Origin of the sequence: Paucibacter aquatile, from assembly GCF_002885975.1 — a bacterium.
Lineage (GTDB): Bacteria > Pseudomonadota > Gammaproteobacteria > Burkholderiales > Burkholderiaceae_C > Paucibacter_A > Paucibacter_A aquatilis.
The window spans coordinates 1934207-1991155 of record NZ_POSP01000003.1 but is presented as its reverse complement, the minus strand read 5'-3'; the positions used below and the strand labels follow the sequence as shown (position 1 = coordinate 1991155).

The 56949-nt window shown below is 67.1% G+C and carries 47 protein-coding genes, 1 other RNA gene and 1 pseudogene (2 of these 49 only partly in view); 11 read left to right on the top strand and 38 right to left on the bottom strand.

The annotated features are described in order from the left end of the window. On the bottom strand, positions 1–1173 hold the 5' portion of the coding sequence (locus C1O66_RS11820) for an MORN repeat-containing protein (protein WP_165794574.1). Its footprint begins 723 nt before the window's first position; 1173 of the gene's 1896 nt are visible here — the first part of the coding sequence; the start codon lies at positions 1171–1173; the stop codon falls past the left edge of the window. A gap of 65 nt (positions 1174–1238) precedes the next feature. Then, the gene (locus C1O66_RS23905; protein ID WP_165794573.1) at positions 1239–2573 is read right to left on the bottom strand and encodes a hypothetical protein; all 1335 of its coding nucleotides are present in this window, start codon (positions 2571–2573) and stop codon (positions 1239–1241) included. 214 nt (positions 2574–2787) lie between these two features. Between C1O66_RS23905 and C1O66_RS11805 the strand changes: the two genes are divergently transcribed. After that, entirely contained in the window at positions 2788–3651 is an 864-nt protein-coding gene (locus C1O66_RS11805; RefSeq protein ID WP_102768054.1) for an alpha/beta hydrolase, read from the top strand. Positions 3652–3701: 50 nt separating this feature from the next. Here the strand turns inward: C1O66_RS11805 and C1O66_RS11800 are convergent, their stop codons facing one another. From C1O66_RS11800 to C1O66_RS11785, 4 genes are all read right to left on the bottom strand, one after another. Beyond that, positions 3702–4700: an AraC family transcriptional regulator gene (locus C1O66_RS11800; protein ID WP_207795941.1), complete on the bottom strand. Its 999-nt coding sequence runs from the start codon at positions 4698–4700 to the stop codon at positions 3702–3704. Positions 4701–4714: 14 nt separating this feature from the next. Continuing rightward, entirely contained in the window at positions 4715–5362 is a 648-nt protein-coding gene (locus C1O66_RS11795) for a UPF0149 family protein (RefSeq protein WP_102768053.1), read from the bottom strand. A 59-nt stretch (positions 5363–5421) separates the two neighbouring features. After that, positions 5422–5649, bottom strand: coding sequence for a hypothetical protein (locus C1O66_RS11790; protein ID WP_102768052.1), 228 nt, complete (start codon positions 5647–5649; stop codon positions 5422–5424). A gap of 85 nt (positions 5650–5734) precedes the next feature. Then, positions 5735–6661, bottom strand: a complete 927-nt coding sequence (locus tag C1O66_RS11785) for a DUF808 domain-containing protein (protein WP_102768051.1) — start codon at positions 6659–6661, stop codon at positions 5735–5737. Between the two features lie 108 nt (positions 6662–6769). On the opposite strand from C1O66_RS11785, the gene C1O66_RS11780 reads away from it, so the two are divergent. Beyond that, positions 6770–7276, top strand: a complete 507-nt coding sequence (locus C1O66_RS11780; protein WP_102768050.1) for a thioredoxin family protein — start codon at positions 6770–6772, stop codon at positions 7274–7276. A 136-nt stretch (positions 7277–7412) separates the two neighbouring features. Beyond that, positions 7413–8354, top strand: a complete 942-nt coding sequence (locus C1O66_RS11775) for an REP-associated tyrosine transposase (RefSeq protein WP_102768049.1) — start codon at positions 7413–7415, stop codon at positions 8352–8354. Positions 8355–8517: 163 nt separating this feature from the next. On the opposite strand, the gene C1O66_RS11770 is transcribed toward C1O66_RS11775, so the two are convergent. From C1O66_RS11770 to C1O66_RS11715, 13 genes and pseudogenes are all read right to left on the bottom strand, one after another. Then, a complete protein-coding gene (locus tag C1O66_RS11770) occupies positions 8518–9057 on the bottom strand; it encodes an SRPBCC family protein (protein WP_102768048.1) in 540 nt (179 codons plus the stop codon). A 125-nt stretch (positions 9058–9182) separates the two neighbouring features. After that, a complete protein-coding gene (locus C1O66_RS11765; protein ID WP_102768047.1) occupies positions 9183–9653 on the bottom strand; it encodes a hypothetical protein in 471 nt (156 codons plus the stop codon). 139 nt (positions 9654–9792) lie between these two features. Beyond that, complete coding sequence (gene glmU / locus C1O66_RS11760) at positions 9793–11184, bottom strand: bifunctional UDP-N-acetylglucosamine diphosphorylase/glucosamine-1-phosphate N-acetyltransferase GlmU (RefSeq protein ID WP_102768046.1); 1392 nt, start codon at positions 11182–11184, stop codon at positions 9793–9795. A gap of 119 nt (positions 11185–11303) precedes the next feature. Then, the gene (locus tag C1O66_RS11755) at positions 11304–11927 is read right to left on the bottom strand and encodes a DUF4136 domain-containing protein (RefSeq protein ID WP_102768045.1); all 624 of its coding nucleotides are present in this window, start codon (positions 11925–11927) and stop codon (positions 11304–11306) included. Between the two features lie 85 nt (positions 11928–12012). Continuing rightward, positions 12013–12996, bottom strand: a complete 984-nt coding sequence (ttcA, locus tag C1O66_RS11750; protein WP_394341037.1) for a tRNA 2-thiocytidine(32) synthetase TtcA — start codon at positions 12994–12996, stop codon at positions 12013–12015. Between the two features lie 163 nt (positions 12997–13159). After that, on the bottom strand, positions 13160–13528 hold the full coding sequence (locus tag C1O66_RS24395; protein ID WP_223696736.1) for a dihydroneopterin aldolase: 369 nt from the start codon (positions 13526–13528) through the stop codon (positions 13160–13162). Positions 13529–13765: 237 nt separating this feature from the next. Beyond that, positions 13766–14515: pseudogene (locus C1O66_RS24390) on the bottom strand (NAD(P)/FAD-dependent oxidoreductase); the annotation flags it as partial. Positions 14516–14559: 44 nt separating this feature from the next. After that, positions 14560–15171: a protein-methionine-sulfoxide reductase heme-binding subunit MsrQ gene (locus tag C1O66_RS11740; RefSeq protein WP_102768042.1), complete on the bottom strand. Its 612-nt coding sequence runs from the start codon at positions 15169–15171 to the stop codon at positions 14560–14562. Positions 15172–15182: 11 nt separating this feature from the next. Beyond that, on the bottom strand, positions 15183–16181 hold the full coding sequence (gene msrP, locus C1O66_RS11735; protein WP_102768041.1) for a protein-methionine-sulfoxide reductase catalytic subunit MsrP: 999 nt from the start codon (positions 16179–16181) through the stop codon (positions 15183–15185). A gap of 133 nt (positions 16182–16314) precedes the next feature. Further along, a complete protein-coding gene (locus C1O66_RS11730) occupies positions 16315–17049 on the bottom strand; it encodes a substrate-binding periplasmic protein (protein WP_165794572.1) in 735 nt (244 codons plus the stop codon). 130 nt (positions 17050–17179) lie between these two features. Then, positions 17180–18565 (bottom strand): c-type cytochrome biogenesis protein CcsB, encoded by a 1386-nt coding sequence (gene ccsB / locus C1O66_RS11725; RefSeq protein ID WP_102768039.1) that lies wholly within the window; start codon positions 18563–18565, stop codon positions 17180–17182. After that, positions 18562–20667 carry a cytochrome c biogenesis protein ResB gene (locus C1O66_RS11720; RefSeq protein WP_165794704.1) on the bottom strand — a complete coding sequence of 702 codons (2106 nt, stop codon included), beginning with the start codon at positions 20665–20667 and terminating at the stop codon, positions 18562–18564. Before C1O66_RS11720 ends, ccsB begins: the two co-directional genes overlap by 4 nt. Positions 20668–20950: 283 nt before the next feature. After that, entirely contained in the window at positions 20951–21580 is a 630-nt protein-coding gene (locus C1O66_RS11715; protein WP_102768038.1) for a c-type cytochrome, read from the bottom strand. A gap of 71 nt (positions 21581–21651) precedes the next feature. On the opposite strand from C1O66_RS11715, the gene yihA reads away from it, so the two are divergent. Next, complete coding sequence (yihA, locus tag C1O66_RS11710) at positions 21652–22443, top strand: ribosome biogenesis GTP-binding protein YihA/YsxC (RefSeq protein WP_102768037.1); 792 nt, start codon at positions 21652–21654, stop codon at positions 22441–22443. A 12-nt stretch (positions 22444–22455) separates the two neighbouring features. Here the strand turns inward: yihA and C1O66_RS11705 are convergent. The 8 genes from C1O66_RS11705 to asd form a co-directional block, all read right to left on the bottom strand. Then, a non-coding RNA gene (locus tag C1O66_RS11705) (sX9 sRNA) lies at positions 22456–22526 on the bottom strand. Between the two features lie 62 nt (positions 22527–22588). Beyond that, positions 22589–24838 carry a patatin-like phospholipase family protein gene (locus C1O66_RS11700; protein WP_102768036.1) on the bottom strand — a complete coding sequence of 750 codons (2250 nt, stop codon included), beginning with the start codon at positions 24836–24838 and terminating at the stop codon, positions 22589–22591. Beyond that, positions 24828–26846 (bottom strand): DUF1631 family protein, encoded by a 2019-nt coding sequence (locus C1O66_RS11695; RefSeq protein WP_165794571.1) that lies wholly within the window; start codon positions 26844–26846, stop codon positions 24828–24830. The genes C1O66_RS11700 and C1O66_RS11695 overlap by 11 nt, the downstream gene beginning before the upstream one ends. Positions 26847–27107: 261 nt before the next feature. Continuing rightward, complete coding sequence (groL, locus tag C1O66_RS11690) at positions 27108–28757, bottom strand: chaperonin GroEL (protein WP_102768034.1); 1650 nt, start codon at positions 28755–28757, stop codon at positions 27108–27110. A 58-nt stretch (positions 28758–28815) separates the two neighbouring features. Continuing rightward, positions 28816–29106: a co-chaperone GroES gene (gene groES, locus C1O66_RS11685; protein ID WP_102768033.1), complete on the bottom strand. Its 291-nt coding sequence runs from the start codon at positions 29104–29106 to the stop codon at positions 28816–28818. Positions 29107–29317: 211 nt separating this feature from the next. Beyond that, entirely contained in the window at positions 29318–32743 is a 3426-nt protein-coding gene (locus C1O66_RS11680; protein WP_165794570.1) for an EAL domain-containing protein, read from the bottom strand. Positions 32744–33299: 556 nt separating this feature from the next. Then, a complete protein-coding gene (locus tag C1O66_RS11670; RefSeq protein WP_243392776.1) occupies positions 33300–36206 on the bottom strand; it encodes a TonB-dependent receptor domain-containing protein in 2907 nt (968 codons plus the stop codon). A gap of 430 nt (positions 36207–36636) precedes the next feature. Beyond that, positions 36637–37545: an archaetidylserine decarboxylase gene (gene asd / locus C1O66_RS11665; protein ID WP_102768030.1), complete on the bottom strand. Its 909-nt coding sequence runs from the start codon at positions 37543–37545 to the stop codon at positions 36637–36639. Between the two features lie 88 nt (positions 37546–37633). Here asd and C1O66_RS11660 point away from each other — a divergent pair, with 88 nt between their 5' ends. Continuing rightward, the gene (locus tag C1O66_RS11660; RefSeq protein ID WP_102768029.1) at positions 37634–39283 is read left to right on the top strand and encodes an aminotransferase class III-fold pyridoxal phosphate-dependent enzyme; all 1650 of its coding nucleotides are present in this window, start codon (positions 37634–37636) and stop codon (positions 39281–39283) included. A 63-nt stretch (positions 39284–39346) separates the two neighbouring features. On the opposite strand, the gene C1O66_RS11655 is transcribed toward C1O66_RS11660, so the two are convergent. Next, positions 39347–39979 (bottom strand): hypothetical protein, encoded by a 633-nt coding sequence (locus C1O66_RS11655; RefSeq protein WP_243392775.1) that lies wholly within the window; start codon positions 39977–39979, stop codon positions 39347–39349. Positions 39980–40212: 233 nt separating this feature from the next. On the opposite strand from C1O66_RS11655, the gene C1O66_RS11650 reads away from it, so the two are divergent. After that, positions 40213–41472: a glycosyltransferase family 4 protein gene (locus tag C1O66_RS11650; RefSeq protein ID WP_102768028.1), complete on the top strand. Its 1260-nt coding sequence runs from the start codon at positions 40213–40215 to the stop codon at positions 41470–41472. Between the two features lie 39 nt (positions 41473–41511). Here C1O66_RS11650 and lplT read toward each other — a convergent pair whose 3' ends face one another. From lplT to C1O66_RS11630, 4 genes are all read right to left on the bottom strand, one after another. Beyond that, positions 41512–42795 (bottom strand): lysophospholipid transporter LplT, encoded by a 1284-nt coding sequence (gene lplT, locus C1O66_RS11645; RefSeq protein ID WP_102768027.1) that lies wholly within the window; start codon positions 42793–42795, stop codon positions 41512–41514. 583 nt (positions 42796–43378) lie between these two features. Next, positions 43379–44206 carry a hypothetical protein gene (locus tag C1O66_RS11640; protein ID WP_102768026.1) on the bottom strand — a complete coding sequence of 276 codons (828 nt, stop codon included), beginning with the start codon at positions 44204–44206 and terminating at the stop codon, positions 43379–43381. Next, positions 44203–45216 (bottom strand): Kelch repeat-containing protein, encoded by a 1014-nt coding sequence (locus C1O66_RS11635; protein WP_165794569.1) that lies wholly within the window; start codon positions 45214–45216, stop codon positions 44203–44205. The genes C1O66_RS11640 and C1O66_RS11635 overlap by 4 nt, the downstream gene beginning before the upstream one ends. Positions 45217–45401: 185 nt before the next feature. Further along, the gene (locus C1O66_RS11630; protein ID WP_133155180.1) at positions 45402–47669 is read right to left on the bottom strand and encodes a winged helix-turn-helix domain-containing protein; all 2268 of its coding nucleotides are present in this window, start codon (positions 47667–47669) and stop codon (positions 45402–45404) included. Positions 47670–47889: 220 nt separating this feature from the next. Between C1O66_RS11630 and C1O66_RS11620 the strand changes: the two genes are divergently transcribed. Further along, positions 47890–48768 carry a ThiF family adenylyltransferase gene (locus C1O66_RS11620; protein ID WP_102768022.1) on the top strand — a complete coding sequence of 293 codons (879 nt, stop codon included), beginning with the start codon at positions 47890–47892 and terminating at the stop codon, positions 48766–48768. 110 nt (positions 48769–48878) lie between these two features. Here C1O66_RS11620 and C1O66_RS11615 read toward each other — a convergent pair whose 3' ends face one another. Further along, a complete protein-coding gene (locus C1O66_RS11615; RefSeq protein WP_102768021.1) occupies positions 48879–49619 on the bottom strand; it encodes a DUF2306 domain-containing protein in 741 nt (246 codons plus the stop codon). 63 nt (positions 49620–49682) lie between these two features. Continuing rightward, the gene (locus C1O66_RS11610) at positions 49683–50705 is read right to left on the bottom strand and encodes a CE1 family esterase (RefSeq protein WP_165794568.1); all 1023 of its coding nucleotides are present in this window, start codon (positions 50703–50705) and stop codon (positions 49683–49685) included. Positions 50706–51030: 325 nt separating this feature from the next. Here C1O66_RS11610 and C1O66_RS11605 point away from each other — a divergent pair, with 325 nt between their 5' ends. The 4 genes from C1O66_RS11605 to C1O66_RS11590 all read left to right on the top strand — a co-directional run bounded on the left by C1O66_RS11605 (position 51031) and on the right by C1O66_RS11590 (position 54425). Continuing rightward, positions 51031–52065 carry a tetratricopeptide repeat protein gene (locus tag C1O66_RS11605; protein WP_102768019.1) on the top strand — a complete coding sequence of 345 codons (1035 nt, stop codon included), beginning with the start codon at positions 51031–51033 and terminating at the stop codon, positions 52063–52065. A 13-nt stretch (positions 52066–52078) separates the two neighbouring features. Then, positions 52079–52489 carry a hypothetical protein gene (locus C1O66_RS11600; RefSeq protein ID WP_102768018.1) on the top strand — a complete coding sequence of 137 codons (411 nt, stop codon included), beginning with the start codon at positions 52079–52081 and terminating at the stop codon, positions 52487–52489. Between the two features lie 71 nt (positions 52490–52560). Beyond that, positions 52561–53655 (top strand): sensor histidine kinase, encoded by a 1095-nt coding sequence (locus C1O66_RS11595; protein WP_102768017.1) that lies wholly within the window; start codon positions 52561–52563, stop codon positions 53653–53655. Beyond that, positions 53652–54425 (top strand): LytR/AlgR family response regulator transcription factor, encoded by a 774-nt coding sequence (locus C1O66_RS11590; RefSeq protein WP_102768016.1) that lies wholly within the window; start codon positions 53652–53654, stop codon positions 54423–54425. Before C1O66_RS11595 ends, C1O66_RS11590 begins: the two co-directional genes overlap by 4 nt. A gap of 30 nt (positions 54426–54455) precedes the next feature. Here the strand turns inward: C1O66_RS11590 and C1O66_RS11585 are convergent, their stop codons facing one another. The 4 genes from C1O66_RS11585 to C1O66_RS11570 form a co-directional block, all read right to left on the bottom strand. Next, positions 54456–55460 (bottom strand): GlxA family transcriptional regulator, encoded by a 1005-nt coding sequence (locus C1O66_RS11585; RefSeq protein ID WP_102768015.1) that lies wholly within the window; start codon positions 55458–55460, stop codon positions 54456–54458. A gap of 28 nt (positions 55461–55488) precedes the next feature. Then, the gene (locus C1O66_RS11580; RefSeq protein ID WP_102768014.1) at positions 55489–56070 is read right to left on the bottom strand and encodes a cysteine hydrolase family protein; all 582 of its coding nucleotides are present in this window, start codon (positions 56068–56070) and stop codon (positions 55489–55491) included. Between the two features lie 129 nt (positions 56071–56199). Then, complete coding sequence (locus C1O66_RS11575) at positions 56200–56796, bottom strand: DUF1415 domain-containing protein (protein ID WP_102768013.1); 597 nt, start codon at positions 56794–56796, stop codon at positions 56200–56202. Positions 56797–56811: 15 nt separating this feature from the next. Continuing rightward, positions 56812–56949 carry the 3' end of a M14 family metallopeptidase gene (locus C1O66_RS11570; protein ID WP_102768012.1) on the bottom strand. 984 nt of this gene lie beyond the right edge of the window, so only the last 138 of its 1122 coding nucleotides appear in the window; its start codon lies beyond the right edge, outside the window — the gene reads right to left on this strand; the stop codon is at positions 56812–56814.

Genomic DNA, 56949 nt, shown 5'->3' with positions numbered 1-56949 from the left:
CTGCGGCGCTGGCTTGGCTGCCTCGGGGGCATTGCGGCCGGGCGCAGCCTCGGTACTCGGGCTGCTGACGGCGTTCTTCACCGCACCGAGGGCGCCGCTGATGACGGCGCCCAGGCCGCCTGTGCTGGCCTCGCTGCTGGCGGCCGCCGTCGTTGCGGCCGTCGTGGCGGCTGCTGTTCCTGCGGCGCCTGCAGCACCCGCCACCTTGTTCGCACCCTGGGCGGGTGTGGCCGGGGCGGCCGCAACGGCGCTGGGCCGCGGCGCGGGCGGCTTGGGCAGCACGGACTGGAAATTGTCCGGCAGGGCCACGGCCGTCCAGGGCGTGCCGCGTTCGCGTGCCAGGGTCTGGATGAAGGCATTGGCGTTGTCCAGGGCCGCGTCCTTGCACAGGGTGGTGGCGCGGCGCCAGGCGGTTTCCGCGATCAGGGACTGAGCCTGGCGCTCGGTCACCGGCAAGCCGGGCGCTGCGGTGCGGAACTTCTGCGTGAACTCGCGCGCTTTCTCGAAGATGGGCGCGCAGTACTCGGCGTTGTGGGCGTCGATCTCGGTCTGCTCGCGGCGGCGCTGGGCGATCTGCTGCTGGCTGCCGGTGCAATGCTCGGCGGCCAGGTCCCACATGGTCTCGGCCTTGCTGTAGAGCGAGGCGGCATCGGCAAAGCGGCGTTCGCCAAAGGCCTTGGCCGCCAGTTCCTGCAGCGAGGCCGCATCGTGGTGCGAGAGCTCGCATTGCGAGCCGGCCGCCAGGCGCTCGGCCACCGCAGCGCGCTGGCGCTCGTTGTCGCTGAGGGCGCGCTGGGCGCGCTCCTGGGCCCGGCCGTTGCAGCCCAGGGCGGCCTGGGTCCAGAGCGAGATGGCCTCTTCATAGGCCTTGGCCAGGTCTTCCAGCGCCTTGTTTTGGGCTTGCGCCGTGGCGGCGCGCAAATCGCTGCTCATGGCCTTGGCAGTCAGGGCCGAGCAACTGGGCGGCGGTGGCGCCGGAGGAAGGGCATCGCTTGCCGCCGAGGCAGCGCTGGCGGCTGGAGCCGCGCCGGCCGGCGCGCCCACGACCGGCGCCGAAGCGGCGGCCACGGCCGGTGCTGGCGTTGGGGCTGGCGCTGGCGCTGGCGCAAGCGCTTGAGCCAGGCAGGTGGCGCTGCACCAGGGCAGCATGGCCAGGCCGATGAGACGACGCACATCACCGGCGCGCAAGCGCGCGAGAGCGCGAGGGGGGAAACCGAGGGGCTGCGGCAAAGGATGCGTCATTTTTTGGCGGGGCCGGAGGCCATGGGCATGTCCAGCATGGCGTCGATCAGACCGCGTGCGAAGCGGCCTTGGTTCATGTCTTCAGGGCCCGAAAAGGAAAAAGCGGCGGGCGCCGAGGCGAGCGGCATGGCGCCGATCTCAAACAGCAGTTCCTCGGGCTTGAAGCCGTTGAGGATGGCTTGCACCTCGTAGCCCAGGCCTTTGGCGTCGGCCAGTTTGCTGAGCGCGTCAAGACGTTCGGCGTCGAAGGCAAAGGCATTGCTGGTGAAGCTGTTCTCGATCAGCTTTTGATGCAGGCGAAAGCCGCCCAGGGGGTTGCCGCCGAGCTTGGCCACGCGTTCGAACGCCCAGGCGTCGGCGCGATCAAAGACCGTGGCGCCCACGCGTGCCACGCCGGACAGCGAGCCTCGGTTGGCGGCCGCCGCCTGCAGGGCATTGACCACCTGCTGCCGGGTCAGTTTTTCGGCGGCATCGGTCAGCCCTTCGCGCAACTTCTGCGCCGCCAGACTCTTGCCTTGCTCGATCAGCTGTTGTTTGAGCACTTCGGTCACCACGTTCTGCGCCGCGTTCTTGGCGGCAGTCACGGCAGCTTCGGCCGCCATCGCCGCCCCCTTCAAACCCGAGGCCAGGGTGACCAGGTTGTAAAGCGTGCCGACGATCTTGCTGCCGTAGTGAAAGGTCTTCATGCGCGCGCCGCCCTCTTCGGACAGGCCCTGCGTCCACAGCACGGCCCAGAGCGCCTCGTCTTCGGTCAGCTGCACCTTGGGCACTTCCAACGAATGCATGCTGAGCAGCCAGTGGTAATCCTGCACCTCGGGCGTGCTGGGCGGGGCAAAGCGCGTGTAGCCGCGGCAGACCTCGAACGGTGTGATCACATGCTGTTTGCCGGTGGACAGCACCACGGAAAAGGGCTGGCCGCGGTCGCGAATCTCGGCCAGGCCGTTGAGCATCTGTTCGGTGTCCTCGGTTCTGAGGCTGGCCAGCACCACCACCTTGTCACCCAGTTGCAAGGGCGAACCGGGCGCCACGGCCACCACGGTCAGGCGCTCGTCCACATTGAGGGCGCGCACCCAGGCCACGCGGTCGTTCTCGGCCCAGCCGTTGCTGGTGGCCAGGGCGAAGGGCAGCTCCCATTGCTTGTCGCAGTCGGGGTCCTTGAGGGCGGCGCTGCGGGCGATGGCCGGGCGCACCGCTTGCTCGCCGGCACCAAAGGCGCGGATATTGCCGAGCAAGGTCTCATTGACCGGGCGACCATCATCCACGGTGTACTTGGGCGCCGACGCGCAGGCCGTCAGCAGCAGACAGATGAGCAGAGACAGCAGATTTCTCATCGCATCAAATCCGGGTCAAGGAGTAACAAAAGTTTGCAGTGTAGGGGGCCGAGCTGGCGTCAGAATCAGGGCCGCCCTGCCCTTGAGCCATTGTTCATCGGCCTTGGGGCGCGGACGGCATGCTCGCCGAGTTTGATGACGCTTCCCAGGTAGTTTTACCGCCCCGGGCAAGCCCTGGGGTGGCCTGCGTGGGGCCCTGCCTACACTGGGCCGCATGCGAACTCTGAGAACCGATGATGGCATCCCCCTGCACTGGCGGCAGTGGAGCAAGCTGGGCCTGGAGCCAGCCCGTGGCACCGTGCTGTTGGTCCATGGTCTGGGAGAGCATGTGGGGCGCTACGAAACTCTGGCGGCCAAGCTCAACCACTGGGGTTGGCATGTGGCCGGTTATGACCAGCGCGGTCATGGAGCTTCCGGCGGCCCGCGTGGCGATGTGCCCGATGCCGAAAGGCTGCTGCAAGACCTGGGCTTGGTGATCGACGAGCTGCGCGCCGATCGGCAACTGGGCCGCGGTCCCTTGATCCTGTTGGGACACAGCATGGGTGGCCTGGTGGCGGCGAGATTCGTCGCTGGAGGCCTTGCGGCCAGCAGCGGCGGTCAGCTGCCCATGTGGTTCCGCCCGGTGGATGCCCTGGTGCTTTCTTCGCCCGCCTTGGATCCGGGCATGTCGGCTTTCCAGCGCCTGCAACTGCTGCTGGGCGAGACCCTGGTGCCGCATCTGGCCGTGGGCAATGGGCTCAAGACCCGCTGGATTTCCCGCGATGCCGTCGTCGTGCAGGCCTATGTCGACGACCCGCTGGTGCACGACCGCCTGACGCCCACCTTGGCTCGCATGATTGTCGATGCCGGTGAATTGGTGCGTCAGCACGCCGCCGATTGGGTGGTGCCCACTTTGCTGCTCTGGGCTGGCAGCGACCGTTGCGTTGCGCCCTCCGGCAGCGCCGAGTTTGCGGCCGCGGCCCCGCCCGCCATCCTGCGCGCCCAATGCTTTGGCCCGCTTTTTCACGAGATCTTCAACGAACCTGAGCGTGAACAGGTATTCGCGGCTCTGGAGTCGTGGCTGAGCGGCCGCTTCTGAGTTGCAGACGCCCGGCGCGCGGCTGACGGCCGGGCCTCAATCCGCCGGTTTCAGGCCGCCTTCACAGGCAGGCACAGTTCGCAGCTGAAAACGCCGGTGCTGGGGTCGTACTCGGCGCCGGGCGGGTAGCGTTCAAACACGGGGCGCCCGTCAATTTGCAGGCCGCTGCCGGGCAGCCATGCGCGCAGAAGTTCGGTCCAGGCGTGGCTGAACTCAGCCAGGGTGCCGCGGAACTGGGCCACGGCATAACGTCCGCCGGGCAGGTTCTGGATGCTGGCCGGGCTGCGCGGCACAAAGTCGGCGTCGACTTCGACGCAGGCGTCGTAGCGGCATTTGTCGGCCTTTGTGACGTGCGGGTCGTCATGGCCGATGCCGTAGCAGGTTCGGCCGATCAGACCCTGCGCCTGCTGCCAGGGCAGCACGGTGTTCATCCAGAACTGGTGCACGCCGAGGCCGTAAGGGCCGATGTGACGCAAATAGGCAACCCGGCTTGCGGGCAGTTGTTGGAGACGGACTTGCATGGTGCTCTCTGAAGTGAAACAAGAAGAGCCTGAATCATCTTCAGCATGCGCTGTGTCGGCCTGATCGAGATTGCGCTCCCACTGATCCAGATTGCTCTGCAGCGCCGCGGGCGGTCGATGACGGCGCGTCTGTTTCTCTCTGGAGGATGCCAGGTCGCGCGCCCAGCGCTGCGGGCTGTCCTGGCGCCAGGCGGTGGGCGTTTGGCCGAAGCGCAGCTTGAAGGCGCGTGCAAACGCTTCGCTGGAGCCAAAGCCCACGGCCAGGGCGACTTCCAGCACCGAGCGCGGCTCGGGCTGGGCCAGCATCAGGGCGGCCACGTCGAGGCGGCGGCGGCGCAGGTAGTCGCCCAGGGTTTCGCCCATCCAGGCCGCGAACACGCGGTGGAAATGAAAGGGCGAGAAGTGCATGCGCTCGGCCAGGCTGCTCAGGTCCAGCGTTTGGTCGAGGTGTCGGTCGATGTGATCGAGCAGCGCGTTCATGCGCTGGGCGTGGCGCAGCCGGTGAGCGGCGCTGGAGTCGCTGGGCATGCCGAAGCGGTGGTTCAGCCCTGGCGGGCCTTGCGCAGTTCCCAGAGCTTGAGCACGTTGTCGAGCACGGCGCGGCTCAGTTCGTCCTTGTGCTTCAGGTCGGCCAGCTGGGCGCGCTGGGCCTCGCTGAGCGTGGACTCGTCGCCCCCGAGCAGGGCGATGGGCTCCAGCAGCGGGCCACTGACCGCATCCTCGAACAGCGGTGCCCAGGATTCCGGCGCCAGGTCTACCGCGGTCAGGAAGCCGATGGCCCATTCCTCGGCATCGACCAGATCACCGTCCTCGTCTTCTGCGACGCTGAAGATGGGCTCCCACAGTTCGGGCTTGGCATTGAGCTGCCATTCGATCGACTGCAGATGGCGCAGCACCAGCAGGGTCACGCGCTTGCGCTGCTTGCCGCTGACGAAAGGGTAGTTCTCGGATTTGCTGCCGGCTTCGAGGTCATCCCCGTCGCCGCCCCAAACGGTAGGCAGCCACGCGGCGCCGGGCAGATCGGCCAGGCGCTGCGGGCTCAGCAGCAGGCCGGCCAGATAGCCGTCGAGTGCTTCGATGTTCATCGCCGCCTCGACCGGCAACTTGATCAGCATGTCGTCCAGCGTGGACAGCTCCTCGTCGTTGAGGGGCAGGTGGTCGGACTGAGGCTTGTATTGGGGATATTCCATGGCGCGATTGTCGCTGCTTCGGCTGCGCTGCGGCAGCCGGCTTCAGTGCGGGCCTGGAATCAGAAGCGGCTGCGCGCCTTCTTGCTGTCGAACTCCAGCAACTGGGCTTTGAGCAGGGCCATGAGCACGCGAGCATTGGCCTCGGTCAGGGTCAGGATGGTGCTGGGCTCGATGCCTTCGACCGGGGCCTTGGGGCTCACCAGGGCGTCGACCTTGAGCAGCATCTGGCCGTGGATGTTGTTGGAGGCGGCCTTGAATTTCTGAATTTCGATGGTGTACGTCTTCATGGGGTCGAATCCTAACCGGCGGGGCGGAAGCTGGATGATGCCAGCCTCGTACCCGCTGCGCGACCCGTGCGGTCGAGGCCGGCGATCAAGCCTGGTTTTGGGCGCTGAAGGCGGCGCGCAGCCGCGTCACGACCGTCACCCCGGCCAGGCACAGCGCACCGGCCGCCAGGCCCACCGCACCATCGAACAACAAGGGGCCCAGCCAGGACAGGGCTCCCAGGCTCTGCGCCAGGGCTTCTCCGGCATGGTGCAGTGCGGGCAGGCCGTGGCTGAGAATGCCGCCGCCGACCAGGAACATGGCCACCGTGCCGGCCAGCGCCAGGCTTTTCATGAGCCATGGGGCGGCCGAGAGCAGCATGCGGCCCACGCTTTGCTGGAAGGCACCCGGCCGGCGGCTCAGGTAGAGGCCCGCGTCATCGATCTTGACGATGCCCGCGACGAGACCGTAGACCCCGGCCGTCATGGCCAGGGCAATGCCGCTGAGCACCAACACCTGTGTGCTGAAGCTGGTACCGGCCACGGTGCCCAGGGTGATGGCGATGATTTCGGCCGAGAGGATGAAATCGGTCCGGATCGCCCCCTTGATCTTGTCGCGCTCGAAAGCCATCAGGTCCTGGTCCGGGTTCAGGGCGGCTTCGCTCAGTGCCTGGTGCTCCGCCTCCACCTCGGCGGCGCTGTGCAGGAATTTGTGAGCGAGCTTCTCGAAGCCCTCGAAGCAGAGGTAGGCGCCCCCCAGCATCAGCAGCGGCGTCACCGCCCAGGGCGCCCAGGCGCTGATGGCCAGGGCGGCCGGCACCAGGATGGCCTTGTTCAAGAAAGATCCCTTGGCCACGGCCCAGACCACGGGCAGTTCGCGTTCGGCCGAGACGCCGGCCACCTGCTGGGCGTTCAGCGCCAGGTCGTCGCCGAGCACGCCGGTGGTCTTCTTGGCCGCCACCTTGGACAGCAGGGCCACGTCGTCGAGGATGGTGGCGATGTCATCGATCAGTGCCAAAAGGCTGGAAGCGGCCATGGGTGCAAAGTTGCCTTGTGTTGGGTTGGGTGCAGATACGGCGAGGCCGCTTTGTACCGCATTTGCCGTGGCACACTGCGCCCTTTTCTAGCACAGGGATTGCCCACCATGAAAAAGACCGCCTTCGCCCTCGGCCTCTTGAGCAGCCTGATGTTTGCCTCGGCCGCCCATGCCCAAGCTGTGGCGCCTGCGGCCACGGCGCCAGCGCCCACCGTGGCCAAGCTGGTTTACAACGAGCTGGCCGATGCCCGCGCCGAGTTGAACCAGGCCCTGGCTGCCGCGCAGGCCCAGCGCAAGAACGTGCTGGTGGTGTTCGGCGCCAACTGGTGCGGCGACTGCCTGGCCCTGGACCGCAAGATGAGCGCCGGCAGCCTGTCCGAGCATGTGGGCAAGCGCCTGGTGGTGCTCAAGGTCAACGTCGGCCGCTTCGATCGCAATGTCGATCTGGCGGCGCAGATCGGCGTGTCGCTCAAGAAGGGCATCCCGGCCGTGGCCGTGCTGGCCAACGACGGCAGCGTGGTCAAGGCCACCAATGGCGGTGAGTTGGCTGATGCCCGCAATATGGGCGATGAGGCCGTGCTCAAGGTGCTGGAAGGCCTGCACAGCAAGACCTGACCCCGGCGCCTGCCGGGCGGTGGCGCGTGAGTCCGGTGGGCTGTTTTCGAAGCCAGCTCACTGGCCTGTCACTGGCTTGGGGGTCAAGCCTTGCCTGCCACCTTGTCTTTTGCACCATGCTCACCTAAGTTGATGCATGGCACGTCCCCCCCGCATCGAGCTCGCTGGCGCTGTGTACCACCTCAGCTCACGCTGCGATGCTGGCGTGCGCGCCTTCGAAGATGACGCCGACCGCCGCAGCCTGCTGGCGCTGATCGCGCAGACCATGCAGCGTTTTGATGCCCAGGTGCTGGCCTACTGCCTGCTGCCCGATCACTTCCATCTGCTGCTGTTCACCCGCCAGGCCAATCTCTCGCGCCTGATGCGCCATCTCAACGGCGTCTACACCCAGTATCACAACCGCCGTCATGGCAGCGAAGGGCCGCTGTTCCATGGCCGCTTCAAGGGCGTGCTGGTCGATCGCGAGGCGCATCTGCTGGACGCCTGTCGCTACGTCGAACTCAACCCCTTGCGCCTGGGCCTGGTTCGCGAGCTGGCCGACTGGCCCTGGTCCAGCTACCGGGCCCATGTGGGCATGGAGCCGGCACCGGCCTGGCTCGACGCCGATGGCCTGTATGCCTATGTGCTGGGCCGCGAGCTGCGCGGCGCCCTGGACCGCCGCCGCGCGGCCGACCGCTATGCTCAGCTGCTGGCCAGCGAGCCCGATCTGGCCTTGTGGCCGGGGCGCTTGCGGCAGCAGATCTTTCTCGGCGATGCAGCCTTTGTGAAGCGCATGCGGGCCGCGGTTCGTGCCGCCGATCAGGCTGAGCGGGTCCACCAAGCTCGCGCCAAGCCTGCGTCCCAGGGGCGGGCTGATCCAGCGGCTCGACTTCCATCCACTGCGCGCTCGAGAGCCGCCACCACGGATCGGCCGCCCTGGGCCGAGGTGCTGGCGCACAGCGGCTCGCGCGAGCAAGCGCTCTACCGCGCTCACACCGAGGCCGGCTGGAGCATGAGCGCCTTAGCGGCCGAGCTGGGCTTGTCGGTCTCGCGCGTCAGCCGTTTGATTTCAGGCGTGGAGCGCGGGCTGCTGTCGTGACGGTCGCGTGGCGGCTTCCGCGCCTGATCAGACTATCCCCGCCTGCTGTGGATAAGTTCGTGGGCAAGCTGCCCATAGCCCTGCCAAGTGATTGATCTGTCAGGCGTTTCCTTGGTCTGCTTCATTTTTGAGCATGGTGCATGACGGCCGTCCGGCCGCGCGCTCAAGCGCCGGAACCGCGTTCAGCCACCTGCTTCAGCCGCGCCAGGCCGGCCTCGAAATCGGGGCCCACCATGCCATCGGCGAACAAGGCCAACCAGTGGAACAAGGGGTTCTTGCCCATATCGCCGTCCATGGTCCAGATCAGCTCGGTGCCGCCGTTGCGAGCCTGCAGGCGCAGCTCGCCATATGAGGTAGTGCCGAAGTCGGGAAAGTAGAGCGCGTAGGCCACGCGCCGGCCGGGCTCGGCGGCCGTGAAGCTCATGGTGCCATCGCCCTCGGTCTTGCTTTTCCAGGCCCAGACCGCGCCGGCCCCGGATTCCGGGCCGCTGTACTCGATCTGCATGGCCGGGTCGCGCTGGTTCCAGACACTCCAGAGCTTCCATTGCCGCGGGCTGGCCACCAGGGCATAGACGGCGTCAGGGCTGGCCTGGATCTGCACGGTGCGGCTGACCTGGAACTTCGGCGACAGCAGCAAGCCGCCCAGCAGCAGGCCGGCCAGCAGCGCGATCAGGGCGAGCGCGATGAACTTCAGGGCTTTCATGGCAGAGGCTCCTTGGCAAGCCCGATGCGGGCGGAACGAAAAAGCAAAAGGGCGCGGCACGGAGGTGCGGCGCCCTTGCGGGGATTGTGGCGGTGCTCGCCTCAGTGGGTGACTCAGTGGATGACTCAGTGAGTGAGAGCCTGGCGAGGGGCCGCCAGCTCGGCATCGACCCAGGCTTCCTGGCTCAGTTCACGCGCGGCCGACAGCTGTTGGCAGAGCTCGAACACGCCCAGGTTGTCGGCGCCTTCCGCCTCGGGCATGGGGGCGCTGCTGATTTCGGCGGGCAGATCGGCCAGGGCGCCCAGCAACTGGAACAGCAGCTCCAGCGTGGGCTCGCCGTCGGCTTCCATCTGGCGGGCCAGACCGAGGCTGCGGCAGAGGTACCAGCAGGCGCTGGCGGCGTCATCGCATTTGGCCTGGTACAGGGCCTGGGTTTCCAGGGCTTCGGCACGCGCGTTCTGTTCTTCGCGCGCCTGGATCTCGTCCAGGGTCTGCCAGGAGCTGTCGATCAAGAATGCCTCTTCGCCGAGGGAACTGGCCGCGTCGGCCGAGTTGTCGGCCAGACGTCGTGCGGATGCTGCGAGATTGCGCGCCATGATGTGCCCTTTGAGACTGCTGAAGGAACCTGTTGCGAAATCCTAGGCGCTGGGCCCGGGCGGCGCGCCCCCGCAGACGGGGGTGAAGCGCCGGGCCAGGCTCAGCCTGCGTGCGATTATCACGCCCGCTCGGCCGATCTCAGCGTTTCTTGAGCGGCCGGCTCCAGCCGGCGATGGCCACCTGTTTGCCGCGCGCCACACTCAGCTCGCCGGCTGCCACCGGCTTGGTGATGGTGGAGCCGCCGCCGATGGTGGCGCCGGCACCGATCTCGACCGGCGCGATCAGCACGCAGTTGCTGCCCACATGCACATCGGCGCCGATCACGGTGCGGTGCTTGTTGGCCCCGTCGTAGTTGGCGGTGATGGAGCCGGCGCCGTAGTTGACGCGCTCGCCCACGGTGGCATCGCCGAGATAGGCCAGGTGGTTGGCCTTGGCGCCCTTGGCCAGGCTGGAGTTCTTGACCTCGACGAAATTGCCGATGTGGACCTCGTCACCGAGGTCGGCGCCGGGGCGCAGGCGGGCGAAGGGGCCGATCAGGGCGCCGGCGCCGACCTGGGCGCCGCCGGCCTTCTCGCCGTCGATGTGGGTGAACTCATGGATGCGGGTGCCGGCACCGATGCTGGCATTGCGGATCACGCAGTTGGCGCCGATGCGAACGTTGTCGCCCAGAACGACGGTGCCTTCGAACACGCAGTTGACGTCGATCTCCACGTCCTGGCCGCAGCTCAAGGTGCCACGCACATCGAAGCGGCGCGGGTCGGCCAGGCGCACGCCGGCTTCCAGCAGGGTTTCGGCCTGCTCGAGCTGGAAGCGGCGCTCCAGATCGGCCAGCTGCACCGGGCTGTTGACGCCCAGCACCTCGGTCTCGTTCGGTGCGGCAATGCCCAGCACCGGCACGCCCTCGGCCACGGCCATGGCGACGATGTCGGTCAGGTAGTACTCGCCCTGGGCGTTTTCGTTCTTCAACTGGCTGACCCAGCGTTTCAGCGCACCGGTGGGCGCGGCCATCATGCCGGTGTAGCCTTCTCGGATGGCACGCTGCTCAGCGCTCGCGTCCTTGTGCTCGACGATGGCCAGCACGTTGCCGTCCGCTTGGCCGCCCTGGCGCACGATACGGCCGTAGCCGGTCGGGTCGCTCAGGTGGATGGTCAGCAGCACCAGGGCCTTGCCATCACAGGCTTGGACCAGGGCTTGGGCGGTGGCCTGTTTGATCAGGGGCACATCGCCGTTCAGGATCAGGGTCGTGCCCTCGTCCTCGGGCAGGGCCGGCACGGCCTGCTGGATGGCGTGGCCGGTGCCCAGCTGGGGCATCTGGCGCACGAACTGCACGCCGGGGCCGGCGACGGCGGCTTCCACCGCCTCGGCACCATGGCCGGTGATGACCACATTGCGCTGGGCTTGCAGGCCCTGTGTCATGTCCAGCACATGGCGCAGCAAGGAGCGGCCGGCCAGCTTGTGCAAGACCTTGGGCAAGGCCGATTTCATGCGGGTGCCCTTGCCCGCGGCCATGATGACAATGTTCAGCGCCATGTGAATGCAAGCGGGGCGGTGACCGCCCCGTGAGGTTTCAGTGAAGCGCTGATTATCAGCCGGCCTGGATGACAGCCCGCTGCGGGCTTGCCATGAGTAGTCCGGCGGGGCGACCGTGCTCAGCGGATCGCTTGCACCACCACGCGGTGCGGCTCGGGCCGCACCTTGGGGAAGTCGCTCAGCGCAGCTTCGAACAAGGCGCCGGCCAGTTCGCTGGGACCCTGGGTCATGCCTTCATTGCTGGCGCGGGCTTCGTAAAGCGGCTCGGCGGTCCGGCGGTCACGCAGCAGCACGGCGACCGAGCGGTCGTAGCGGCGATCCAGCATGTCCGAGGGGTGGTAGAAGCCGATGCGGCCCAGGCCGCCGTAGCGCCAGTGGGCATAGCTGCCCTGCCAGCGCCACCACAGCGGGTCGTCCCAGGGCGCGCGCTCTTGCGGATCCACGCGCATGCCCAGGGACACCAACACATCGGCAGTCTTGGCGTCAGCGGCTTCGGTGAATCCGGCCTTCAGCAGAGCCGCGCGCGCTGCGGCTTCGATGCGGGCCTGGGCTTCGGCCACTGCGCCCGCCTGTGCTTGCGAGGGCAGTCGCTCGAACGCAAAGCTGCCGGGCTTGCGGCTCACGGGCCAGGTGCCGAAGCTGGAGACTTCGCTGCTGATGCTGTAGGGGCCGCTGCAGGCACTCAGGCCCAGCGCGGCCACGGCACCGAAGACAGCCAGAAGGGAACGACGAGGAATGTGCATGGCGGGCTCCTAACGTATTGTTCTGATGGCTTTGATTGTGAACCGAATCCAAGCCCGCTTTGTTGTCCTTGTGTTGTCGAAGGCTTTACGTTTCTTGACGGTGGATGCTGATCACCGAGGGGCTGGCGCTGGCTTGCGGCGTGCTGCAGGCCTCGTCCTCGTCGAAGGCGATGTCGCCATTGGCGTCGGGCTTGCCATCGGCCTTGATGGTCTGGAAGGGGAAGAGGTCCCGGTCCATCATGTGCGAGGGCACGATATTGCCCATGGCGGTGAACATGTTCTCGATGCGGCCCGGGTACTTCTTCTCCCACTCGTTGATCATGGCCTTGACCTGCACGCGCTGCAGGTTCTCCTGGCTGCCGCAGAGGTTGCAGGGAATGATGGGGAACTCGCGGTGCGCGGCCCAGCGCACCAGATCGGGCTCGGCCACATAGGCCAGGGGGCGGATCACCACATGCTCGCCCGAGTCGCTGACCAGCTTGGGCGGCATGCCCTTCATGCGGGCGCCGAAGAACATATTCAGCAGCAGGGTGACGATGATGTCGTCGCGGTGGTGGCCCAGGGCGATCTTGGTGGCACCCAGCTCGCTGGCCACCCGGTAGAGGTTGCCGCGGCGCAGGCGCGAGCACAGGCTGCAGGTGGTCTTGCCCTCGGGCACCAGGCGCTTGACGATGGAGTAGGTGTCCTGCTCCTCGATGTGGAAGGGAATGCCGCGCGACTTCAGGTACTCGGGCAGCACATGCTCGGGGAAACCGGGCTGCTTCTGGTCGAGGTTGACGGCGACGATGTCGAACTGGATCGGCGCGCGCTTCTGCATGTTCAGCAGGATGTCCAGCAGCGAGTAGCTGTCCTTGCCGCCGGACAGGCAGACCATGACCTTGTCGCCGTTCTCGATCATGTTGTAGTCGACGATGGCCTGGCCCACCTGGCGGTGCAGGCGCTTGGACAGCTTGTTGATCTCGCGCGAGACCTTCTTGTCCTGCGCCGCGCTTTCGTCGCTGGCCGGCGCCGCCGCTTCCAGCTGGCTGGGCAGATCGAGGTTCAGGGAGGGGGCGTCTTGGGTGTTCAGCATGATGGGGTCTGTCCTTGCTATCGCGGCAGTCTGTGTCATTGAGCGCCCCGCCAGGGGCTGCAAATCTTCGCGTGGCGCGCGTGGAGCCGGCTCTGCCGGGTCACCGGGCGCTGCCCCTTGAGGGGTGCGCGAAGCGCGTCGGGGTGGTCCACCATCACCGTCACCACTGGCCGCATTCGGCGCTGATGGCAACCTGGCAGTCGGGGAAGATTTCGAGTTTGGTGACCTTGATGCGCACGCCGGCCACGCCGGGCAGCTTCATCAAGCGGGTGCAGAGCTTGCCGAGCAAGGCTTCGAGCAGGTCGGTGTGCTCGGCCGTGCACTCGTCGATGATGATGGCGCGCACGCGGCGGTAGTCCAGCACATGGCCGATGTCGGCATCGCGCGAGACGATTTGCTGGGCACCGAGGTTGACCTCGGCATCGACCTGGATCGGTTGCGGGCCTTCGCGCTCGAAGTCCAGCACGCCGAGGTTGGCGCCAAAGCGCAGGCCGGTGATGTGGATGATCTGGCGGTTGTTGCGGCGCAGGGCCAGGCTGGGCTGACCCTCTTGCAGAGGGCGCAAAAAGGCCTCGACGGCCTTGGCCGCCACCACACCGTCGCCCAGTGCGGTCTGCACGCAGGGATGCTGGCGGCCGCTGGCGTCGCCGGCCACGAACAGGCCCAGGGGCGCAAAGCGCGGCTCGTCGCGGAACGGGTGAGACGGTGCCGTGATGCCGGCGCGCTGCAGGGCGTCACCCACCTGCAGCCAGGCGCTGGGCTCCGCTTCGAAGCCGAGCAGCACGGCCACATGGTCAAAGCGTTCCTCGCCAAAGGCCTGAGATTGCACCGTGACACCGGCCTCGTCCGGCAGCAGCCGGCTTGGCATCGGGCTGGGCAGGCGGGTCTGGACGGCACCGGCCAGGCCCTGGATGCGTTCCACCAGGCGCTGCTGGGCGCGCCAGTCGCTGCGCGACCAGAGCGTGACCTGGTGGCCGCGCGCCTGCAGGTAGAGCGCGTTCTCGGCCGCGTTGTCACCGCCACCGAGCAGCAGGATGCGCGCCGGCGCCAGTTGTTCGCGGCAGGCGGTCAGGCTCAGCGCATCGAGCACACGGGGGTGGGGCAAGGGCGAGGGGAAGAAGGCTTCGGGGCGCAGCGGCTTGAGGCCGGTGGCCAGCAGGAGGGCGCGGGCCTGAACGCTGCTGCCGTCCTCCAGGCGCAGGCGCCAGCCTTCGCCGGCCAGCCAGTCTAGATGGGCGCAGCTCTGGCCCAGCACCGTGTGCACTTCGCTCAGCCCCTCGATCTGGCGCGCGTACTGTTGGCCCAGGGTGGCCAGGTTCTGGCCCGGCGCGCCCAGCACCCAATCCTGGCCGAACTGCAGGCTTTGCAGGCCGGCGCAGAGCTGCGGTGCCCGCTCCACCAACAGCACGCGCAGGCCCAGCTGCTGCAGCCAGGAGGCCGCGCTGCAGCCGGCCGGGCCGCCGCCGAGGATGGCGACATCGAGCTGCGGAGGGAGTGCGTTGGAGGTGTGGGGCATGGGGGGGCTGCGGCGCGAGGGTCAAGGCGCCGGATTATCCCAGTTCACGCCTTGCGCCGCTCCCAGGCCCGCCACAGCCGCCAACCCAGCAGCAGGCCGAGGATGGCGCCGTAAAGCGCCGGCTCGGCAAAGTTGTTCTTGCCCGCGCGCATCCAGATGAAGTGGGCCAGGGCGATCAGGCTGAGCACATAGACCGCACGATGCAGGCGCTGCCAGCGCGCCGCGCCCAGGGCCTTGATGGCGCGGTTGAAGGAGGTCAAGGCCAGGGGCAGCAAGAGCAGCCAGGCGACAAAACCCATCAGGATGAAGGGCCGCTTGAGGATGTCGCGGCCGATGTCGCCGAGCTCCAGTCCCATGTCCAGCCAGCCGTAGGCCAGCAGGTGCAGGCTGGCGTAGAAAAAGCTGAACAGGCCCAGCATGCGGCGAAAACGGGCCAGGGCTGGCTGGCCGCTGAGCACGCGCAGCGGCGTCACGGTCAGGGTCAGGCAGAGGCCGCGCAAGCTCCAGTCACCGAGGCCGCGGATCAAGGCCTCGGCCGGGTTGGCGCCGAGCCGGTCGGTGGCGGCGGCCGCGATCAGCCAGGCCAGAGGCGCCAGGCAGAGCAGGAACAGCAGGGGCTTGGCCGCGGGGTGCAGCCAGAGGGAGCGGCGCGCCATGCGGAGCGGCCTCAGTAGAACTTCTTCAGGTCCATGCCGGCGTAGAGCGAGGCCACCTGCTCGGCATAGCCGTTGAACATCAGGGTGGGGCGCTTTTTGGCGAACAGGCCGTCTTCGCCGATGCGGCGCTCGCTGGCCTGGCTCCAGCGCGGGTGGTCCACCTGCGGGTTCACATTGGAATAGAAGCCGTACTCGCTGGCCGCGGCGCGGGTCCAACTGGACACTGGCTGCTTTTCAACGAAGCGGATCTTGACGATGGACTTGGCCGATTTGAAGCCGTACTTCCAGGGCAGGACCAGTCGCACCGGTGCGCCGTTCTGGTTGGGCAGCACTTCGCCGTACATGCCAAAAGCCAGCAGGCTCAGCGGGTGCATGGCCTCATCGATGCGCAGGCCCTCGGTGTAGGGCCAGTCCAGCACGCCCGAGCGCAGGCCCGGCATCTGGCTGCGATCGGCCAGGCTGATGAACTCCACATACTTGGCGCGCGAATTGGGCTCGACCCGCTTGATCAGCTCGGCCAGCGAATAGCCCACCCACGGAATCACCATGCTCCAGCCCTCGACGCAGCGCAGGCGGTAGATGCGCTCTTCCATGGGGCTGAGCTTGAGCAGCTGGTCCAGATCGAAGCTGCCGGGCTTGCCGACTTCGCCCTCCACCGTGACCGTCCAGGGGCGCGGCTTCAGGCTGCCGGCCGTGCGGGCCGGATCGGATTTGTCGGTGCCGAATTCGTAGAAGTTGTTGTAGCTGCTGGCGTCTTCATAGCGGGTCAGCTTGTCCAGGCTCATGGCGCCGGCCACCGTGCTCTTGGCGCCGGGCAGCTTGGCCAGCTTGCCGGGGCCGGCGGTCTGCGCCAGGGCCTCGCGGCCGGCCCAGGCGGCCAGGCCGGCGCCGGCGGCACCGCTGGCCATCAGCTGCAGCCAGTGGCGGCGCTGCTGGTAGACCGCCTGTGGCGTGATCTCCGAGGCCAGGATGGGCGTGCTCGGGGCAAGGTGGCGGTCGGTGTGGCGCATGGCGGGCGGCAATCGAAGAGGAGGTGGGTCTCTGTCGCGAGAACGAGCCTTGAGCTTACGGGCTGCCGCAAAATTTTGCCGGGCCCGGGGCCAATGTCCCGCGGGCGGGTGGCTGTGGCGCCAGGCGCCAGCCTCAGTTCCAGCCGGCGGGGCAGGGCAGGGCGCGCAGCAGGCGGCCGTGTTCGCCACTGTCCTTGAGCTTCTTGAGACCGAGGTTGAAATCCCGCAACAGCTCGGCGCTGCGCGCCACCTGTGGCGGCAAGATCAGGTGGGTGCTGAAGCTGTCGGTCAAGAGGCGCGGGTGGGCGGCGAACTGGGCCGCTTCGGCCGGCTTGAAATGATGGCCGAGCAGATCGCAAGCGACGTTGCGCTCCATGGGCAGCACATCGATGCGGCCCAGCAGCATCTTGCGCAAGCCGGCCAGGTCGGTGGGCGTGGCGTCACCGTCGAGCTCGCCGCTCTGGATCTTGGACCAGAACTCGGGCGTGTAGGTGTAGTCGCGCACATAGCCGACCTTGTAGCCGCGCAGATCGGCCAGGGTGGTCCAGTCGAGCTTGAGTTCGCGGCGGTAGACCAGCAGCCATTGCTCGGTCAGCACGTTGTCGCTGAGCAGGAAATCGCGCCGCCGCTCGGCCGAGGCCCCCCAGTAGGCGGAGGCGTCGTAGAGGCCCTGGCGGGTCTCCTGCTGGGCGCGGGCCCAGGGCAGGAAGTGGTACTGCACCTGGTAGCCGGCGAGGGCAAAGGCACGCCGCACGATGTCCAGGGCAATGCCCTGGTCCTGGCGGTTCTGGGTGGCATAGGGCGGCAGTTCACCGGTGGCGATGCGCAGCGGCGTGGCGACGGCGTGGCCGGCTGTGCTGGCCAGCATTCCGCAGAGGCTGAGCTGCAGTGCCCCCCACCCCAGCGCCCATCTACCCAGGGGCCCTCTACCCAGCTCTGCCAGCATCCTTCGCAGTGTCATGGCCGGGGCGGGCTGGCGACGCATGGGGGGGAGGGTCTCAGAGCGTGCCGTAGGAGTGCAGGCCGGAGAGGAACATATTCACGCCCAGGAAGGCGAAGGTGGTGACCACCAGGCCCGCCAGCGCCCACCAGGCGGAGACGGCGCCGCGCAGGCCCTTCATCAAGCGCATGTGCAGCCAGGCGGCGTAGTTGAGCCAGACGATCAGGGCCCAGGTTTCCTTCGGGTCCCAGCTCCAGTAGCCGCCCCAGGCCTCGGCAGCCCAGAAGGCGCCCAGGATGGTGGCGATGGTGAAGAAGGCAAAGCCGAGGGCGATGGCCTTGTACATCAGGTCGTCCAGAGTGCTCAGCTCGGGCAGGCGGGCCGTCAGGCGGCTGCGCAAGGCCACGGCCAGCACGAAGAAGACCAGCAGGCCGGCCATCTTGCGCGCCCAGCCGTCCAGGCCGGCGATGGTCTCGGCTGGCAGATCGGCACCGAAGCGGGCGGCCAGAATCATGGCGATCAGGGCCAGGGGCATGGCGATCAGGCCCAGGCTCAGCGCGCGCAAGCTGGCCGTCTTGAGCAGATAGGCCAGGGCCACCATGGCGGCCAGGGCGAAGGTGCCGTAGCCCACGAAATTGGCCGGCACATGGATCTTCATCCACCAGCTTTGCAGGGCCGGCACCAGGGGCTGGATCTCATGCGCCTCGCGCGCCACCGTGTACCACAGCAGGAAGCTGACCGCCGCGCTGATCACCAGCAGCACATAGGCGCCCAGGGCCCGGGTCTTGAACTTGGCTTCGTAGTACAGGTAGAACAGTGCCGTCATCCAGGCGAACAGCACGAAGACCTCGTAAAGGTTGCTGACCGGGATGTGGCCGATGTCCGGGGCGATCTGGTGGCTTTCGAACCAGCGCACCATGGTGCCCACCAGGGCCATGAAGACGGCGCCCCAGGTCAGACGCGAGCCGATGGCTTCGGCGGCACTGTTCTCGCCGCTCTTGGTGAAGAAGCCGCCCCAGTAGAACAAGGTGGCCATGTAGAAGAGCACGCTCATCCACAAGATGGCGCTCTGGCTGGACAGGGCGTATTTGAGCCAGAAGACCTTGTCGGCCGCGGCCAGATCGGCGCCAAAGGCATCGGGCGTCTGGACGTAGAGGCCGATGGCCAGCAGGCTGGCCGCGCCCACGCCGGCGCACAGCCAGCGCAGCGGCGCCCAGAACCAGCCCAGCGCGATCAGCGAGGGGATGGCGCAGACCAGGATGCCTTTTTCGTAGCCATCCATCGAGGCGCCGTAGCGCGAGAAGGCGAACAGGCCGCCGATCAGGATCAGGGCGGCGAAGCTCCAGTCGAGGGCGTCCCGGCCTGAGAAGTAGCCCAGGTCCTGGCTGCGCACCGGCCGACCGGTGCTGCGGAGGGTGCCGCTGCTGCTGCTTGCGCTGTTCATACGCCTTCTTCCTTGGAGAGATAGCCTTGCAATTGTTCGAACTCGGTGGCCATATCGGGCGATTCTCGGGTGCTGGCCATGGCCATGCGAACCCGGGTGGTTTCCGGCTGGCCCGGGCTGGGCTCCAGCCACAACCAGAGGCGGCGCTCGCGGATGTAGAGCATGGCAAACACGCCCACGATCAGCAAGACCGCGCCCAGATACACCAGCTTCTGGCCCGGTGCGCGCGTCACCTGGAACACGCTGGCCTGCACCTGCTTGAAATCCTGCAACTGCAGCAGCACCGGCGCCGGGTAGAACATGCTGTCCGACAGGGACAGCACGGCCTGGGTCATGAAGGCCTGGGTGGCACTGTCTGTCGGGGCCGAGGCCTGGCCGGCTTGCTCGCGGCCCAGCTTGTAGAGCTCGAACAGGCTGCCGTTGAGGATGCGCAGCAGCACTTCAGACACGCGCTGGCGCTCGCCCTCGGGCACTTCGCTTTCGATGAACTGGCTCAGGGCCGGCAGGCCGCCCCAGCCGTTGCTGCTGTCCACCTTGGCGCTCTCGGCGCCGGCAAACAGATTGAGTGCGCGGCGGGCGGTGGCCTGCAGCTGCGGCGTCATCTGCGGCTTGTCGTTGGGCGTGGCGGCCACGGCATAGCGGCGGGCGGCGCGTTCGCGCAACTCCGGGTCGAGCAGGTTCTGGCGCAAGCGCATCCAGCTGTCCATGCTCAGATCCGAATCCGCCGGAATGCGCAGGTAGCGGAAGGCTTCGGACGGGGTTTCGCGCACGCCGGCGAGGAAAACTTTTTGCCCGTCCAGATCGACCGGCAGCATGTAGTTGTTGTACTCGCGGGCCTGGCCGGCCGCATCGCGCAGGCGGTAGCTGAACGAGGGGCCGACATTGCGCAGCTCCTTGTCGGCGCCAGCGCGGGCGCCGCTGCCCATGTGGTTCTGCAGCTTGTTGACCAGATCGACGGCGCGCACATCGGTGCTGTCGGCCTTGCCCGCGCCTCCGCCGCTCATGTTCTCGACATTGATGACGCGCAGCCCGGCAAACTCCAGGCGCAGGCTGTCGCTGGGCTTGCCGCCATCTTGCGGGGCGAAGCCATCCAGCTGTGTGCTGCCACCGACCACCCCGTCGATCTCGAAGGGCTTGGCCGCTGCTGCAGCGGCTTTGCGGCCCATGGGCAGGGCTTGCAGCTTGAGGCTGGATCCACCGTCTTCAAAACTGCTTTGGTAGATGGCAATGCCGCGGTGCTGGGCCGGCTCGTTGACCTTGACCCGCTTTTCGGTCGTCAACCCGGTCTCGCGATCACGGATCACGATGTCGCTGGCGAACAGCTTGGGCATGCCGGTGTCGTAGTACTCGACGATGAACTTCTTCAGCTCCACATCGAAGGGCAGGTCCTGCAGCACCACGCCGCTGGGCATGGACAGGATGGCCGTGCCGGCCGTGGCGCCCTCCGGCACCATCAGGTTGCCGCGGAAGCTGGGGTTGTTGGGCGGCAGGCGGTGCTCGGGCTTGACCTCGCTGATCAGGCCGCCACCTTCATAAATCGTCTTGCCCTGGGCCCACATCAGGCCGCGCACCAGCAGGTCGCCGTCCAGCAGGCCGCCGATGCAGACCAGCACGATGGCCGAATGCGCCGCCAGATAACCGATCTTGTTGCTGGCGCCGCGCCGTGCCGCCAGCATCACGCCACGGTCACGCACCTGCACTTTGGTTTTCCAACCGCCTGCCGCCAGGCGGCTCTTCAAGTCAGCGAGCGCGGCTTCGGGCGCGCGGCTCAGCTGCAGGATGGCCTTGTGGTGGTGGGCTTGCAGGGACTGCTCGCGCACCGACTCCTTGAAGTTCCGAATGTCCTGCAGGATCTTGGGCGTGTTGCGTGTGATGCACAGGCTGGTGGAGACCACCAGAAAGGCCAGGATCAGCAGAAACCACCAGGCGCCGTAGACGGTGTAGAGGTCGAACTTGCCGAACACCTCAGACCAGAAAGGTCCGAACTGATTGACGTAGTTGTTCAGCGGCTCGCGCTGCTTGACCACGGTGCCGATCACCGAGGCGATGCAGATCACGGTCAGCAAGGCGATGGCGAAACGCATCGAGGCCAGCAAATCCATCAGCTCCCGGGCAGCGGAATGCGGCGCCACAGCCACCGGGGCCAGGGCAGGGGCTGGACCAGCCTGAGGCGTGGGGGCCGGCGCCGCCGCTTCGGTCGGGGCCGCTGGCGGCGGCTCGGCCGGCACGGTGTCGTGCGCGTACTCGCTGGAAGGTAGGGTGTCGCTCATGGAAGCAGGATTGTCGGTGGGCGAGAGGCGTCGAGGGCGAGACCATGAAAAAAGGCCGGTGAAATCCACCGGCCTTGTTTGTGATCAGGTGCAGCGGCCGAAGGCTCGCTTGGGCTCAGCGCAGGCCGGCGATGTAGTCGGAGACGGCCTTGATCTCGCGATCGTTGAGCTTGGCGGCCACGCCGATCATCTGGGCGTTGTTGCCGCGGGCGCCGGAGCGGAAGGCGATCAGCTGCGCTTCGGTGTAATCCGAGTGCTGGCCGGCCAGACGCGGGTACTGGGCCGGCATGCCAGCGCCGTTGGGGCTGTGGCAGCCGGCGCATGCCGGGATCGAACGCTCGGCAATGCCGCCGCGGTAGATCTTTTCGCCCAGCTCGACCAGGGTCTTGTCCTTGGCGAAACCCGGCTTGGCTTGCTTGGAGGCATAGAAGGCGGCGACATGCTTGATGTCTTCGTCCGACACGGTGGCGGCCATGCCTTGCATGACGGCGTTCTTGCGGATGCCGGCCTTGAATTCGGTCAGCTGCTTGGCCAGGTATTCGGGGTGTTGGCCTTGCAGGATGGGGTTGGCCGGGCTGCCGCGCGAACCGTCTGCCGTGTGGCAGGCGGCGCAGACCTGGGCCGCAATGGTGCCGCCTTTGGCCAGGTCGGGCTTGGCGGAGGCCTTGGCTTCGCTGGCTTGTGCCGCCGAGAAAGTGGCGAATGCAAGCACGAGGCTCGTGGTCAGGACAGCAGCAGTCTTCATCATGAATTTATTGATTCGGTAAGCGCAACCCATAGATTTTACAATGGCAATCCATCAAGCCTGAATACTTCATGACCAACACCACTTCTGAGCCGCAAGAAATCGCGCCAAATCCGGTTGCCGCGGCCGCCCCCACCGACAAGGTGGTGTTGGGCTGGACCCACACTGCGCGCTTCCTGACCACCGCCAGCCAGCTGGTCCATCTGCCGCCCAATGAGCTGCCCGAGATCGCCTTCGTCGGTCGCTCGAACGCCGGCAAATCCACGGCCATCAACACTCTGGCCCAGCAAAAGCGCCTCGCCTTTGCGTCCAAGACACCGGGTCGCACCCAGCACATCAATCTGTTCCATCTGGGCCCCAAGGACGCGCCGAACGCGCTGTTCGCCGACCTGCCCGGTTACGGCTATGCGGCGGTGGCCAAGGCCGCCAAGCTGCGCTGGCAGAAGGTGATGGCCGATTATCTGGAGGTGCGGCGCAGCCTGTCGGGCGTGGTGCTGATGGTGGACTCGCGCCTGGGCCTGACCGATCTGGACAAGCAGCTGCTCGAGTTCGTCACCCCGCGCGTGCGCAATGGCGAAATCAAGCTGCTGGTGCTGCTGACCAAGGCCGACAAGCTCAACCGCAAGGAGGCCGATGCGGCCTTCTTCGCCACCCAGGATTTCCTCGGCGACATCGTCACCGAAGAGTCGGATGTGCGCGTGACCCTGTTCTCCGCGCTCAAGAAGCAGGGCGTGGCCGATGTCGCCCACATCCTGTACGAGTGGGCCCACAGCGCCACCCTGGTCAAGGCCAGCTTCAACCCCGAGGACCTGCCCGACCCGGCGGCCCAGGTGGACGAGGCCGTGCGGCCTGCTGCCGAGTAATCGGCGCTGGCCTGCTGTCTGTTGCGAGCCGCCGTCAGGCAAGGCGGACGGCGCGCAGGAACCGGAACGTACTTGAGGTACGTGAGGATTCCGAGCACCGGCCCACGCCACATGGCGTTGGCGCAGCAAGACAGCGCGCAAGCGCTCAGGGCCGGCCGATGAAGAGGTAGATGGCCTTGCTGCCCTGCGGCGCCATGCCCACCGCCAGGTAGAGCGGGCCGATGCCGGTGTCGGCGCCGATGAAGAGGCTGGCGGCCGTGCGCAGGTCCTTGCTGGACACCTTGTCGCTCTGCCCCCAGGCATTGCCGATCTCCAGCGAGCCGCCGTAGAAGAAGCCGCGCGTCAGCAGCGGCGTTTCACGCAGGCGGCGGTAGTAGGTGGCGCGGCCGAAGACCAGGGTGTCGCCGATCAGCTGGCCGGGCTGGTAGCCCGAGAGCTGCTGGAATCCGCCCAGCGAATACGGCCCTTGCGCCGAGTCTTCGGGCTGGCGGGCCAGGAAGGTTCGGGCATGCAGATTGAGCGTGTGCGTGCCCCAGCTGCGCACCCAGCTGCCTTGCAGCTCGGCGCGGTGGAAGGCCGCGTGGCGCACGCTGCCGCCGCTTTGCTGGCCGGCAATCGCCTCGAACAGCACCCGGTAGCCGCGCTGCGGGAAGTTGGCGAAGTCCAGCTGGTCCACCACCGCCTTTAGGCGCAAGCCGGTTTCACTCCAGACCTTGTCCAGCCGGTTGTCGTTGAGCAGGAAGGGCGCCAGCTTGGGTGTCACCCGCCAGTTCTGGTGCTGCAAGCCCAAGCGCAGCTCGCCGAGGCGGCCCCAGGGCTGGCCCAGATCGGCACCGAAGGTCGCGGCCTGGCGCTGCAGCCGCGCCACGGCGACATCGCTGGTGTCCTGGTAGAGCGTGAAATTGCGGCGATCGAGTTCGGCCCAGCCGGAGACAAACCAGTCGTTCGAGCGGCCGAGCTGGAAGCTCAGTGGCTGGTAGATCTCGCTGTAGAAGCGCGGCGTCTGGCCGATGGTCAGCTGGTTGCGCCACTCGGTGCCCAGCGGGGTCAGCCAGTGGCGGTTGTGGGAGATGCGCAGATTGAAGGCGCTCTCGCCGTCGAAATCGGTGCTGAGGTCCAGGCCGATGCGGAAGTAGTTCGGGCCCCAGTGCTTGTCGTCCATGGTGAAGACAAGCGCGTCGCCGCCGGCGCGCTGCTCGACGTGGTAGTCGACCCGCTCATAGTCCCCCGAGGAGGCCAGCAGGCGCGCATCGCGCTCGGCCCGCTCGGTGTCGAAGATCTGGCCCGGCGCCGATTCCAGCTGCGCCTTGAAGCGCTCGGGGTTGGTGATGCTGCTGCCTTCGAACTTCACCGCCGCCAGCATGGCCTTGGGTTGGTTGCGGCGTACGCGCTCCAGCTGCCATTCGGCATAGGCCTCGGGCGACACGGCCAGGCTTCGCAGGCGCGGCAGCATGGCTTCGGCCGCGGCTTCGCCGGCGGCGATCAGTTCGCGGGTCTTGTCGAAATCGCTGGCGCCCAGCGGGCCTAGCTGCGGCGTGATCAAGAGATCGCTCGGCGCCAGCGTGGCCAGGCTGCGCTGGACGTTCTGTTCGGTCAGGATGTTGATCATCTGCCCGGTCACGCCGACGAGGGAGTTGAGTGCCGAGCGGCCCGACAGCGGCGTGCCGACATTGACGGCGATCAGGCGCTGCGCACCCAGGCCGCGGGCCACATCGACCGGCAGGTTGTTGACCAGGCCGCCGTCACCCAGGATGCGCTCCTGCCACTCGGTCGGCGCGAACACGCCGGGCACGCTCATGCTGGAGCGCAGGGCCAGGGCCAGATCGCCCCGGCTCATCACCAGCTGGGCGCCAGTCTCCAGATCGGTGGCCACGGCCCGGAAGGGTGTGGGCAGATCGTCGAAGTTCTGCACATTGCGCACCGGCAGGGTGAAGCGGCGCAGCAGGATTTCCAGCCCGCGGCTGGACAGCGTGCCTTGCGGCAGGCGGATCTCGCCATCGCGCATGCCCACCTCCACCGCCGGGGAGAACTCGAAATCCTCTTCCTTGCGGCGCTGCGAGAGCTGCTGCCGGTCGACCCGGCTGTTGAAGACGGTGCCCCAGTTGACGGCCAGCAGCTCGCGCTCGAGATCGCGCGCACTCATGCCGCTGGCGTAAAGGCCGCCGATGATGGCGCCCATGGAGGTGCCGGCCACCATATCGGCCGGAATGCGCTCGCGCTCCAGCACCTTGAGCACGCCGACATGGGCCAGGCCGCGTGCGCCGCCGCCCGAGAGCACCAGACCGATGGGGGGGCGCTCGGCCGGGCCGGTGGTCTGTGCCTGGGCTTGGGCAAGCGGGCTGCCGATCAGCAGCGCCAGGGCCAGCAGCAGGCCGGATCGGGCCTCAGGCCTCATCGTCCAGGTCTTGCATCAAGGTATCGACGGCGCGTTGCACCAGGCTGTTTTCATCAAGGGCGGTGATCAGGCCATGGGTCAGCAGGCGTTCCAGGGCCGCGCGGGTCAGCGAGTGGCGTTGGTCGGGGTCCTGGCCGACGAAGAGGAAGAACTGCCCGCTCTCGCTGATCCAGGCGACCTGGGCAGTCAGCCAGTGGCTTTGCACGAACAGGTGGTACCAGCCGCCGATGTGCAGGGCGTCCAGCCAGGCGCTGAGCGCGCTGCGCGCCTCGGCCGAGTCGTTCTGGTCGTAGAGCTGCACCGGCACCGTGGGCAGGTGGCCGCGGTTGACCCGGGTGTGGGCCCATTGCGTGGACATCTGCGATTCGCGTTCGACCAGCAGGCGCTGCAGCAGTTCCTCGGGGCTGAGCTCCTGCTTGCCGGCGCTGCGCTGGGCCGCCTCGATGGCCTTGGCCGCTTCGGGCAGGGCGTGCTGGCCGCGCAGCACGCGGCCATGCTGGAACATCAACTCCTGCAGCACTGATTCGCGCTGCGCCTCGGGCAGGGCGATGGCATCGCAGCCGCTGCGCAGCCCGTCGATCAAGGCGGGCAGCTTCTGGCGCAGACGCTGGCGCGAGCGCTCGTCGGGCGCGTCGTGCAGGCTGTCCAGCAGCTGGTCCACCCATTCGATGCGGGTCAGGGCCTGGCTGGATTCACGGCCGTGCAGCACCATGGCCTGCACGATCACCTCGGCCCAGGCCGTGCCCAGGAAGCGGCGCAGCTTGGGGCCTAGCGGGGCTTCGGCCGTCTGTTGCGCCAGCTGTTCACGCAGCAGCTTGAGCCAGGCCTCGCGCATGGATTCGCGCTCGAGCGCACCCAGGGCCTGCGCGCTGCGTTCGCTGCGTTGCTGGGCCTGGCTGCTGATGTGGGCGTCGACCCGGCTCAGTGCCTGCTGGAACAGGGCGGCGCTCGGCAGCGCAGCGTCGATCAGGCCCTGGACTTCGCCTTCGACGATGCGCAGAAAGCTCTGCAGGCGCTCGTCATCGGCGCGCTCGAAGGCCATGCCATGCGCGGCCACGCGGTTGAGCAGCTGCCAGGTCGGATGGTCCTGCTTGTGCAAGAGATTGGCATCGCTGCGGGCCAGGCGCACCACGGCGACCTGCAGTCGGGCCAGCAAGGCCTTGAGCGGCGGCAGCAGGCGCGGGTCGGCGAGGATCTGGTCGTAGAGCCGGCTCAGCAGATCGGGGCCGGGGCCGGCGCGGAACACCGGCGCGGCGGCCGCTTGGCTTGGGCTGCTGCCGGCGGGCGGCAGCGGCATGGGCCGGCTGTTGTGCTCGTGCACGCGGCGGGCCAGGCCGTCCAGGGTGGCGGGCTGGGTGCTGCGCCGCGCCAGGGCCAGGCGCATGTCGGACTCGGGGCTGCTGCGCTGCGCCGCATGGCTGGCGACCATGGGGCTGAGGTCGGCCGCACGCACCTGGGCGCACAGGGCGCTGTAGACGCGCAGCATGCCGCTGGCCATGGGTTGCGAGGCCGCCTGCATCAGCTCGTAGCGCGCCTGCGGCTCCATCTCGACGCTGGACAGGGCCACCAGCAGGGCCTGGGCAAACAGGGCCGGGCGCACCGGGTTCTCGTTCTTCAAGGCCCGCGCGGTGCCGCGCAGGGCGGCGAAGACATTGCCGAGCTGGTGCAGTTCGGCGCGGGCGTGCTCTTCCACGGCGTGGATCACATGGGCCACGGCCACGTCCTGCAAGGCCTGGCGGTCGTCGACCAGGCTCAGGGAGTTGATGTCGTCCAGCTTGCGCTGCAGCGGGTCTTCGCCGCGGGCCGAGGCCTGCAGCAGGGGCAGCAGGGCGGTTTCGAAATCATTGGGGAAGCGCGCGCGCATGCGCCGCCAGCCGTCCAGCAGGTGGAAGTGCTTGGGGCGGCTGTCCAATTCGTCCTGGATGGCGTTGAGCAGGTGACGACTCAGGCCCGGCGCCTGGGTCATGGCTTCGGTCAGCAGGGAATGCAGGGTAGGTGCGTTGGACATGCGAGCGGGGTGCCGGATTTGCCGCTGATTATCAGCGTGAGTGGGCCTGCTGGCGCGAGCGTGTGGCGCCCGGGCAGCAGCGGCTGTGGCGCGCCGCGGCCCGGTGTGCGGATTGGCACGCGGCAGCCGCGTCGACCCCTCGAGATGCGGGGTGTTCGCCGCCGGGCCAGTGCGGAATGTACGGGCCATGAAAAAAGGGGCACCTTGCGGTGCCCCTTTCGGAGGTCAGCGTGGCAGGCCTTGGGGCCTGCCGGGCAGGCATTACATGCCCATATCGCCCATGCCACCCATGCCGCCCATGCCGCCAGGCATGCCGCCGCCGGCAGCTTCTTCCTTCGGCGTTTCGGCGACCATGCACTCGGTCGTCAGCATCAGCGAAGCGACCGAAGCGGCGTTTTGCAGCGCGGTGCGGGTCACCTTGGTCGGATCCAGGATGCCCATTTCGATCATGTCGCCATAGGTGTCGTTGGCAGCATTGAAGCCGTAGTTGCCCTTGCCGGCCAGCACGGCGTTGACGACGACGGAGGCTTCGCCACCGGCGTTGTAGACGATCTCGCGCAGCGGGGCTTCAATGGCCTTCAGCACCAGCTTGATGCCGGCGTCTTGATCGGCGTTGTCGCCCTTGATCTCGCCAGCAGCTTGCTTGGCGCGCAGCAGGGCCACGCCACCACCAGCCACGATGCCTTCTTCCACGGCAGCGCGGGTGGCGTGCAGCGCGTCTTCCACGCGTGCCTTCTTTTCCTTCATTTCGACTTCGGTGGCAGCGCCGACCTTGATCACGGCCACACCGCCGGCCAGCTTGGCCACGCGCTCTTGCAGCTTCTCACGGTCGTAGTCGCTGGTCGCTTCTTCGATCTGGATGCGCACTTGCTTGACGCGGGCTTCGATGTCGGAAGCAGCACCGGCGCCATCGATGATGGTGGTGTTTTCCTTGCCCACTTCGACGCGCTTGGCTTGGCCCAGATCGGCCAGGGTGACCTTCTCCAGGGTCAGGCCGACTTCTTCGGCGATGACCTTGCCGCCGGTCAGGATGGCGATGTCTTCCAGCATGGCCTTGCGGCGGTCGCCGAAGCCAGGCGCCTTGACGGCCACGACCTTCAGGATGCCGCGGATGGTGTTGACCACCAGGGTCGCCAGCGCTTCGCCTTCGACTTCTTCAGCAATGATCAGCAGCGGACGGCCGGCCTTGGCCACTTGCTCCAGCGTGGGCAGCAGGTCGCGGATGTTCGAGATCTTCTTGTCGAACAGCAGGACGAAGGGGTTGTCCAGCAGCGCGGCTTGCTTCTCGGGGTTGTTGATGAAGTAGGGCGACAGGTAGCCGCGGTCGAATTGCATGCCTTCGACGACGTCCAACTCGTTGTTCAGGCTCTTGCCGTCTTCAACGGTGATCACGCCTTCCTTGCCGACCTTGTCCATCGCGTTGGCGATGATCTGGCCGACGTCAGCGTCGCTGTTGGCCGAGATGGTGCCGACTTGCGCGATTTCCTTGGAGGTGGTGGTGGCCTTCGAAGCGGCCTTCAGCTCTGCGACCAGGGCCGTGACGGCCTTGTCGATGCCGCGCTTCAGGTCCATCGGGTTCATGCCGGCGGCCACGTACTTCATGCCTTCGCGCACGATGGCTTGGGCCAGCACGGTGGCGGTGGTGGTGCCGTCACCGGCGTTGTCGCTGGTCTTGGAGGCCACTTCCTTGACCATCTGCGCGCCCATGTTCTGCAGCTTGTCCTTCAGCTCGATTTCCTTGGCCACGGACACACCGTCCTTGGTCACGGTGGGGGCGCCGTAGGAGCGCTCGAGCACCACGTTGCGGCCCTTGGGGCCCAGGGTCACCTTGACCGCATTGGCCAGGATGTTCACGCCTTCAACCATGCGAGCACGAGCTTCGCCGCCAAAGATCACGTCTTTTGCTGCCATGTGTATTTCTCCGAATTCTTAGAAAAGGGTCAGAACTTGTTGCGGGTCGGGCGAAGAATTACTTCTCGACAACCGCAAACAGATCTTCTTCGCGCATCACCAGCAGCTCATCGCCGTCGACCTTGACGGTCTGGCCCGAGTACTTGCCGAACAGAACGCGGTCACCGACCTTCACGTTCAGAGCAATCAGGTCGCCCTTGTCATTGCGCTTGCCGGCGCCGACGGCCAGCACTTCGCCTTGATCCGGCTTCTCAGCAGCGGCGTCAGGAATGACGATGCCCGAAGCGGTCTTGGTTTCTTGTTCGAGGCGCTTAACGATCACGCGATCGTGCAGAGGACGCAGTTTCATCACATCTCCTTGAGATTTTCGGGGCTTGATCGGGTGTGGCGGCCGGGCCGTTCACACCGTCATGGGGGTAAAACCTGAACTCGCACACCGGCCTGGGCCGGTTTCGGAGTTCGTTAGCACTCGACCTTGGTGAGTGCTAGCAGGAGGATTATAGGGGTGGCCCTCGGGCTTTCAAGAGGGGGCGAGGCAAGAAAAGCGGGGGCGGGGCCGCTCAGTCTGTGTCCAGGTGCAACCAGGCCTGCCCGGCCTGCCACTGCGCGCGCCAGGCCGGCAGCGCCTCGGCCGGCATGGGCCGGGCGATGCCGTAGCCCTGGACCTGGTGGCAGCCCATGGCGTGCAGGCGGGCGCCATGCTCCAGGCTTTCCACGCCTTCGGCGATCACCTCGCGGTGGAAGGCGTGCGCCAGTTCGATCACGCCCTTGACGATGCTGAGGTCGTCGGGGTCGACCAGCATGTCGCGCACAAAGCTCTGGTCGATCTTGAGCGTGGCCACGGGCAGCTTGCGCAGGTAGGTGAGGGAGGAGTAGCCGGTGCCGAAGTCGTCGAGCGCGAACTGCACGCCCAAGGCCATGCAGCGCTCCAGCACCGCCACCGCCTGTTGCATCTCGCCCAGGGCCGACGTTTCCAGCACCTCCAGCTCCAGCCGTGTCGGCGCAACCCGCGGGTGGCGCGCCAGGCTGTCCGCCAGATGCTCGCTGAAGCCCGGCTGCAGCAGGTGGGTGGCGCTGATATTGATGCTGATGGGCAGGTCCATGCCCTGGTTTGCCCAGGTTTCGAGCTGATTCAGGGCCGCCTCCATGACCCATTCGCCCAGCGGGCGCTCCAACTCGCCACCATGCACCTGGCCCAGGAACTCGCCCGGCGGCAACAGGCCGCGCTCAGGGTGCTGCCAGCGAAGCAGGGCCTCCACGCCCACCACCGCGCCGTGGCGCAGATCGACCTTGGGTTGGTAGAACAGACAGAACTCGTCTTGCTGCAAAGCCTGTTGCAGGCGGGCCAGTTGCTCGCGGTGTTGGCGGGCAGCGCGGTCGATCTCGGTGTCGAAGAGCTGGTAGCGATTTCTCCCGGTTTGTTTGGCCAGGTACATGGCCTGATCCGCATGGCGCATCAAGGTGTCCGGATCGGCGTGGTCCAGAGGATAGAGGCTGACACCGACGCTGGCCGAGATGCTGAGCTCACGGCCCTCTACCGACACCGGCGCCTGCACCGAGCGCAGCAGGCGCTCCAGCACCAGGGCGCATTCCTCGGGGCTGTCCAGCTCGGTCAAGAGGATGACGAACTCATCGCCACCGAGCCGGGCCAGGGTGTCATCGACCCGCAGCACCTGCTTGAGGTTGTGGGCCACGCCGATCAGCAGCTCGTCGCCGGCGGCATGGCCATGCTGGTCGTTGATGGCCTTGAAGCCATCGAGATCCAGGAAGCACACGGCCGTCATGCGGCCGCTGCGGTCAGCGCGGTGGATGGCCTGATTGAGCCGGTCGGACAGCAGGCGGCGGTTGGGCAGCAGGGTCAGGGGGTCGAAATTGGCCACCCGGTTCAGCTCGGCTTCGTGGGCCTTGAGCTGGCTGATGTCGGTGAAGACGCTGACATAGTCGCTGACGCGTCCCTGGCGGTCGCGTACGACCGAGACCGATTGCAAGGCCGCGAACAGGTCGCCGTCCTTGCGGCGGTTCCAGATCTCGCCGCGCCAGAAGTCCTGTTCCTTCAGCGATTGCCAGAAGTCCTGGAAAAAGCTCGCCTCATGCCGACCCGAAGACAGCACCCGCGGTGACTGGCCGAGCACCTCCTCCTGGCTGTAGCCGGTGATGCGGCTGAAGGCCGGATTGACCTTGGTGATCAGGCCGTCGGCCTGGGTCACCATGATGCCCTCGTAGCAGTTCTCGAACACCACGCGCGCCTCGCGCTGCGCCAGCTCCAGAAGCTTGCGCTCATGGATGTCGGTGTGGGTGCCGGACATGATCCAAGGCGTGCCGTCGGCGCCGCGCTGGACCACGCCGCCGCGGGTCAGGATCCAGTGCCATTCGCCGGCTTTGGTGCGCACTCGAATCTCGAACTCGTGGGTGGCAATCTCGCCGTTCAGGTGGCGCTGGATCGATTCGAGTGCGCGCGGCAGGTCCTCGGGGTGAACCAGTTGGGACCAGTTTTCGGGGGCCACCTGCATCTCACCGCGCTGGTAGCCCAGCATGGTCTCCCAGCGTGCACTGACCTGGAAATGGTTGCTGCGCAAATCCCATTCCCAGTAGCCCTGGTCCGAGCCCTCGATCACCCGGGCCAGCTGTTGCTGGCTGTACAGCAAGGCTTGGCGGGCCTCATGGCGCTCGGTGATGTCAACGCCCAGCACATAGCAGCCATCGACACGGCCTTGCTCGTTGAAGCGCGGCAGGTAGCGCAAGGCCTGCCAGCGCTCGGGGCTGGGCTGCCAATCGAGCTCTTGTGCCGCGCCCAGCAGTGCGCGCTGGACCAGGGGCGCGACGCTGGCGAAACCCGCCTCGCCCAGCACGGCCTTGAGCTCCAATCCGGCCAGCTCGTCCAGATCGGGGGCGAAGCTCTCACAGTAGCGCTTGTTGGCGTAGACGAAACGAAGCTCCGTGTCGATGAAGGCGATCAGCGCCGGCACATGGCCCAGGATGCTGCGCAGATGCTGCTCGCTGTCGTGCAGGCGCTGGGCTCGCTCCAGAGCCTGGCGCTCCAGCTCGGCTCGGTGGATCAGTTCTTGCTGTCGTGCCAGGCGCTCCCTTTGGTCCTCTCGCAAGATCACGATCAGACCGCGCACGCGGCCGTTGCTGTCACGGATGGGTGTCAGGTTCAGGCTGACCGGCCGTTCGCCGCCTGTGCGCGGGCACAGCAGCGGCGCCTGGCCCATAGTCTGCGTGCCGCCCCCGGTCATCACCAGGGCCAGGGGCAGTTCCATCGGTTGGCGGCTGGCTTCTTCGATCAGCGGCAGCAGCTCGCGCACCGGGCGGCGCAGCGCCTCTGCCTCTGGCCAGCCGCACAGGCGCTCGGCCTCGGCGTTCATGCGCGTGATGCGACCCTCGGTATCAGTGGCCAATACTGCATCAGCCATTGACTGCCACAGACAGGCCAGTTGTTCCTCGCTGTCGGCCAAGCTTTGACGATGGTCTTCCTGATCTTGCAGACGGCGGCGCAGCGTTTGAAAGCAGCTGGCAAGCAGGCCAAGTAAGGCCAGGCCCAGAAGGACAGTGGCCACAAAACCGCGTGCGCGCAAGCGATCGCGGGCTTGCTCTCGTTCGGGCAGTAGCACTCGCTCGCCCGATTCCATATCGGCCAGCAGCCGCTCGGCCCTGCGCCGGGTCTCGGCCAGGCTGGAGCCTGCGACCAAGGCCTGGGCAGCCGCCGGCCCCTCCTGCTTCATGCGCGCTTCAATTTGGCGCGACAGGGCGATGCGTTCGTTCACCAGTTCGCGCAGCCGCTGCCAGCGCGCATGCTGGGTAGGGGTGTCGGACGTACTCGCACGCAGTCGTTCCAGCAAGACTTCGCGGCGCGCCAGAGCTTGATCGCGCTCTTGCAGCCGACCCGGATCGCCGCTGGTGCGAAATCCCAAGGTGTGCAACTCTACCTGGGCGGTCTCTGCTCGCACGCCGGCCAGATCGGCCAGCACCGCATGGGTGTGACCCACCTCTTGGACTGCAAGAGCCGTCTGATCCGCAAGCCACCAAGCGCTTACCATTAATCCCACCAAGACCAGGGTGCCTGCCGCAAATGTGAGCAGGGCGCGGTGTTCGAAACGCGCGGCAGCTTTCATGGACCGTACTCCCTGTCGGCATGCCCGGTTTGTGATGCCGCACCTGTGGTTCGCGGACCGGGCTTGGGTCAGTCTAGCCCCAGGCGCAGAGGCCAGGAGCGCGGCCTAGCCAAATTGGCGACATGTGTCGCATGTGGGATGTTTGCCAGCAATACGCCGGTGGTCGGGGCGCGGCTTGTGCCCCATGCTGAATGGCCGCGACGCCGAGGGCGGTGACGAAGCTCAAACTACGCATCCCGCCAACGATCGCCTGCTTGGTGGGCGTTGATGCCTTCCAGTTGCACCAGCGCGTGATTTTTTCACCCTGGGCGTCTCAGTCCGACTTGCCCTTGCTAGTTGCCAAAAAAATGGCCGGCCGCCCCGTTTGGGGTGGCCGGCCTGCGGTCGAGACCTGCGAGGATAGGGCGATCTTGCGACCGCCCCGTGGGTCTTACATGCTGTAGCGCACGCCGAAGTAGTAACGGCGACCGATCGCGTCGTAGGTGCCTGCGTCGGTGGCAGTGCCGGTGGTGTTGCCTGGCAGGCCGCTGACGATAGGTGCCGGCTTGGTGTTCAGCACATTGTCGATGCCCAGGTAGAACTGCGCCTTGCCAAGAGCGTAGGTGCCCTGCATGTCCAGGTAGGTCTTGGACGCCACCTTGAAGTCTGCCTTCGTGAACTGAGGATAGCCCTTGCGGAAGCTATCGTTCAAATAGGACTGACCGATGAAGGTGGTGGTTGTCGACAGTGCCCACGGGCCGTTCTCGTAGCCAAGGCTCAAGCTCCACCGGTTGCGCGGCGAACCCAGCTCACCTGCGGTCGGGTCAGGCGTTGCGGTGTCGGTGGCTTTGTACTCAGCCTTCAGCAGGTGGGTATAGCTCAGGCGGCCATTGACGCGACCAGTGCCGAGTTTGTCCGAGTAGCTGGCCGTGAAGTCCAGACCCTTGGCGACTTGGCCGCCGCTGTTGACGGGCACTTCGTTGATCAGATCGATTGAGCCCGCGCTGTTGCCGGGGGTGCCGGTGGGGCGGCGGGTGATGAACTTGCAGAAGGACGTGTCATTGCCGCTGTAGCACTGATCCAGCGCGTACTGGCGTCCCGGCGTGTTGATCGCTTTGTCGATGCTGATGTCGAAGTAGTCGGCCGTGAAAGCGAACTTGTCGAGTACCGGGATGCCCTTGGGCGTGATCACCAGACCGAAGGTGGTCGAATTGCCCTTCTCAGGCTTCAGGTCCGGGTTGCCGCTGTCGAAGCCGCTGATGCCGTCACGATCGGGCTGAGTCAGGGTGAACACACCACCATTTGCGGCCATATTGGCTGCCACGCCAGGTGCTGCCTTGCAATTGGTGGCCAGCACGCTGGTGTCGCTGCTCTTGACGCCATTGCAGGGGTCCTTCAAGCCAGGCGGGAAGGTCTGCGAGGGCGCGGAGAACAGGTTGCCGACATTGGGCGCGCGGGTTGACACGGCCTTGGTCACGCGCACGCGTACCGTGGAGTTGGCCGCCCAGTCCAGGCCCGTGTTCCAGCTGTTGGTCTTGCCAGCGGTGGAGTAATCGCTGGCGCGCACGGCAGCGATGCCGTCCAGGGTCTTGATCAGGGGCAGGCCCTTCAGCAGGGGCAGGCGGGTTTCGACGAACAGTTCCTTGACGTTGAAGGAGCCCTTGGTGTCAGGCAGGGCGTTTCCGCCGTTCAGGCCGGTGGCTGTCAAGGCGTCGTGCACGTCTTCCGAAAACTCGGCGCGCCATTCGCCGCCAACGGCGATGCCAACGGGGCCAGCGGGCATCTCGAAGGGCTCGCCCGAAACGGTAAAGCCTGCCATCTTCTGAGTCACCTTGGTGTTCAGCGACTGCGGGGCGGCAATGTACTTGACGCCTGCGGGCGAGATCGTGCCAGCTCCGAAAATATTGATGGGCACGCAGCCCTGCGCGCGCGCCAGTTCGTCACGGCACATCACACCGCCCTTGCCATCAGGAATGGCTTCGAGGGCATTGCGCATATTCAGCACATTGACCTGGCCATTGCCGCGCTGACCTTCCTTGGTGGCGCCGTAGCCCAGGTAGGTTTCGTAGGACCAGGTCGGATTCACTTCGCCCTTCATGCCGAGCACAAAGCGGAACGTGTCGCGGTCGGCCTGCTGGATGCGGCTGCCCAGGTCGGTCATACGGCGCTGGAAGAAGTAGTCGCCGACCACGTTAGCGGGCACCAGCGGGTTGCGCACCATCGTTCCGTTGATCAAGAACTCGGTCGGCACGACCTCGGTATTCGGGTACACGTCGCTGGAAGCGAGTGCGAACGGCTCAATCTCAGATTTGGTCTTGGTCGCGGCGTAGGTGCCCTCGAAGAAGATCTGATGCTTGTCGTTCAGTGCGTAGTCGCCTTTGGCAGCCAGCAACATGCGGTCCGTGGGCACCGAAATGGCGCGGTACGCCTGACGGTTGAAGCCGGTGGCGCCAACGCCGTCGCCAGCCGGGCCATTCTGCGACCATGGGATTTGCTTGCCTGCAGCGTCGTACGTGAAGTCGACGTCTTTCTTGTCTGCGTCCGTGAAGTAGAAGTGGCCGGCCGGCGCGAAGGCGGAGAAGGTCGGCTGGCGGACATTGAAGATGTCAGCCGGATTGGTGGTCTTGGGATTCAGCACGGCCAGCGAGGTCTGGTCGTAAGGCACGCCATGGTCGCGCGCCATGGTCTGGCCTTGGCGCGTGAACGCGAAATGGGCCATCAGGTTGGCGCGGCCATCGGCACCGCTGGTGCCGAACGAAGCGCTGAATTTTTTCTTGTCGTCATCGCCCTTTTCGCTGCGGCCGAGCTGCATGTCGAGCTTCAGGCCATTGATGTTGCGCTTCAGGATGATGTTGACCACACCTGCCACGGCGTCGGAGCCGTAGGTAGACGAAGCGCCGCCGGTCAACATTTCCACCCGTTCGATGAAATCGGTTGGGATGGTGTTCAGGTCAACCGCGGAAGAGCCGGGGATGCCCGAAACATAACGTCGGCCATTGACGAGCACCAGGGTGCGGTCGACGCCGAGATTGCGCAGGTCCAGAGTGGACACGCCGGAGCTCGAGGTCAGGAAGTTGGAGTTGTTGCGACCCAAGCTGTTGCTGCCAGCGCCACCACCGAACACGGGGCTCTTGAGCAGTAGTTCTTGCAAATTGGCTGCGCCGGAAGAGGCGATGTCAGCGGCCGTCATGACCTGCACGGGCGCGGGTGCCAGCGCGCCGGCCGACAAAATGCGGCTGCCGGTCACTTCGACTCGTTCGATCTGGGTGGGGGTCTGGCTTTGCGCTTGGGCCGATGCGGCCACGGCGAGGAGTACTGCTGCGCTGATGGCGCTGAACTTCGGTTGTTGTTTCAACATACGGGAAATCTCCTGCGAGGTTGGGTATCCATAACGCGGCAGAACCGTGCCAGCACTTCGGCATCTCGCACGGTGTACGCTGCGACGCAGGTCAGTCTAGGAGTGGGGTTCTTGGGGCTTGAGAGGGTCAATCCTTGTCAGGCGATAGCGACAAACTTCCCGTGTCGGCCATGCACTTCGTGTAATCACCTCGGGTTTGTGCGAATGGTGCAGCGGGAGTGTGTTTGTCTGGTCTTTGGCATGACTTCCGGCCCTTGTGTCACGTTGCGCTTTCGTGGAGCCTCCCTGAGGCTTGTCTAAACAGGCCATGCCGTTGGTCATGGCTTTTCGGGTTTGACTGTGCGATAGGCGTTCATTTCGTAAGTTCTTGAGTCAGTTTCTCGGGATTGATTGTTGAGTGTGCGCATATCGCGCATGGATACGGTGAGTTTCAGTCGGCGCGGCAGAGCAAGGCCTGGCCCATGCGCAGACGCTGCCCGGTGGCGATGCCTTCGCACAAGGCATAGCCCGGCGGCACGAACACCAGGATGGTGGAACCATGCTGAAACCAGCCCATCTCCTGGCCCTTCTGGAAGCCCGCCTGGCAGGGCAATTCGTTCGCACCGCGGTAGCCCACGTGCAGCAGCAGGTCGAGGAAATGCAGGCGCAGGCTGGCCACCAGGATGGCCGCCACCGGCACCAGGGCGATCGGTGTGCGCTCGGCATCGTCCAGCCGGCAGCGCAGCACGGCGCGCTCGTTGCGGCAGAACAGGCGTTCGACCCGCTTGAGCGCGATCGGGTTGACGTTCCAGGTGTCGCCGGCGATGTGGGTCACATGCTCGACCTGGCAATCGGCCGGTGCGTGGAAGCGGTGGTACATGGCCGAGGTCAGGCGCAGGGTGATGAACAGGCCTCCCTCGAAGACGCGGGTGTCCTGGGTCGGGCCGAAGAGATCCTGCAGCGCGTAGGGGAAGCCCTTGGCCTGGTAGACCTGGCCGGCCTCGACGCGGTCGCAGGCGCCGACGATGGCGTCGCAGGGGCTGCTCAGCACTTCGGGCCGCGGGTCGATGCTGCGCGCGCCATCGCGCAGCTCGCGGGTGAAGCAGTCGTGCAGGCTGTCGAAGCGCTGCTTCTTGGCGTCGCTGAGGTCCAGATCGGTAAACAGGCGCCAGACCGCAATCGAGGCGCGTGCCAGCAGCGGCTGGCGCAGCTGGCTGAACCAGCCCATGAAGCGGGTCAGGGCGATGCGCGGGATGCGGTTGGTGAGCAGGAAGTTCAGGTCTTCCTGTTGCAGCAGGCGCTGCACCCACAGGCGCGGTGTGAGAAATGCCCGAGTGCGGGCTTGAAGGCTGCTTTTCATGCGTCTGTCAATTCGGACTGTTAGACAAGAGGTCTGCGCAACAAAGCTCGCTCACCCCGGGGTGGCGAGGACAAGGTAGGCACGCTGAATGAATGAAACTTTTGCTCTCTCGGCCCTGGCTCTGGCCGCTCTGGCCTGGACCCTGCCGAAGGCCAAGCGGCGCCTCGAGCTGTCGCGGGCCAAGCACCGCTCGCTGGCGGGCCATTCGCGCATGGCCAAGCGCCTGGCGGGCTGGATTCCCGGCTACGCCTACGACGAGGCCCGTTTTTTTGGCTCGGACGGTGCGCCCGATTCGGTGCAGGCGCAGCGCCGTGTCGGCTTCCAGCGCCTGAGCGGCGTGTTTGCCGAGCGCTATGCCCAGAGCATCGCCATGACGGCGCGCGCGCGCGAGGGCATCTCGGACCTGCAGTTCACCGGCAGCTACCGCGTGCCCTTCCAGTACAGCCCCTACCTGCGCGAGCATCTCAAGACCGGCAGCTTTCTGCAGGCCTCGAGCGGCGTGATGGTGGAAGACCTGGATGGCAATCGCTTCTACGACCTGACCGGCTCCTACGGCGTCAACGTCTTTGGCTATGACTTCTACCGCGACTGCGTGGACCAGGGCATTGCCCTGACCCACAAGCTGGGCCCGGTGCTGGGCGCCTACCACCCCTGCGTGACCGAGAACGTCGAGCGCCTCAAGGCCATCTCCAAGCTCGACGAGGTGTCCTTCCACATGTCCGGCACCGAGGCGGTGATGCAGGCCGTGCGCCTGGCCCGTTATCACACCGGGCGCCGCCATCTGGTGCGCTTCTGCGGCGCGTACCACGGCTGGTGGGAGGATGTGCAGCCCGGCCCGGGCAACCCGCTGCCGCCGCGCGAAACTTACACGCTCGAGGATCTGGACCCGCGCAGCCTGCAGGTGCTGCGCACGCGCCGCGACATCGCCTGCGTCCTGATCAATCCGCTGCAGGCCCTGCACCCCAACCAGGGCGCGCCGGGGGATTCGTCCTTGCTGGACAGCGGCCGCCGCGCCGGCTTCGACCGCGAGGCCTACACCCGTTGGCTCAAGGCCTTGCGCGAGGTCTGCACCGAGCGCGGCATCGTGCTGATCTTTGACGAGGTCTTCCTGGGCTTCCGCTTGGCCGCCGGCGGCGCGCAGGAGTATTTCGGCGTGCGCGCCGACATGGTCACCTACGGCAAGACCCTGGGCGGCGGCCTGCCGGTCGGGGTGGTCTGCGGCCGGCGCGATCTGATGAAGCGTTTCCGTGAGCAGCGCCCGGCCGACATCTGCTTCGCCCGCGGCACCTTCAACTCGCACCCCTATGTGATGGGCGCGATGAAGGTGTTCCTGGACCGGCTGGACAGTGCGCCGGTGAAGGCCATCTACGCCCAGGCCGATGAGCGCTGGGAGCAGCGTGCCCAGCACTTCAACGAAACCCTGCAGGTGGCCGATGTGCCGGTGCAGATCGCCCACCTGCAATCGGTCTGGACGGTGTTCTACACCCAGCCTTCGCGCTACAACTGGATGCTGCAGTTCTATTTGCGTGAACAAGGTCTGGCTCTCAGCTGGGTGGGGACCGGGCGGCTGATCTTCAGCCTCAACTACAGCGACGCGGATTTCGAGGCAGTGCTGCAGCGCTTCGTCAAGGCTTGCAAGGCCATGCAGGCCGATGGCTGGTGGTGGGAGGACGAGGCGCTGACCAACAAGGCCATCCGCCGCTCGGTGCTGCGAGAGATGCTGCAGCAGCGTTTCTGAGCTGCGACGGCGAAGCGCAAAACAGGGCGCCCTCGGGCGCCCTGTGCTCTCTCAGCCGATGTGTCAGCGGCTTTGCGGGTGTTGCACGTGGTCCATCGGGTCGATCAACTCGCCGCGCAGCAGGTAGATCGGTGCCTTGTGATACAGCCAGATGTCGTGGAAGGGGTCGGTGATGATCTTGGTGGCCCAGGTCAGGCCGGTCATCAGGCTTTGCTGCTGCCAGAGCTGCAGCACGCGGAACAGCAGACCGGCCACACCCAGCGACAGCCAGGAGATGCCCACATCGTGCAGGAAGCCGCGGACATCGGTGGCCGGCTCGATCAGGCCGAACAGCGAGGGCTGCAGCCAGAGCAGTGCCGGCAGCGCCACCCAGACGGCCAGCAGCACGATCTTGCGGCGGATGTTGTAGCCGATCTTGATCGCTTCCTTGTGCTCGTCGGTGGCCTGATTGACCTCGTCGTAGCCGCGCGGCTCGAAGAAGAAATGGCCGGCCTGGCGGCTGGTCATGGAGACGCACCAGGCCAGCAGTGCGGCCATGGCGGGGTCCACGAACAGCAGGCCGTAGGAGATCACAAAGCTGATCGCGCTGAGCAGGTGCAGGCTCTGGTTGATGCGGCTGTGGTGGTAGTAGCGGTGGTCGTCCCAGCGCTGCACGCGCAGCTCTTGGGCAAGGTTCTTCAGGAAGTTGTGGCGCACGCGTCACCTCGGCGGTGTGATGGTGAAGGGGAAGAGGCGGCCAAGCCGGGAGCTGGCCGCCCAGGCGCAGCCCCGATCGGCTTGCGTGACGCGATGGTGACGCTGCTGCATGAAAACTGCGTGACCATGGCCGCGCCGAAGGAACCAGGCGGCGCCCGCCCCGTGCCCATCGGCCGACGCGCGTGCCGGTCACTGTCATTGAACTGTTATCTGTCCTAGGCAAGATGCCCTGCATGGAACCCACACCCAGCGCGGACAGCATCGTTGTCGACAACTATCCCGCTGCCCAGCGGTCACTGCGGATTGCCTTCGTGACGGAGACCTATCCGCCCGAGGTCAATGGTGTGGCCATGACACTGGCCCGCATCGTCGAAGGCTTGCACCGTCGCAACCACGATGTGCAGCTGATCCGCCCGCGCCAGGACGCCAGCGATGCGGCCGAGCGCAGCGTGCGTTTCCACGAGGTGCTGATGCGCGGCCTGCCCATCCCGCGCTATCCCAATCTGCGCATGGGCGTGCCGTCCAAGAAGGCGCTGGTCCAGCTCTGGTCGCTGAACCGGCCCGATGTGGTGCACATCGCCACCGAGGGCGCGCTGGGTTGGTCGGCCCTGCAGGCGGCCCTGCATCTCAAGCTGCCGGTGTGCTCGGACTTCCGCACCAATTTCCATGCCTACAGCCGGCACTACGGCATTGGTTGGCTCTACAAGCCCATCATGGCCTACCTGCGCAAGTTTCATAACCGCACCCAGTGCACCATGGTGCCGACCGAAGCGCTCAAGCGCGATCTGGAGGCCGGCGGCTTCAAGCAGCTGACGGTGGTCTCGCGCGGTGTGGACACGCAGCAGTTCTCGCCCAGCCGCCGCAGCGCCGCGCTGCGCACCGAGTGGGGCGTGGCGGACGATGATCTGGTGGTGGTTTATGTGGGCCGCATCGCGCCCGAGAAAAACCTGGCCGCGCTGACGGCTGCCTTCGAAGCGATCGCGCAGCAGCAGCCACGTGCCCGCCTGGTGGTGGTGGGCAGTGGCCCGCAGCAGGCGGAGCTGCAGGCGCGCTGGCCGCAGGCCATCTTTGCCGGCCAACGCAAGGGCGAAGACCTGGCGGCGCACTATGCCTCGGGCGATCTCTTCCTCTTCCCCAGCCTGACCGAGACCTTCGGCAACGTCACCACCGAGGCCATGGCCAGCGGCCTGCCCGTGGTGGCTTTCAATTACGCCGCCGCCGCCCAGCTGATCCGCAGCGGCGAGAACGGCCTGCTGGTGCCCATGGACGACCAGGCCGCTTTCGTGCGCGCCGCCCTCAGCCTGGCCGACCAGGCCGCGCTGCGCCGCCAGATGGGCGCGGCCGCCTGCCAGACGGCTTCGGAGCTGGACTGGAGCGCCATCGTCGCCCGCTTCGAAGGCGTGCTCGACTCGGTCATGCACCGCGCCACGGTGCCCAGCAGTCTGGGTGCCGGTCTGCTGGCCAAGGCGAGCAAGAAGCGCCCGGCGGTGTGAACCTGCATTCGCGGCGCTGAGCGGCCGCGCAGCGCCGGCTCAGAGCAAGGCGCTGTCGGGCAGATCTTGCAAGGTGCGCCGCCGCTCCGCGCCGCTGCGCCGGCGTTCGCGCCGCCACAGCAAGGCCATGGTGGCCGCAATGCTCAGGCCGAATCCGCTCATCACCGTGATGATGGGCAGCTCCAGCTTGAGCAGCAGGGCGTACAGGGCCAGCATGCCCAGCACGCTGGCGTTCTCATTGAAACCCTGCACGGCGATCGAACGACCGGCCGTGAGCAGGCAGTAGCCGCGGTGCTGCAAGAGTGCGTTGAGCGGCACCACCAGCAAGCCGCCCACCACGCCCACCACCACGAGCAAGGGCAGGGCCAGGCCCAGCGAGGGCATCCAGGCCACGGCCGGCACCAGCAGGCCTAGCAGCACGCCAAATCCCAGCATCTTCTTGGCCGCGCGCAGCGGTACCCAGCGCCCGGCCGCTGCCGCGCCGCCCACCACGCCCACGGCCACGGCCGCTTGCAGGTAGGCCGCCTGGTTTAGTGGCAGCTGCAGGGCATCGGCCGCCCAGCGCAGCACGGCGAACTGCAAGGTGGCACCAAAGCCCCAGAAGATGGTGGTCACCGCCAGCGAGAGGCCGCCCTCGGCATCGCGCCAGAGCTTCATATTCGCCTCGCTGAAGTCGCGCAGCAGGGGGCCCAGGCGGAGGTGGCAGGCCGGATAGCGCGCACCGCTGTCCGGCACCCCCAGGTTCAGCCAGCTGGCGCTGCCGTACACCGCCATCAGCGCCAGGATGGACAGGCTCAGGCCGCTGGCCTGGGTCAGCCCCAGGGTTTCCAAACCCTCACGTGCGGCGGCATACAGGCCCGATCCCTGCAACCAGGGGCTGACCAGCAGCCCACCCAACACCGTGCCCAGCAAGGCCGCGCCCACCACCGAGACTTCCACCCAGCCGTTCGCCTGCACCAGGCCTTGGGCCGGTACCAGCTCGGTCACCAGGCCGTACTTGGCCGGCGCATACGCCGCCGCGCCAAAGCCGATCAGGGTGAAGGCCGCCATCGGGTGCACGCCGGCCAGCAAGCCCAGCACGCCCACCATCTTCACGCCATTCATCCAGGCCATCAGACGCGCCTTGGGCACGGCATCCGCCAGCGGCCCCACGAAGGGCGCCAGCAGCACATAGGACAAGGTGAAGCCGAACTTCAGCAGCGGGGCCCACCAGCCCGGGAACCCCTGCTCCACCAAAAGGGCAATCGTGACGATGAGCAAGGCGTTGTCCGCCAGCGCCGACGCGAACTGGGCCGCGATCAGCCGATGAAAGCCTGGAGGCATGGGGTGGGCTCGCCGCGCTGTCGCGGGCGATCAGAAGAAAGACGGCAGCGTGACAGGGGGGTGTGAAACCGTGGTGACAGGGCCGCCCGGGACATCTTCGGCGACACCTGCATGAGCCGCGGTGATGCGCAATCATCTTTCCGTACGCGGGTCAAACTGTCAGTTCTTACAGGCTGACAAAAGTCCCTCGTTGTGTAGTCTGCGCCGCGCACCCATTTGCGTTCTTCATGGGGGCGCAGAACTTGAAGCTCTACTTGGACAACGCTGGGCGACCGTTCAAGGAGAGCTGCCCGCATTGCACACGCCGGTCAAGTTCCCTCTCTTGCTACCGCTTGCTTGAGGACGCAAGCGGTGGATACGGGCGAAAGGGGCCCCTCTTCGCCGCCCCGTCAAGCCGCGCGCAGGCTCTGTCGCTCGCTACGCCGAGCTGTGGCGTTTGCCTCTGGTGGGGCAGACGCTGCTATCGCGGCGCTATACGTGGTCGGCCGGGCTGAGCTAGAGCTGCCGCTGGGCCTGGGCTCAGAGTTGCGGTGGATGCGAACCCATCGCGGGCTCCTTGCCGCCGCAGAATGGCTGGGGCAGCTTACAAGGGTCCATCCTTCGGGCAATGCTGGCGCGGCGGGACCCGGGCCGCCGTGTCGGCCGCAATCTGGCGCAGCTGGGTTTGCAGCGCGGTGCTGATGCCGTGGAGCTCGGGCAGCAGCGGCAGAAGAGCCAGGGCCGAGTCGCCGGTCAGGGTGGCGTAGAGCATGAGCGCAGCCAGGTGCGCGCCAGCAGCGGCCGAATGGTTGCCGTCGCTGGCATGCAGGCGCAGCTCGGGATGGCGTTGCAGGGCCAGGTCCCAGGCTTGGCCGATGGGTGCCACGCAGGCTGGCTGCTTGCGGGCGATGGACACATGGAGCTCGTAGATCCGAGCGGTCTCGTCGATGCCGCGCCGCGGCCATTCGGGGAAGAGCAGGGGCAGCGCCTGTTGGCGGCGCACCGCCTGCACCCATTGCTCGGCGGCTGCGGTGCTGTAGTGGTAGGCACCGCTGCTGCTGTACTTTTGCGCCTGCAGCACCACGGCCCGCCAGGGCTGGCTGCTCAGCAGCTTCTGGCTCAGCGGGTCGCTCAGGCGCTCGTCGAGAAACAGCCAGTTCGGCGCCTCCACCACAGCCACCGATTGGCCGGGAAATCGGGCCCGCAACAGGCCCTCCAACTGCTGCGGCAGGGCCTGGGCCGAGGTGTGGCTGTTGCCCAGCATCAGCACCGAGATCTCGGCGGCCGGCGGCGCGGAGCTGGGCAGCGCCGGCACCTCCAACCCGGTTTCCGGGTGGCGCTGCGTTCCGCCACAGGCGCTGAGCCCGCAGCAGGTGGCGGCGGCCAAGAGCCAGCCCAGAGCCGGGTGTGAGTGCGGGTGCGGGCGCTTCATGGCAGGTAGCGGTAGAAGGCGGCCGATTCACTGCCCACCGCGTCCGAGGGCTGGCCGAAGCCGCCCATCACGTAGAGGGCGCCTCCTGCCGCCACCGCGCCCAGGCCATGGCTGCGGTAAGGCATGTCGGCCAGGGTGGTCCAGGTCTGGCGGCTCGGCTCGTAGCGCTCCATCGCCGCGCTGACCTCCCCGCCCGGGCCCTCGCCACCCAGCGCGTACAGGCGCCCGTCCAGGGCTACGGCGGCCAAGCCGGCGCGTGCCCGGGGCAGCGGGGGCGCGGAGCTCCAGCGGTCTTCGGCGGGCGAATAGACATCCATGCGGGCCAGGCTGTGCTGGTCGTGGGCGCGTATGCCGGGGGCGCGCCCGCCCAGCAGGTAGAGCTGGCCGCCCAGCGTCACGGCGGCGGCGGCATTGCGCGCCAGCGGCAAGGGGGCGGCGCTGGACCATTGCATGCGGCTCGGGTCCAGCACCGAATGGCTGTCCAGTGAGGCGCTGTTCTGGTTGTTGTAGTTCCAGCCCCCCAGCACATGGACCTGCCCCTCCAGCACGGTGGCGGCCGAAGCAAAGCTGACCCGCGGCAGAGCGGCCGCCAGGCTCCACTGGCCGCGGCCTGCATCCAGCACCTGCAAGGCCAGGCGAGCTTCGCCGCCGATGGCCAGCAAGCGATCGGCCAGGGCAATGGCGGCGACGTTGTCGGTGCCGCGTGGCAGCTCGGGCCCATGGCTCCACTGCTGGCTGGCGATGTCGTAGACCAGCACGCTGCGCCGCGTGTCGTAGCCGCCCAGCACATGGATCTTTCCGCCCAGCACCGCCACACCGAACTTGGCCAAGGGCAGGGGCATATCGGGCAGGCGGGTCCAGCCGCGTGTGCGTTCGCCAGCTGCGGCCTCTCTTTCGGCACCTTTTTCGGCACCTCTTTCGGCGCCCGGGGCCGCTTGGGCCCGGGCAGCGCCCCACAGTGCGCTGTCGGCCCAGAGCAGGGCGCTGGCGTTCAGTTGTCGTCGGTTCATGGGGTCACCTGTCTGTGGCTTTGCGAGCTGTTTTGCTGCGCTGCACCTCAGTAGGCCCAAGCCGCGCCCTGCGGGCAAGACGGCGGCGCGCTCGGCGCGCTCCAATCCATGTCTAAAAAATATTTCCTGAACGCTGACAAGCATTTAGTTGCGCTGAAGCTCGGCCTGGCGAGCCGGGCCGGGCCTCAGCGCAGGTGCATCAGATCCGCCACGGCCGTGTTGGACAGCTCCACCCAGGCGCTGCCGTCGGCGGCGAGGCTGAAACGCGCCAGCTCGGGGAAGGTGCCCAGCGGGTGAGCGCTCAAGACCGTTTGGCGCCCCTTGCCGAGCTCGAAGCGCCGGAAGCGCTCTCGGCTGCCACGGCTCAGCACGAGCAGGGCGCCGTCCGGGCTCAGCTGCCAATCCACCAGGCTTTCTTCCGGCGGCAGCCCCGGCAGGTCTCGCTCCTGCCCCTCGGCGCTGCGCAGGCGCAGGCCTTGGCTGGCGCGAGCCTGGTAGACCAGGCTTCGGCCATCGGCGGCCCACTGCACCTGGGGGCCAGGGACCTGCTCGGTGCGCAGCGCTTGCGGCGCCTGGCTGCCGTCGGCACGGAAGCGCCACAGCTGCCAGCTGCCACCCCGGTCGCTGGCGACGACGAACTCCCGCCCCCCAGGGTGCCAGCTCGCCCGGCCGTACTCGGCCGCATCGGCCGTCAGGGCTTGCACCGTGGTCCCGGCCCGCTCGAGGCGGCACAAACCCATGCGCTTGCCGGGCCCGCAGCTGCCGGCGAAGACCAGCTGGCTCGCGTCCGGCGAAACGGCCGGGCTGCTGCTCAGGCCTTCCAGCGCGGTCAGGCGGCGGGGCGGGGCCGAGTCCGAGTCGGCCCACCAGATCTCGGGGTGGCCGGTCCGGTTCGAGACAAAAGCCAGGCCCTGACCCGCGGCCGTGGGGGCGCGGTCATTGGCGACCGAGCTGATGGCGCGCTCCGGCACGCCCGAGCCCCAGCGCAGGCGGGCAATGCTGGTGTGCGCCCGCAGCAGGGCATAGACGATGCTGCCATCGGCATTGCGTTTGGGCGCACTGCCCTCCAGACCCAGCGGCCGGGCGCTGGCGCGGGCGGTATCCCAGTGCAAGAGCATCCGGCGGTCTTGCTGGGTGGCGGAAAACACCAGCTCTCGGCCCTGGCCGCGGTAGCTGATGCCATGCAAGCCGTAAAGCTTGAGCTGGCTGAGGCGTGTGAGGGCGCCTGAAGCCAGCGTCAGCTCATGGAGGTCTCGGCTGCCGTCGGCCGGGTCCTGGCGGGCAAAGGCGAGATGGCGGCTGTCGGCCGACCAGGCGGGCTGGTGGTCGGCCATGGCGGCAGGCGGCGCGCTGCTCAGGCGGCGCAAGCCGCTGCCATCCGGGGCAATCAGGAACAGGCCGCCCACGCCCTCGGCCGTGGCGCTGAAGGCCAGCCAGCGGCCGTCGGGCGACCAGTCCAGGCTGGGCGTGAACAGGGCCTGGCAAGCGGCCAGCGCCTGCCGGCTCTGCGTTGCCAGCCGGTAGATCCAGAGTGTGCAGCTGCCGCTGGACTGGGTGGCCACATAGGCCAGGGCCTGCCCGTCCGGCGCCCAGGCCAGGCCGCTGACCTCTTCGTCGATCGGGCTGATGGCCCGGGCCTCGGCAGCGCCGTCGGCCGCCGCTCGCAGGTACAGGCGACCCACGCCCTGACCCTGCCACCAGGCAAAGGCCAGCTGGCTGCCATCGGGCGAGAGCTGGCCCAGATACTCCTGCCCCGGGGCTTGGGACAGTGGCTGTGCCTGGGGCAAGTGCGATGGGGTCTCGGGCGTCTGGACGGTGTTGCTGCTGCTGGCCGTCAGGGTGCTCCAGGCCCACCCGCCCAGTGCGGCGAGGCTGGTGACCAGCAGGGCAGCCGCCCACCTCGGGCCGTGGCGCGGGCCGGTGGGTGGGGTGATTGCGGGGGCCGGGTCGACCGCTGCGACGGGTGGCACGGAGGCGGAAGGGTCAGCCACCGTGGCGGTTTCCTCCACCCGGGTGATGGCCGACACCGGTGCGATCAAGCGGTAGCCTTTCTTGGCCACCGTCTCCAGATAGCGCGGCGAATCGGGGTCGTCGCCCAGCGCCTGGCGCAGGGTCCAGACCGCGGTGTTGATGGCCTTGGGGGCGACAAACTGATTGCCGTCCCAGATGCGGGCCACGATCTCCTCGCGGCTGACGGTTTCGCCCGGGTGGCGCGCCAGCAGCACGAGCAAGGCCATGGCCTTGTGCCGCAAGGCGCGCGTCTCCTCGCCGCGCTGCAGGCGGTTGCCGGCGGCGTCGACGATCCATTCGCCCAGCTGGAATCGCTCGTGTTCGGGGTTCTTCAGCATGCTCAAACGTGGTGTCAGCGCCGTGGGCGCGTGCGTGCCGCGGACGGGGCGCTGCGACTTGGGCCCCGCATCCGGTGTGGTGGTCTCGCGCAGGATTATGGCCACTCGCCAGCTCGCCCTGGCCACGAAGGGCAGGGCGCTGTTCGGCCCGGCCGGTGTCAGACAGGCTGCACAAAATCGGCCAGACGCCGTAGAGTTCGAGCGCTAGCAGGCGATGCCAGGCAGGGGGGGCTTTGAGTCCGCCATTCGGCACGCCCCGACGCTCCCGTTCTGATCAAGCCCAGGGGCGCTCCCGGTGGGCTTGCACTTTGACAGGCAGGTGGCTATGGCTGTGATCTCGGACGCCTTCGACTACCGCGAGGCCTTCTCGCGCAATTTGGGCTGGTTCAGCGAGGCGGAGCAGCAGCGGCTGCGCAGCTGCCGCGTGGCCATCGGCGGCCTGGGCGGCGTGGGCGGCAGCCATGCGATCACGCTGGCGCGCCTCGGGGTGGGGCAGTTCACGTTGTCGGATCTGGATGTCTTCGACTGGCCGAACATGAACCGCCAGGCCGGCGCCTTTGCGTCCACCATCGGTCAGCCGAAGTTGGACGCTATGGCCCGCACGCTGCGGGACATCAACCCTGAGGTGCAGTTGCGTCTGCTGCCCGGTGGGATCAACGAGGGCAATCTCGAGGAGTTCCTGGCGGGCGCCGATCTGTATGTGGACAGCCTGGACATCTTTGCGCTGCCCCTGCGTCGCCAGGTGTTTGCGCGCTGCCGTGCCTTGGGCATTCCGGCCATCACGGCGGCGCCCATGGGCATGGGCACGGCGTTCCTGGCCTTTCTGCCCGGCGGCATGAGCTTCGAGGACTACTTCTGTCTCGATGGCCACAGCTTCGAAGACCAGGTGTTGAAGTTCATCGTCGGCGTCTCGCCCTCCATGCAGCAGCGGCATTACCTGCTGACCGCTCGCACGGTCGATCTGTTTGAGAAGAAGGTGCCGTCCACTGCCATCGGCATCGAGTTGGCGGCCGGGGTGGCGTGTGCCAATGCAGTCAAGCTGCTGCTGGGCCGTGGTGATGTGCTGAGCGCTCCGCGCGGCCTGCACTTTGATGCCTACCGCAACAACTTCACAAGCACCTGGCGCCCCTTCGGCAACCGCCACCCGCTGCAGCGCCTGATGTTCTGGGCCATGCAGCGGCGGCTGCGTCAGGCGCGGGCCTGAGCGGCGGGGGGGGCGACGCCCCGTTCGCACGCGCCAACCACGTTCTCCCGACACAGGGTTGGTGTCTCACCTGATCCGTCAGGCCGAGCTGAGGTCAAGCGGCACGGGCCTCATGCAGTCTGCATGCGGCGCGCGCGTTGACGCCGATGCGCGCCCCAGGCCGTGTGGCTCAGCCAGAACAGCAGCAATGCCAGGATCACCAGCGCCGGCACAAACAGCAAGCCGGACTTCTGCACCGCCTTCGGGAAGACCTGGGGCTGACCCAGGAACAGCGAGTTGGCGGCGATGAACAAGGCGATCGTCATGCGCCAGAGATGGCGCGCCAGGCGGGTGGCGCCCGTGACGCCGCGCTGGATGATCAGGCGCAAATCCCCCACCGCCGCCAGGCTGCCGATGATCGTGAACAGGGCGAACGCTGCGCCCGGCTGGCCGTCCAGCATGCCGCGCGGGCTTTGCATGGCGAGCCAGAAGAAGTAGGCGCCCGCGCCGGTGATGCCCAGCGAGGTCAACAAGAGACCGTGCTCGAAGCTACCCACTTCACCTGGCTTGCGTTTGACGGCCAGCCACGAACTCAAGACCAGATAGAAGGTCAAGACACCCGCAATCAGCGAGGCGCGCTCGGGCGTGGGCAAGAAAGGCGCCACGCAGGCGCCGATGCCGGACATGATCAGCATCGACGCGACAAACACCTTGCCGATCAAGCGATGCAGCGCCGTGCCCTTGCGGAACACAAAGGCCGCCGCGCCCGACGCGATCCCGAGGCTGCCGGCGCCGATATGTGCGTACAACAAGGCCGCTGCGGCGGCATGGACCAGGGGGGAGCTCTCGGGGCTGATGTAGAGGGTGGCCATGTTTGAAGAACGCTCAGTTGAGGTGTTTGGAGGAGGGCAGGAGGGGCTGAGGTGATCGGTCTGTCAGTGCTGCCGCGCGAAGAAATCCCAGATCAGGGCCGGGCCGTTCGGCGCCATCGGCGAGGGGCCCAAGAGCCGCGGGCGCTGCGCGTAGGGCTGTGGCAGACCATGCCCGCCGCCATGAATGGTCACCAGTTCCACCTCGGCCTTGCCCTCGCCACTGTGCCTGCCGCCCTGCTTGCCGCTGCCCGTGTGGGCGGGGCTCCAGCGCTTGTGTTCGACACGAACACCGCCAGCGACCACGGTTTCCAGGGTCTGGGGCGCGCCGTTCAGATGCGCCCAATCGGCGAAGAACTGTGCCGATGCGCGCGATGAAATGACCGGGCCGCCTTGGTAGAACAGGCCCAGCAGATTGATCTCGCCGCCGGCGTAGGGAACCAGCGGGTCCTCGCTGCCGTTCATGATCATCACCGAGGTGGCCTTTTGCGCCGCCGGCTTGCACTGGAAGTTCTGCGGCGCAGGCACATTGGCGACCACGGCTGCCACCGCCTTGTAGCGATCCGGCTGCTCGAGCGCCAAGCGCATCACCATCGAGCCGCCGTTGGACACGCCGGCCGCAAACACGCGCGCCGGGTCGAGCGCCAGCTCGGTGACCAGGTGGTCCACCAGGCTGGCCAAGAAACCCACATCGTCGCTGCTGACGCCGTTCAGCTCCTTGTCGCCGATGCGGCTGCAGTCGTTCCAGTCGAAGGCGAAGGATTTGGGGTAGACGAGGGCGAAGCCGTGCTGATCGGCCAGGCGCTCGAAGGCGTAACCCGTGGCGACGCGGATCTGACCCGGGCCCTCGCCCGAGCCGTGCAACGCCAAGACCAGCGGCGCGCCCGGTGGCAGGTCTTTGGGCACATAGCTCCGGTAGCTGCGTTTGACGCCGGCCACGTCGAGGGTGCCCTGGCTCAATTGGCCGGACAGCGGCGGCAGTTCGGGTTCGGGCGTGTAGAGGAAATAGGCGAGCAGGCCGGCCAGCAGGGGCAGCAGGGCCAGGAGGATCAAGCTGCCTCGCAGCAGCCAACGCAAAACTCTTTTCATGACAAGGTGCTCGCATGGGTTCAGGGGGCGACTGTGCCGGCAGGTCGGGGCCGCGGCCAAGCCATGCGGGATCGGCGACGCCCCTACCAGGATGAGTGACGCCCCGCCGCGACGAGTGGCGCCGGCGGCCACCGAGCGGCGCTTCGCGTCATTCATCCCCTCTCAGCGGGCTTGAAAACCCGCAGCCCGTCGCTCGTCGGAGCGGCCGTCGGGGCGCTTGGGTCGCTCAACACAATGGCCCCGCCTTCTTGCATCCAGCAGCAGCAGCAAGCGTTGCCGCGGCCTGCTGCTCGTCGAACCCCGAAACAGCGAAGTCTCAGCCGATATGAACATCTATTTCCAGGCGCCACGCCAAGCCCTCTCGATTCGCGCCTCCTCGCTCACGCTGGCCCTGGCCGCGTCCCTGGGCAGCGCACAGGCCGCCGTCTTCAAGGATGCGCAGCTGGAAGCGCTGCAAGACGCTGGCAAGTACAGCGAGCTGGAGCAACTGGCCCAAGCGCGCCTGAGCACCCATGCGGCCGACGCTGAGGCCAGCGCCGCCCTGTCCTTGGCAATGAGCCTCAGCGCCGCTGGTGAGGCCAAGCGGCTCGACGCCGGCGCCAAGCAGGCCAGGCTCTGTGTGGAGCAGCATCCGAATGTGGCGGTCTGCCATCTCGCGATGGCACAGAACCTGGGTCAGCAGATGCTCAGCGTGGGCATGTTCAAGGCCATGCGCATGGTGGACAGCTTGAAGGCGTCCTGGATCCGCAGCTTGGAGCTGGACCCGAGCAGCTTCACTGGCCGCGTGCAACTGGCCAAGCTCTACCTGACGGTGCCCGGCATGATGGGCGGCAGCGTCAGCAAGGCCAAGGAGTTGGAGGCCGCCGTGCGCCGCAGCCAGCCCGAAACGGCGCGGCTGATCCGTGTCTTCATCGCCGCCGAGGCCAGGAAATGGGACGAGATGGAGCGCGAGTTGGCGCTGCTCAAGCCCAGCAAGGAGTCGGCCGTGCAGGACGAAGTGCGCGAAGCCACCCTGCAGCTGGCTCAGCAATTTCTGAAGGACGGCAAGGACCTGGACAAGGCCAGGCGCTTGTACGAGGGCCTGCTGCGTGATCAACCCAGCAAGGCTGGCGGCCACTACGGCCTGGCCCGCGTGCTGGCCGCGCAGGGCCAGACGGACGAAGCGATTCGCCACCTGGAGCGGGCCAGGACGCTGGGCGGCGCTGACGAACTGCCCGTCGATCACCGCCTCGGTGATGCCTATCTGGCCAAGGGCGACAAGGCGCAGGCCAAGGCGGCGTACGAGCGCTTCATCGCCAACAAACGGTCCAAACCGGCCAATGTCGAGGCCGCGCGCAAGAGCCTGGCCCAGCTCGGCTGAAGGAGAACTGAAAATGACCGACCAAGACGTCCCCCTCTGGCGCCTGAACCTGCTGCGCGCTTTCTATGTGCTGATCACGGTGGGCCTGGCCGTCACCTGGGGCCCAGGCATGTTGCAGCACACCGACCCATGGGCGCAGCGCAACGGTGTGTTGGGCTCGCTGATGATCGCCGTGTCACTTGTCTGTCTTTTGGGCCTGCGCTACCCCCTGCAGATGTTGCCGCTGCTGATTTGGGAGCTGACCTGGAAAACCATCTGGGTCTTGGTCATCGGCTACCCGCTGTGGCTGAACGACGCAGCCACGCCAGCCGTGACAGCGAACTTGTATGCCTGCTTGATGGGCGTGGTGCTGACGCCGCTGGTGCTGCCCTGGCGTTACATCGCGCACCACTACTTCCGCAAGCCCGCTCAACGCTGGCGCTGATCGCTGGCACTGACGACCGCACGCCATTGCCGCTCAAGGCCGCCAGCCATTCACTCGAGTATTCTGCCGTGATGTCACCCACCACTCCCTTCGAAGCAGCGCCGCTGTCGCCGGCCTTCAATTGGCGGGCGCTGTTCGGCTGGCGGCGCGTGCGCACCGTCATCATCATCTGCACCCTACTGACTCTTTTGCTCAACCTCACCTACGCGAGCTTCAGCTTTCGTTTGCCGATGCGGGTGTTCGGCACCGGCTTGGTTGTGCTGCTGGCTTTCGGTCTGACTGAGCAATGGCCACGCCGATTGCCGGAGTGGCTGGCGCGCTGGGCGCTGCAGGTGGTGGCAGTCGGCTTGGTGGTGCCGGTCACGGTGTTTCTCTTTTACAAACTCGGCACCGATGCGGGCGCCCCGGATTTCTGGAAGGAGGAAAAGCGCCTCTTTGGCTTCATGCTGATGAGCCTCTCCGGCATGCTGGTGGCACCTTGGACCGCGCTGACCGCCCTCTTGCGCCAACGGGAGGCAAAAGTGGAAAAACAAGCCAACGACTTCGAGTTGGAACGCAGCGAACTGGCCCGCCAGGCGCTCGACGCGCGCATGCGCCTGCTGACGGCCCAGGCCCAGCCGCATTTTTTGTTCAACACCCTGGCCAATGTGCAGGCTCTGGTCGAGGCCGGCTCACCGCGCGCCCCGCAGCTGCTGCAAAGCCTGACCGACTATCTGCGCGCTGCCGTGCCGCGCCTGGACGGCTCGGCCAACACGCTGGGCCAGGAGCTGGAGCTGGTGCGGGCCTATCTGGAGCTGATGCAGATGCGCATGCCGGACCGCCTAGCCTTTGCGCTGCACATCGGTGCCGGGGTGCATCTGCTGCGCTGCCCGCCGATGACGCTGTTGACGCTGGTGGAGAACGCGGTGCAGCACGGCATCGACCCGAGCGAAGAGGGCGGCCGCATCGATGTGCATGCCGAGCGGCAGGAAGGCGGCCGCTGTCGCCTGCGCGTGGTCGACACCGGCCTGGGCCTGCAAGCCACCGGCGGCGGCCTGGGCACCGGCTTGGCGGCCTTGCGCGAACGCCTGCTCTGGGCCTATGGCGGCAGCGCCAGCCTCGAATTGCGCGAGGTGGCGCCCCATGGGGTGGAAGTGACCATTGAATTCAGCGAGCCCAAGCCATGACCCCCACTGCTTTGATTGCCGACGACGAACCGCTCCTGCGTGAGATCCTGGAGGCTCGCCTGGCCGCCGTCTGGCCCGAGCTGCAGATCGTTGCGCAGGCCCGCAACGGCCGACAGGCGCTCGAACTGTTCGAGCAGCATCGCCCCACGATCTGCTTTCTGGATGTGCACATGCCGGGCTTGAGCGGGGTCGATGTGGCCCGCCAGATCGGCAAGCAGGCGCACCTGGTCTTCGTCACCGCCTTTGATCAATATGCCCTGGAGGCGTTTCAGCATGGCGTGCTCGACTATGTGGTCAAGCCGGTCACCGCAGCCCGCCTGAGCGAAACGGTGGAGCGCCTGAAAGCGCGCCTGCAGCAGGCCCAGCCGGCGGTGCACACCGAGGCGCTGCTGGCGCAGCTGGCCGAACGCCTCAAGCTCGACTCCAAGCCCGAGACGCTGCGCTGGGTGCGTGCCAGCGTCGGCGCCTCGCTGCGCATGATTCCGGTCGACGACATCGACTACCTGAAGAGCGACAGCAAATACACCCTGGTCGCCTACCGCGACGAAGGGCAGCTCGCCGAGGCCTTGATTCGCATGCCGCTGAAGGACCTGCTCGCGCAGCTGGACCCGCAGCAGTTTGCCCAGGTGCACCGCTCGGTGGTGGTCAATCTGCGCTCGATCCGACGCGTCACCCGCGGCGACAACGAGACCGCCGATATCGAACTGAAAGGCCGCAGCGAGCGTCTGCCCGTGAGCCGCAGCTATCTGCAGCTGTTCAAGGAAATGTAGACAGAGCCAGGGCTGGCTCGATGCGCAGGCTCAATGTGTCGGCCGGGTGCCCGCCGCCGCCCGCGCCTGCCGCGTGCGCCGCAGCTGCTGGTCGGAGCTGAAACCGGCCGCCAGGGCCGCATCGCTGGCGCTGGCGCCGCGGGCCAGGGCCTGTTCGGCGCGCTCCAGACGGATGCTTTGCAGATAGCCCAGCGGGCTGATGCCGGCATGTTCTGCGAACAAGCGGCTCAGGTGGCGCGGCGTGACGTGGGCGCGGGCGGCCATGGCGTCCAGGCTCCAGTCGCGCGCGGGCTCGGCGCAGATGGCGTCTTGCAGGCGGTGCAGGGCTGCGTGCAGGTGGTGGCGGTGGGCCAGCAGGGGCGAGAGCTCGGGGTCCTTGCTGCTGCGGCGCAGGTAGACCACCATGGTCTGGGCCACGCTGGCGGCCAGGGCCTCGCCGCATTGCTGGGCGATCAGGTGCAGGCTGAGGTCGATGCCGGCGGTGATGCCGGCGCTGCTGGCGATCTGCTCCTCGGGGCCATCGAGCACGAAGACGCGGTTGTCCACGACCTGGGCCTCGGGCGCCAGCGCGCGCAGCTGGTCGAGCATCTCGTGGTGGCTGGTGCAGCGAACGCCGCGCCCCAGCAGGCCGGCGCGCGCCGCCAGCAAGGTGCCCGAGCAGATGCACACCAGGCGCCCGCCCTCGCGCAGCAAGACCTGACCCTGCCGGGCCAACCAGCGCTCGCCGGCCAGCTCTTGCGCCAGTTGCTCGCTGCTCGGCGCCGGCTCATCGGGCGCCTTGCTGCGGCAGCCGCTGAGGATCAGCCAGCTGCCCGGCGCCAGGCTCTCGGGCGGCGGCTCCAGGCCGCTGAGCTGCAGGCCGACCGAGCTGGCGCACTCGGCCTCCATGCCGATGAAGCGCAGGCGAAAGGCCTCGGGCTGCTGGCGCCGGCGCAGGGCCTGGTTGGCCAGGCGAAAGGCTTCGGCCGGCCCGGCCAGATCGAGCAGCAAGGTGCCGGGCTGCACCCACATCAGGACATCAATCGGTGTGGACATGAAGCGAGCTTAGCGCCTGGGTCCGGTCTCAGGCCGGGACGGCAGCAGCCGCCGCCGCGCGCGCCAGGGCCTGGTCCACCGTGCAGATCTCGGCAAAGCGGTCCTGCAGCACGGTCTCGGTGCGCAGCTTGATCTCGGCCGGGCTCAGCGTGGCGCCGCTGGCCGCGTGTTGCATGGCGAAGGTCAGCGTGGCCTCGGTCACGTAGTCGACCTGCCAGCCTTCGTCGCTGGCGTGGCGGGTGGTCGTCTCGCAGCACTGCTCGGTGCGGATGCCGCTGACGATCAGGCGCTGCATGCCCTGTTGATGCAGCCAGATGGCCAGGCCCGTGCCGGCCAGGGCGCTGTGGCGGTGCTTGAGTACCTCCAGCGCCGGCTGCAGAGCCGGCAGCTCCTCCAGCGGCCGCACCAGGCCCGAGGCCAGGGCGAAGGGGTTGTCGGCCGTTTCGGGGCCATCGCTGTGGAAGACGCGCACGATGGGCAGGCCTTGGGCCTGCGCGCCTTCGATCAGTCGCCGTGTGGCGTCGAGGAAAGCGGGCAGCTCGGCCGTGCTCCAGTAGGGGCGTTGACGGAAAGATTCTTGAACGTCGATCAGCAGCAGGGCGGTTTTCATGGGCAGAGGCTCCGGGTTGAAGGGCTGGGTTTCAGTGCCTCCACTGTGCCGCCGTCGCAAGGCCGCGTCGCGCCCGATCCGGTCCGGTTTCGGTCAAATCCGGACATGGCGCTTCATGCCCTGCGGAGCTCAGCCGCGCGCCTTCAGGCCGAGAGCTTTCCAGCCCTCCAGCCCCAGCTTTTCCAGTGTGGCCATATTCGCCTCGTAGATGGCGTCGGTGTCGGCCATGGTCTCTGTCGCTCGTTCGATGCTGCTTTCGCGCAGCAGGTGCAGGGTGGGGTAGGGCGAGCGGTTGCTGTAGTTGCTGATGTCGTCGATGTCGGTGCCGGCGAACTGGTAGTCGGGGTGGAAGCTGGCGACTTGCAGGATGCCGTCCAGTTCCAGGTCTTCGACCAGGGCGTCGGCGGCGCCGAGGAAATCGTTGAAGTCCAGGAAGTCCGTCAGCACACGCGGGTGGATCAGCACGGCGGTTTCGATCTCGTCCGGGTCGGCCCGGTTCAGGGCCAGCAGCTCGCGGGCCAGCTCTTTCAGCAGGTCTTCGGGCGTTGTGGCCTGGCTGACCACATAACGCAGGCGGTTGTTGACATGCACGCTCTTGGCAAAGGGGCAGAGGTTGAGGCCGATGACGGCCTTCTCCAGCCAGTGCTGGGTCTCCTGGCGGATGGTCTCGATCTCGGCCTCGCTGAGAGCGGGGAGAGGGTTTTGGGTTTGGGCTGGGTCGCTCATGGGGTCTCGGTCAAATCAAGGGTGTGGGGCTGCGCCCAGCCCGGCCAGGGCCTGCTGCGCCGCTTCGCGCGCTTGCGCCAGCAGCTGGGTTTTCCAGGCCGGGGTGTCGATGTAGAACGCCTCGCGGATCTGGCGCTTGATGGCCTGCGCCTG

What these genes read in the sequence shown, in the direction of transcription:
- C1O66_RS23905 (WP_165794573.1), bottom strand. Translation starts at nt 2,573, where the DNA reads ATGAGAAATCTGCTGTCTCTGCTCATCTGTCTGCTGCTGACGGCCTGC.
- C1O66_RS11805 (WP_102768054.1), top strand. Translation starts at nt 2,788, where the DNA reads ATGCGAACTCTGAGAACCGATGATGGCATCCCCCTGCACTGGCGGCAG.
- C1O66_RS11800 (WP_207795941.1), bottom strand. Translation starts at nt 4,700, where the DNA reads ATGCCCAGCGACTCCAGCGCCGCTCACCGGCTGCGCCACGCCCAGCGC.
- C1O66_RS11795 (WP_102768053.1), bottom strand. Translation starts at nt 5,362, where the DNA reads ATGGAATATCCCCAATACAAGCCTCAGTCCGACCACCTGCCCCTCAAC.
- C1O66_RS11790 (WP_102768052.1), bottom strand. Translation starts at nt 5,649, where the DNA reads ATGAAGACGTACACCATCGAAATTCAGAAATTCAAGGCCGCCTCCAAC.
- C1O66_RS11785 (WP_102768051.1), bottom strand. Translation starts at nt 6,661, where the DNA reads ATGGCCGCTTCCAGCCTTTTGGCACTGATCGATGACATCGCCACCATC.
- C1O66_RS11780 (WP_102768050.1), top strand. Translation starts at nt 6,770, where the DNA reads ATGAAAAAGACCGCCTTCGCCCTCGGCCTCTTGAGCAGCCTGATGTTT.
- C1O66_RS11775 (WP_102768049.1), top strand. Translation starts at nt 7,413, where the DNA reads ATGGCACGTCCCCCCCGCATCGAGCTCGCTGGCGCTGTGTACCACCTC.
- C1O66_RS11770 (WP_102768048.1), bottom strand. Translation starts at nt 9,057, where the DNA reads ATGAAAGCCCTGAAGTTCATCGCGCTCGCCCTGATCGCGCTGCTGGCC.
- C1O66_RS11765 (WP_102768047.1), bottom strand. Translation starts at nt 9,653, where the DNA reads ATGGCGCGCAATCTCGCAGCATCCGCACGACGTCTGGCCGACAACTCG.
- glmU (WP_102768046.1), bottom strand. Translation starts at nt 11,184, where the DNA reads ATGGCGCTGAACATTGTCATCATGGCCGCGGGCAAGGGCACCCGCATG.
- C1O66_RS11755 (WP_102768045.1), bottom strand. Translation starts at nt 11,927, where the DNA reads ATGCACATTCCTCGTCGTTCCCTTCTGGCTGTCTTCGGTGCCGTGGCC.
- C1O66_RS11740 (WP_102768042.1), bottom strand. Translation starts at nt 15,171, where the DNA reads ATGGCGCGCCGCTCCCTCTGGCTGCACCCCGCGGCCAAGCCCCTGCTG.
- msrP (WP_102768041.1), bottom strand. Translation starts at nt 16,181, where the DNA reads ATGCGCCACACCGACCGCCACCTTGCCCCGAGCACGCCCATCCTGGCC.
- C1O66_RS11730 (WP_165794572.1), bottom strand. Translation starts at nt 17,049, where the DNA reads ATGCTGGCCAGCACAGCCGGCCACGCCGTCGCCACGCCGCTGCGCATC.
- ccsB (WP_102768039.1), bottom strand. Translation starts at nt 18,565, where the DNA reads ATGAACAGCGCAAGCAGCAGCAGCGGCACCCTCCGCAGCACCGGTCGG.
- C1O66_RS11720 (WP_165794704.1), bottom strand. Translation starts at nt 20,667, where the DNA reads ATGGATTTGCTGGCCTCGATGCGTTTCGCCATCGCCTTGCTGACCGTG.
- C1O66_RS11715 (WP_102768038.1), bottom strand. Translation starts at nt 21,580, where the DNA reads ATGAAGACTGCTGCTGTCCTGACCACGAGCCTCGTGCTTGCATTCGCC.
- yihA (WP_102768037.1), top strand. Translation starts at nt 21,652, where the DNA reads ATGACCAACACCACTTCTGAGCCGCAAGAAATCGCGCCAAATCCGGTT.
- C1O66_RS11700 (WP_102768036.1), bottom strand. Translation starts at nt 24,838, where the DNA reads ATGAGGCCTGAGGCCCGATCCGGCCTGCTGCTGGCCCTGGCGCTGCTG.
- C1O66_RS11695 (WP_165794571.1), bottom strand. Translation starts at nt 26,846, where the DNA reads ATGTCCAACGCACCTACCCTGCATTCCCTGCTGACCGAAGCCATGACC.
- groL (WP_102768034.1), bottom strand. Translation starts at nt 28,757, where the DNA reads ATGGCAGCAAAAGACGTGATCTTTGGCGGCGAAGCTCGTGCTCGCATG.
- groES (WP_102768033.1), bottom strand. Translation starts at nt 29,106, where the DNA reads ATGAAACTGCGTCCTCTGCACGATCGCGTGATCGTTAAGCGCCTCGAA.
- C1O66_RS11670 (WP_243392776.1), bottom strand. Translation starts at nt 36,206, where the DNA reads ATGTTGAAACAACAACCGAAGTTCAGCGCCATCAGCGCAGCAGTACTC.
- asd (WP_102768030.1), bottom strand. Translation starts at nt 37,545, where the DNA reads ATGAAAAGCAGCCTTCAAGCCCGCACTCGGGCATTTCTCACACCGCGC.
- C1O66_RS11660 (WP_102768029.1), top strand. Translation starts at nt 37,634, where the DNA reads ATGAATGAAACTTTTGCTCTCTCGGCCCTGGCTCTGGCCGCTCTGGCC.
- C1O66_RS11650 (WP_102768028.1), top strand. Translation starts at nt 40,213, where the DNA reads ATGGAACCCACACCCAGCGCGGACAGCATCGTTGTCGACAACTATCCC.
- lplT (WP_102768027.1), bottom strand. Translation starts at nt 42,795, where the DNA reads ATGCCTCCAGGCTTTCATCGGCTGATCGCGGCCCAGTTCGCGTCGGCG.
- C1O66_RS11640 (WP_102768026.1), bottom strand. Translation starts at nt 44,206, where the DNA reads ATGAAGCGCCCGCACCCGCACTCACACCCGGCTCTGGGCTGGCTCTTG.
- C1O66_RS11635 (WP_165794569.1), bottom strand. Translation starts at nt 45,216, where the DNA reads ATGAACCGACGACAACTGAACGCCAGCGCCCTGCTCTGGGCCGACAGC.
- C1O66_RS11620 (WP_102768022.1), top strand. Translation starts at nt 47,890, where the DNA reads ATGGCTGTGATCTCGGACGCCTTCGACTACCGCGAGGCCTTCTCGCGC.
- C1O66_RS11615 (WP_102768021.1), bottom strand. Translation starts at nt 49,619, where the DNA reads ATGGCCACCCTCTACATCAGCCCCGAGAGCTCCCCCCTGGTCCATGCC.
- C1O66_RS11610 (WP_165794568.1), bottom strand. Translation starts at nt 50,705, where the DNA reads ATGAAAAGAGTTTTGCGTTGGCTGCTGCGAGGCAGCTTGATCCTCCTG.
- C1O66_RS11605 (WP_102768019.1), top strand. Translation starts at nt 51,031, where the DNA reads ATGAACATCTATTTCCAGGCGCCACGCCAAGCCCTCTCGATTCGCGCC.
- C1O66_RS11600 (WP_102768018.1), top strand. Translation starts at nt 52,079, where the DNA reads ATGACCGACCAAGACGTCCCCCTCTGGCGCCTGAACCTGCTGCGCGCT.
- C1O66_RS11595 (WP_102768017.1), top strand. Translation starts at nt 52,561, where the DNA reads ATGTCACCCACCACTCCCTTCGAAGCAGCGCCGCTGTCGCCGGCCTTC.
- C1O66_RS11590 (WP_102768016.1), top strand. Translation starts at nt 53,652, where the DNA reads ATGACCCCCACTGCTTTGATTGCCGACGACGAACCGCTCCTGCGTGAG.
- C1O66_RS11585 (WP_102768015.1), bottom strand. Translation starts at nt 55,460, where the DNA reads ATGTCCACACCGATTGATGTCCTGATGTGGGTGCAGCCCGGCACCTTG.
- C1O66_RS11580 (WP_102768014.1), bottom strand. Translation starts at nt 56,070, where the DNA reads ATGAAAACCGCCCTGCTGCTGATCGACGTTCAAGAATCTTTCCGTCAA.
- C1O66_RS11575 (WP_102768013.1), bottom strand. Translation starts at nt 56,796, where the DNA reads ATGAGCGACCCAGCCCAAACCCAAAACCCTCTCCCCGCTCTCAGCGAG.